The 57,671-nt window shown below is 40.5% G+C and carries 53 protein-coding genes (1 of these 53 only partly in view); 25 read left to right on the forward strand and 28 right to left on the reverse strand.

From position 1 onward, the window contains the following. The 6 genes from BLV99_RS00540 to BLV99_RS00570 form a co-directional block, all read right to left on the reverse strand. A protein-coding gene (locus BLV99_RS00540) for a phosphatase PAP2 family protein (protein WP_086183796.1) crosses the window boundary here: on the reverse strand, positions 1-500 show its 5' portion. 52 nt of this gene lie to the left of the window's left edge; the window shows 500 of its 552 coding nt (coding positions 1-500); the start codon lies at positions 498-500; the stop codon falls past the left edge of the window. A gap of 31 nt (positions 501-531) precedes the next feature. Continuing rightward, positions 532-1,815, reverse strand: coding sequence for a glycosyltransferase family 4 protein (locus BLV99_RS00545; protein ID WP_092686663.1), 1,284 nt, complete (start codon positions 1,813-1,815; stop codon positions 532-534). A gap of 466 nt (positions 1,816-2,281) precedes the next feature. Beyond that, the gene (locus BLV99_RS00550) at positions 2,282-3,088 is read right to left on the reverse strand and encodes an XAC2610-related protein (RefSeq protein ID WP_092686666.1); all 807 of its coding nucleotides are present in this window, start codon (positions 3,086-3,088) and stop codon (positions 2,282-2,284) included. Positions 3,089-3,345: 257 nt separating this feature from the next. Then, positions 3,346-4,362: a ketol-acid reductoisomerase gene (ilvC, locus tag BLV99_RS00560; RefSeq protein ID WP_086165021.1), complete on the reverse strand. Its 1,017-nt coding sequence runs from the start codon at positions 4,360-4,362 to the stop codon at positions 3,346-3,348. Between the two features lie 120 nt (positions 4,363-4,482). Continuing rightward, on the reverse strand, positions 4,483-4,974 hold the full coding sequence (ilvN, locus tag BLV99_RS00565; protein ID WP_092686672.1) for an acetolactate synthase small subunit: 492 nt from the start codon (positions 4,972-4,974) through the stop codon (positions 4,483-4,485). Next, a complete protein-coding gene (locus BLV99_RS00570; RefSeq protein WP_086183801.1) occupies positions 4,971-6,698 on the reverse strand; it encodes an acetolactate synthase 3 large subunit in 1,728 nt (575 codons plus the stop codon). The genes ilvN and BLV99_RS00570 overlap by 4 nt, the downstream gene beginning before the upstream one ends. 801 nt (positions 6,699-7,499) lie before the next feature. Here BLV99_RS00570 and BLV99_RS00575 point away from each other — a divergent pair. From BLV99_RS00575 to holA, 4 genes are all read left to right on the forward strand, one after another. Then, positions 7,500-7,898 carry a DUF4124 domain-containing protein gene (locus tag BLV99_RS00575; RefSeq protein ID WP_092686675.1) on the forward strand — a complete coding sequence of 133 codons (399 nt, stop codon included), beginning with the start codon at positions 7,500-7,502 and terminating at the stop codon, positions 7,896-7,898. A 139-nt stretch (positions 7,899-8,037) separates the two neighbouring features. After that, complete coding sequence (gene leuS / locus BLV99_RS00580; RefSeq protein ID WP_092686678.1) at positions 8,038-10,662, forward strand: leucine--tRNA ligase; 2,625 nt, start codon at positions 8,038-8,040, stop codon at positions 10,660-10,662. A 179-nt stretch (positions 10,663-10,841) separates the two neighbouring features. Then, a complete protein-coding gene (locus BLV99_RS00585; protein WP_092686681.1) occupies positions 10,842-11,378 on the forward strand; it encodes an LPS-assembly lipoprotein LptE in 537 nt (178 codons plus the stop codon). Between the two features lie 16 nt (positions 11,379-11,394). Beyond that, positions 11,395-12,378 carry a DNA polymerase III subunit delta gene (gene holA, locus BLV99_RS00590; RefSeq protein WP_092686684.1) on the forward strand — a complete coding sequence of 328 codons (984 nt, stop codon included), beginning with the start codon at positions 11,395-11,397 and terminating at the stop codon, positions 12,376-12,378. Between the two features lie 11 nt (positions 12,379-12,389). On the opposite strand, the gene BLV99_RS00595 is transcribed toward holA, so the two are convergent. Further along, positions 12,390-12,839: a bacteriohemerythrin gene (locus BLV99_RS00595; protein WP_086183805.1), complete on the reverse strand. Its 450-nt coding sequence runs from the start codon at positions 12,837-12,839 to the stop codon at positions 12,390-12,392. A 622-nt stretch (positions 12,840-13,461) separates the two neighbouring features. Here BLV99_RS00595 and BLV99_RS00600 point away from each other — a divergent pair. The 3 genes from BLV99_RS00600 to BLV99_RS00610 are packed head-to-tail and all read left to right on the forward strand — an operon-like array spanning position 13,462 to position 18,182. Further along, entirely contained in the window at positions 13,462-14,784 is a 1,323-nt protein-coding gene (locus tag BLV99_RS00600) for a MacA family efflux pump subunit (protein ID WP_092686687.1), read from the forward strand. Between the two features lie 2 nt (positions 14,785-14,786). Then, positions 14,787-16,766: a MacB family efflux pump subunit gene (locus BLV99_RS00605; RefSeq protein ID WP_092686690.1), complete on the forward strand. Its 1,980-nt coding sequence runs from the start codon at positions 14,787-14,789 to the stop codon at positions 16,764-16,766. 12 nt (positions 16,767-16,778) lie between these two features. Continuing rightward, positions 16,779-18,182: an efflux transporter outer membrane subunit gene (locus BLV99_RS00610; protein WP_092686693.1), complete on the forward strand. Its 1,404-nt coding sequence runs from the start codon at positions 16,779-16,781 to the stop codon at positions 18,180-18,182. A gap of 428 nt (positions 18,183-18,610) precedes the next feature. On the opposite strand, the gene BLV99_RS00615 is transcribed toward BLV99_RS00610, so the two are convergent. Next, positions 18,611-19,141, reverse strand: a complete 531-nt coding sequence (locus tag BLV99_RS00615) for a CHAP domain-containing protein (protein WP_092686696.1) — start codon at positions 19,139-19,141, stop codon at positions 18,611-18,613. 459 nt (positions 19,142-19,600) lie between these two features. On the opposite strand from BLV99_RS00615, the gene thyA reads away from it, so the two are divergent. From thyA to msrA, 5 genes are all read left to right on the forward strand, one after another. Beyond that, the gene (gene thyA / locus BLV99_RS00620; RefSeq protein WP_092686700.1) at positions 19,601-20,443 is read left to right on the forward strand and encodes a thymidylate synthase; all 843 of its coding nucleotides are present in this window, start codon (positions 19,601-19,603) and stop codon (positions 20,441-20,443) included. Positions 20,444-20,552: 109 nt separating this feature from the next. Continuing rightward, positions 20,553-21,065 carry a dihydrofolate reductase gene (locus BLV99_RS00625; RefSeq protein ID WP_092686703.1) on the forward strand — a complete coding sequence of 171 codons (513 nt, stop codon included), beginning with the start codon at positions 20,553-20,555 and terminating at the stop codon, positions 21,063-21,065. A gap of 28 nt (positions 21,066-21,093) precedes the next feature. After that, the gene (locus BLV99_RS00630) at positions 21,094-22,173 is read left to right on the forward strand and encodes an Lnb N-terminal periplasmic domain-containing protein (RefSeq protein ID WP_092686706.1); all 1,080 of its coding nucleotides are present in this window, start codon (positions 21,094-21,096) and stop codon (positions 22,171-22,173) included. An 82-nt stretch (positions 22,174-22,255) separates the two neighbouring features. Continuing rightward, positions 22,256-22,717 carry an META domain-containing protein gene (locus BLV99_RS00635; RefSeq protein WP_092686709.1) on the forward strand — a complete coding sequence of 154 codons (462 nt, stop codon included), beginning with the start codon at positions 22,256-22,258 and terminating at the stop codon, positions 22,715-22,717. A gap of 118 nt (positions 22,718-22,835) precedes the next feature. Further along, the gene (gene msrA / locus BLV99_RS00640; protein ID WP_092686712.1) at positions 22,836-23,360 is read left to right on the forward strand and encodes a peptide-methionine (S)-S-oxide reductase MsrA; all 525 of its coding nucleotides are present in this window, start codon (positions 22,836-22,838) and stop codon (positions 23,358-23,360) included. Positions 23,361-23,427: 67 nt separating this feature from the next. Here msrA and BLV99_RS00645 read toward each other — a convergent pair whose 3' ends face one another. The 5 genes from BLV99_RS00645 to BLV99_RS00665 form a co-directional block, all read right to left on the reverse strand. Continuing rightward, the gene (locus BLV99_RS00645) at positions 23,428-23,832 is read right to left on the reverse strand and encodes an ExbD/TolR family protein (RefSeq protein WP_086183815.1); all 405 of its coding nucleotides are present in this window, start codon (positions 23,830-23,832) and stop codon (positions 23,428-23,430) included. After that, positions 23,832-24,455 carry a MotA/TolQ/ExbB proton channel family protein gene (locus tag BLV99_RS00650; protein WP_086165038.1) on the reverse strand — a complete coding sequence of 208 codons (624 nt, stop codon included), beginning with the start codon at positions 24,453-24,455 and terminating at the stop codon, positions 23,832-23,834. Before BLV99_RS00650 ends, BLV99_RS00645 begins: the two co-directional genes overlap by 1 nt. A gap of 20 nt (positions 24,456-24,475) precedes the next feature. Then, complete coding sequence (locus BLV99_RS00655) at positions 24,476-25,252, reverse strand: energy transducer TonB family protein (RefSeq protein WP_092686715.1); 777 nt, start codon at positions 25,250-25,252, stop codon at positions 24,476-24,478. A gap of 208 nt (positions 25,253-25,460) precedes the next feature. Continuing rightward, positions 25,461-26,327, reverse strand: a complete 867-nt coding sequence (purU, locus tag BLV99_RS00660; protein WP_086183817.1) for a formyltetrahydrofolate deformylase — start codon at positions 26,325-26,327, stop codon at positions 25,461-25,463. Between the two features lie 78 nt (positions 26,328-26,405). Further along, positions 26,406-27,107 (reverse strand): TetR/AcrR family transcriptional regulator, encoded by a 702-nt coding sequence (locus BLV99_RS00665; RefSeq protein ID WP_086165040.1) that lies wholly within the window; start codon positions 27,105-27,107, stop codon positions 26,406-26,408. A gap of 116 nt (positions 27,108-27,223) precedes the next feature. On the opposite strand from BLV99_RS00665, the gene BLV99_RS00670 reads away from it, so the two are divergent. The 4 genes from BLV99_RS00670 to BLV99_RS00685 all read left to right on the forward strand — a co-directional run bounded on the left by BLV99_RS00670 (position 27,224) and on the right by BLV99_RS00685 (position 31,097). Next, positions 27,224-28,672, forward strand: a complete 1,449-nt coding sequence (locus tag BLV99_RS00670; RefSeq protein ID WP_086183818.1) for a coniferyl aldehyde dehydrogenase — start codon at positions 27,224-27,226, stop codon at positions 28,670-28,672. Positions 28,673-28,833: 161 nt separating this feature from the next. Further along, positions 28,834-29,070, forward strand: a complete 237-nt coding sequence (rpmB, locus tag BLV99_RS00675; protein ID WP_086165042.1) for a 50S ribosomal protein L28 — start codon at positions 28,834-28,836, stop codon at positions 29,068-29,070. A 12-nt stretch (positions 29,071-29,082) separates the two neighbouring features. Then, positions 29,083-29,238, forward strand: coding sequence for a 50S ribosomal protein L33 (gene rpmG / locus BLV99_RS00680; RefSeq protein WP_001205031.1), 156 nt, complete (start codon positions 29,083-29,085; stop codon positions 29,236-29,238). Between the two features lie 140 nt (positions 29,239-29,378). Next, positions 29,379-31,097 carry a cation:proton antiporter gene (locus BLV99_RS00685; RefSeq protein ID WP_092686718.1) on the forward strand — a complete coding sequence of 573 codons (1,719 nt, stop codon included), beginning with the start codon at positions 29,379-29,381 and terminating at the stop codon, positions 31,095-31,097. Positions 31,098-31,463: 366 nt separating this feature from the next. Here the strand turns inward: BLV99_RS00685 and BLV99_RS00690 are convergent, their stop codons facing one another. The 12 genes from BLV99_RS00690 to BLV99_RS00745 form a co-directional block, all read right to left on the reverse strand. Further along, positions 31,464-31,742: a hypothetical protein gene (locus tag BLV99_RS00690; protein WP_092686721.1), complete on the reverse strand. Its 279-nt coding sequence runs from the start codon at positions 31,740-31,742 to the stop codon at positions 31,464-31,466. A gap of 104 nt (positions 31,743-31,846) precedes the next feature. Further along, entirely contained in the window at positions 31,847-32,350 is a 504-nt protein-coding gene (locus BLV99_RS00695; RefSeq protein WP_086183821.1) for a DUF6586 family protein, read from the reverse strand. Between the two features lie 74 nt (positions 32,351-32,424). Further along, on the reverse strand, positions 32,425-32,787 hold the full coding sequence (locus BLV99_RS00700) for an ASCH domain-containing protein (protein WP_092687127.1): 363 nt from the start codon (positions 32,785-32,787) through the stop codon (positions 32,425-32,427). A gap of 44 nt (positions 32,788-32,831) precedes the next feature. Continuing rightward, a complete protein-coding gene (locus tag BLV99_RS00705) occupies positions 32,832-33,110 on the reverse strand; it encodes an RNA recognition motif domain-containing protein (protein ID WP_086183822.1) in 279 nt (92 codons plus the stop codon). A 97-nt stretch (positions 33,111-33,207) separates the two neighbouring features. Further along, entirely contained in the window at positions 33,208-35,196 is a 1,989-nt protein-coding gene (locus tag BLV99_RS00710) for an ATP-dependent helicase (protein ID WP_092686724.1), read from the reverse strand. A gap of 414 nt (positions 35,197-35,610) precedes the next feature. Further along, positions 35,611-36,753, reverse strand: a complete 1,143-nt coding sequence (locus BLV99_RS00715; protein ID WP_092686727.1) for a glycerate kinase family protein — start codon at positions 36,751-36,753, stop codon at positions 35,611-35,613. Positions 36,754-36,834: 81 nt separating this feature from the next. Then, positions 36,835-37,407: an HdeD family acid-resistance protein gene (locus tag BLV99_RS00720; protein WP_086183825.1), complete on the reverse strand. Its 573-nt coding sequence runs from the start codon at positions 37,405-37,407 to the stop codon at positions 36,835-36,837. A gap of 132 nt (positions 37,408-37,539) precedes the next feature. Next, entirely contained in the window at positions 37,540-38,298 is a 759-nt protein-coding gene (locus BLV99_RS00725) for a hypothetical protein (RefSeq protein ID WP_092686730.1), read from the reverse strand. A 636-nt stretch (positions 38,299-38,934) separates the two neighbouring features. Further along, positions 38,935-41,574 carry a type I DNA topoisomerase gene (gene topA, locus BLV99_RS00730; RefSeq protein WP_092686733.1) on the reverse strand — a complete coding sequence of 880 codons (2,640 nt, stop codon included), beginning with the start codon at positions 41,572-41,574 and terminating at the stop codon, positions 38,935-38,937. Between the two features lie 40 nt (positions 41,575-41,614). Next, positions 41,615-42,064 carry an ammonium transporter gene (locus BLV99_RS00735; protein ID WP_086183828.1) on the reverse strand — a complete coding sequence of 150 codons (450 nt, stop codon included), beginning with the start codon at positions 42,062-42,064 and terminating at the stop codon, positions 41,615-41,617. Between the two features lie 70 nt (positions 42,065-42,134). Further along, positions 42,135-43,133, reverse strand: coding sequence for a hypothetical protein (locus BLV99_RS00740; RefSeq protein WP_092686737.1), 999 nt, complete (start codon positions 43,131-43,133; stop codon positions 42,135-42,137). A 98-nt stretch (positions 43,134-43,231) separates the two neighbouring features. Continuing rightward, on the reverse strand, positions 43,232-43,477 hold the full coding sequence (locus tag BLV99_RS00745) for a SlyX family protein (RefSeq protein WP_092686740.1): 246 nt from the start codon (positions 43,475-43,477) through the stop codon (positions 43,232-43,234). 33 nt (positions 43,478-43,510) lie between these two features. Here BLV99_RS00745 and BLV99_RS00750 point away from each other — a divergent pair, with 33 nt between their 5' ends. The 3 genes from BLV99_RS00750 to BLV99_RS00760 all read left to right on the forward strand — a co-directional run bounded on the left by BLV99_RS00750 (position 43,511) and on the right by BLV99_RS00760 (position 47,593). After that, positions 43,511-45,406 carry an ATP-binding cassette domain-containing protein gene (locus BLV99_RS00750; protein ID WP_092686743.1) on the forward strand — a complete coding sequence of 632 codons (1,896 nt, stop codon included), beginning with the start codon at positions 43,511-43,513 and terminating at the stop codon, positions 45,404-45,406. Positions 45,407-45,518: 112 nt separating this feature from the next. Then, positions 45,519-46,454, forward strand: coding sequence for an LpxL/LpxP family acyltransferase (locus BLV99_RS00755; RefSeq protein WP_092686746.1), 936 nt, complete (start codon positions 45,519-45,521; stop codon positions 46,452-46,454). 32 nt (positions 46,455-46,486) lie between these two features. After that, positions 46,487-47,593 carry a glycosyltransferase family 4 protein gene (locus BLV99_RS00760; protein WP_092686749.1) on the forward strand — a complete coding sequence of 369 codons (1,107 nt, stop codon included), beginning with the start codon at positions 46,487-46,489 and terminating at the stop codon, positions 47,591-47,593. 683 nt (positions 47,594-48,276) lie between these two features. On the opposite strand, the gene BLV99_RS00765 is transcribed toward BLV99_RS00760, so the two are convergent. Then, positions 48,277-49,404, reverse strand: a complete 1,128-nt coding sequence (locus BLV99_RS00765; protein ID WP_092686752.1) for an endonuclease/exonuclease/phosphatase family protein — start codon at positions 49,402-49,404, stop codon at positions 48,277-48,279. A gap of 184 nt (positions 49,405-49,588) precedes the next feature. Between BLV99_RS00765 and asd the strand changes: the two genes are divergently transcribed. From asd to truA, 5 genes are all read left to right on the forward strand, one after another. Further along, positions 49,589-50,710 carry an aspartate-semialdehyde dehydrogenase gene (gene asd / locus BLV99_RS00770; RefSeq protein ID WP_086183836.1) on the forward strand — a complete coding sequence of 374 codons (1,122 nt, stop codon included), beginning with the start codon at positions 49,589-49,591 and terminating at the stop codon, positions 50,708-50,710. 142 nt (positions 50,711-50,852) lie between these two features. Next, positions 50,853-52,292 carry a FimV/HubP-related protein gene (locus tag BLV99_RS00775; protein WP_092686754.1) on the forward strand — a complete coding sequence of 480 codons (1,440 nt, stop codon included), beginning with the start codon at positions 50,853-50,855 and terminating at the stop codon, positions 52,290-52,292. Between the two features lie 69 nt (positions 52,293-52,361). Next, on the forward strand, positions 52,362-53,708 hold the full coding sequence (locus BLV99_RS00780) for a hypothetical protein (protein WP_092686757.1): 1,347 nt from the start codon (positions 52,362-52,364) through the stop codon (positions 53,706-53,708). Positions 53,709-53,756: 48 nt separating this feature from the next. Beyond that, the gene (locus tag BLV99_RS00785) at positions 53,757-54,725 is read left to right on the forward strand and encodes an asparaginase (RefSeq protein ID WP_092686760.1); all 969 of its coding nucleotides are present in this window, start codon (positions 53,757-53,759) and stop codon (positions 54,723-54,725) included. Between the two features lie 12 nt (positions 54,726-54,737). Then, the gene (gene truA / locus BLV99_RS00790) at positions 54,738-55,535 is read left to right on the forward strand and encodes a tRNA pseudouridine(38-40) synthase TruA (protein WP_092686764.1); all 798 of its coding nucleotides are present in this window, start codon (positions 54,738-54,740) and stop codon (positions 55,533-55,535) included. A 93-nt stretch (positions 55,536-55,628) separates the two neighbouring features. Here the strand turns inward: truA and BLV99_RS00795 are convergent, their stop codons facing one another. Beyond that, complete coding sequence (locus BLV99_RS00795; protein ID WP_086183841.1) at positions 55,629-56,639, reverse strand: AraC family transcriptional regulator; 1,011 nt, start codon at positions 56,637-56,639, stop codon at positions 55,629-55,631. Between the two features lie 230 nt (positions 56,640-56,869). Between BLV99_RS00795 and infA the strand changes: the two genes are divergently transcribed. After that, positions 56,870-57,091 carry a translation initiation factor IF-1 gene (infA, locus tag BLV99_RS00800; RefSeq protein WP_001284370.1) on the forward strand — a complete coding sequence of 74 codons (222 nt, stop codon included), beginning with the start codon at positions 56,870-56,872 and terminating at the stop codon, positions 57,089-57,091. A gap of 61 nt (positions 57,092-57,152) precedes the next feature. Here the strand turns inward: infA and BLV99_RS00805 are convergent, their stop codons facing one another. Continuing rightward, positions 57,153-57,515, reverse strand: coding sequence for a lysozyme inhibitor LprI family protein (locus BLV99_RS00805; RefSeq protein WP_092686767.1), 363 nt, complete (start codon positions 57,513-57,515; stop codon positions 57,153-57,155). Positions 57,516-57,671 lie beyond the last annotated feature (156 nt).

The raw sequence follows: 57,671 nt of genomic DNA on the forward strand, positions 1-57,671 counted from the left end.
ACCACACCAATCAATGCACCCACCAAGACATCACTTGGATAATGTAAACCCAATACCATCCGTGATATCGCAACCAAAATGGTAAAAGGTAACATCAGAATCAGCAGCACTGGCTGAATATATCCCAGCACCGTGCTTGCCATAACTGCATGTAAAGTGTGACCCGATGGAAAACTAAAGTGATCTAGTGGTTGCTCTTGTAACCGAATCACTTGATGCACTTGATAAGGTCGAGGACGGGTGGTTTTTTGTTTTAAAATTTTATAAATAGCCGTTCCGACAGACCCACCAATAATGAGATAAAGCAGTTGCACCAGATAAAATAGCCCTTCCAACATCCAAAGACCAGCCAACATGGTCAACCAAAATAAACCATCACCCAAACGGCTAATGATTTTAAAAAAATAAGCGACCGTTTGTGAGTGTGAAAAATGATTTAAATATAAACACCCTTTTAAATCCAGATCCAGCACCGTTATTTTTACTTTTTTTAAATTCATCATGATTCTCCTTTAAGCTTTGGCTTAAAATTTAGGATGTCATTTGTATCTCCTTCACCACCCCATACAATGCTTCTTCAAACTGATGTACTGGGTATTGCCAACCAATATGCTGTACCGTTTTTCGCGCTTGAAGTCCCATACATTTCAACTGCTGATTATTAGGTAAGGCATAGATTGACTGAATCAAACTGCTCACATCACTTAAGGGACTTAACCAACCTGTTTCACCCTGTTTGACATGTAAATGTGCACTCGCATAATCATATGCAATAATGGGTAAACCACTTGCCATCGCCTCAAGCACCACATTACCAAAAGTTTCAACCTGACTAGCAAAGACAAAAACATTTGCACTGGCATAAGCTTGCGCCAAATTCAAACCGGTTAAAACTCCCGTAAAAATAACATCACTACCTTGGCATAGCGTTTCTAAACGGCCACGATCTGGCCCATCACCCACAATGACCAATTTTATATCCTGTTCTACTCTTTGCTTCATTGCCCGATAAGCATTCACCAAAACATCAATTTCCTTTTCAGGAGATAACCTCCCCACATACAGCATGACCTTGGTTTCTGAAGTGACCTTCCATTGTTGACGCAGCACATTCGAATAATGTTCTGGAGAAAAACATGCAATATCTACACCACGTCCTACAACCACCAACGGACAACACACTCCAAACTGTCTTAAAATATATTCTGTCTCTTTACTTGGAATACAGGTCATTTGTGTATTGTTATGAAACCAACGTAAATAATGCTGAATTGGCTTAACCAGAAAGGCCAAATCAAAGAAGCGACTAAACTCTTGAAATGGTGAATGAAAACCACTTGAAACAGGAATTCCTTTTGCTTTTGCCGCCTGTAAAACACTTAAACCCAAGGGACCCTCTGTCACAATATGCACCACATTCGGTGCAAAAGCGTCCAGTGCATTCGAGACCTTTAAAAATTGCGGCCAACCAAACTGTAAAGATGGATATTTAGGAATAGATTGGGCTTTGACTAAACATTCTTTATTGGGCAAAAATTCCTGACACGACTGCTTTTGCTCGGGTCGGATCAATAAGATTTTATGACCTTGTTTTTGCAGGCCTTTACAGAGTTGTAACAAAGAGAGTGCGACACCATTAATTTCTGGTGACCATGTTTCTGTGACGATGGCTATTTTTAAGCGTGGTCGAACCAAGTCTTGTAAAACTTGTATTTCCTCACGTACATGATCTTGCTTACTTTTTTTAAAATAAAATTGAAAACTTTCAGGAAAATCTTGTTGTTTGAGCAGGCTGGTCGCATACAAATTTGTCATACAACACCTATATCGTTATTTTAAAATGAGTTTAGATGTTGTTTCTTTCAGTTTGATGATTTTTAGATGACACTTTATTGACATGTCTGATGACTTCAACATTCAAGACAAATCCAAACACAGTTATTCACCGCTGCATTTCTAAGGCTTTTTGTGCTTCTCAGCCTGAACTAGTTCATAGACACCAAACAAAAATCTTGCTTGACCAGATGCTGAGCAAAAAGTCCTATTTTTTAATTCCAAGCTATTTAAAGCCAGACACTCTGTATATTTTCTTATCTTCTTCAAGTACAAGTGTTTCCAAATTTTTATCTATACCACCCAACCAAACATGAACCCAAATCATAAAAGTATTTTTAATCAAAAATGAATTATCCAGCTTATTTGCAGTACATAAAGTCAATCCAAGACATATGAATATCTATAAAACTATGCCTTAACCACACCCTGATCTAGATAAAATTGGCTATTCAATCCGATTTAACAAGCCATTTTCAACTTGATATAATTGCCCACTTCCAAAATCAATTTGCCGCTTTCCCCCGTGTAGATTAGGAAATCCTACGATCTTTTCAAGTTGAGGAGAACGTTGAAATTGTTGTGTTGTTGGGTTGTACATCCAGTAAATATAACGCCTGTCTTTAATCAATCGAGCTTGTGAAATATCTGACAATACAATGTCATAATAACCATCAAAATTAATATCCATATAACCGATACTTTTTGGAAAGGCAGTAAAGCCTGTCAAACTTTGCACAACCGTATTGTTATTTTTATTCACGATATCCATCTGTTTTAGTACCGTACTATAAGGCTCACTTAGGTTGTCTAGACCATAAAATTTAAAAACAAAATTGGGTTTATTTAATATTTTGATTACAGGCTCAAACTGAATGGATTGTTCAAAACTATGATCAGATTTCGAAAATTGTGCCTTCAGGTCGCCCGTATTTGAATCCAGTAGCCCTGTGAATTGATATTGCCCATTTTCGACCTGATCTGAGTCAACCGATTTCAACGTCAGCTGATCGCCTTTTTGCAACCCTTTTAAATTAATCTCCTGCTGATAAACAAAGTCGTATAAAGTCGCATGTGGATTCCAAATACCAGCATATAAACTAAGAAAATAGCGCCCTTCTTTCGAATGTAACATGCGCTGCATAGAAACACGGACATTACTGAATGGTTTTAATTCCGTCGCATTCACTATTTCAGCCTGGCTTATGTTAGAAAAAACCAGCGTAGCAAGACAAAGTAACAATTTCGTTTTCATGATTCAGCACACTCAACAATGCAAACTGTTATGCGTAATGTATCACAAAAAAACCGCTCAAATGAGCGGCCTTTTTTTAATCGATACACAATAAAAAACTTAGTTTTTCTCTTTGTCTACGATTTTTTTTGCTTGAATCCAAGGTATGAGCGAATTCAAAGCACTGCTTTGAATGAAGCGCAAGGAGGAAAAGTACAACTTTGTATAAAAAAAGCCCCTGTTATAAAACAAGGGCTTTTTAACTTAGAAATTAGAACTTAGTTCTTTTCTTTATCTACGATTTTGTTCGCTTGAATCCAAGGCATCATCGAACGTAACTTGTTACCTGTTACTTCAATACCATGTGCAGCATTTTGACGGCGACGTGCAGTCATTGATGGATAGTTCATCGCACCTTCGTTAATGAACATTTTCGCATATTCACCAGATTGGATACGTTTCAATGCATTACGCATTGCTTCACGAGACTGTTCGTTAATTACTTCAGTACCCGTTACATATTCGCCATATTCAGCATTGTTCGATACTGAATAGTTCATGTCCGCGATACCGCCTTCGAACATCAAGTCAACGATCAATTTAAGTTCGTGCAAGCATTCGAAATACGCCATTTCTGGAGCATAACCCGCTTCAACAAGCGTTTCATAACCCATTTTAACCAATTCAACCGCACCACCACAAAGAACTGCTTGCTCACCAAAAAGGTCAGTTTCAGTTTCTTCACGGAATGAAGTTTCGATGATACCTGTACGACCACCACCTACGCCTGAAGCATAAGAAAGTGCAACATTACGTGCATTACCAGAAGCATCTTGGTGAATCGCGATTAAATCAGGTACGCCTGAACCACGTTGGTATTCAGAACGTACAGTGTGACCTGGTGCTTTTGGAGCAACCATAATCACGTCTAAGTCAGCACGTGGTACAACTTGGTTATAAAGAATCGAGAAACCATGCGCAAATGCTAAAGTTGCACCTTGCTTGATGTTTGGTTCAATCACGTCACGATAAAGTTGTGATTGAAACTCATCTGGAGTCAAGATCATGACTACGTCAGCTTGAGCAACAGCAGCAGGAACTTCAGATACTTTAAGACCTGAATTTTCAGCTTTCTTCCAAGAAGTAGAACCAGCACGTAAACCAACAGTTACGTCAACGCCAGAATCTTTAAGGTTAAGCGCATGCGCATGACCTTGTGAACCGTAACCAATGATCGCTACTTTTTTACCTTGGATGATAGATAAGTCACAGTCTTTATCATAAAAAATTTGCATTGCTGTCTCCGCTTAAATGCTTTTGTTTCCTGTTTCCCAAGCCAATGATCTTATTGGTATTCATTGGCTTGGAACCTCATCTAGAAGATGAGTAGAATGTGTGAATAAAATTAAAATTGATTAAATAGTTAAAACTTTTTCGCCACGTGCGATGCCTGAAACACCTGAACGCACAACTTCAAGAATAGTATTTTCTGCAAGCGCATCAATAAATCCATCAATTTTATCTGTTGTACCAGCGATCTGAATCGTATAAGTGGTTGGTGTTACGTCAACGATTTGAGCACGGAAGATGTCTGCTGTACGTTTAATTTCAGCACGAGCAGCACCGAGCGCTTTGACTTTAATCAACATGAGTTCACGCTCAATGTGCGCACCTTCAGACAAATCAACCACTTTCACCACTTCAACCAATTTATTCAGTTGCTTGGTGATTTGCTCAATTTTATGATCATCACCATAGGTGGTTAGGGTTAAACGCGACATGGTTGGATCTTCAGTCGGTGCGACATTCAAAGTCTCAATGTTATAACCACGTTGAGAAAATAAACCCACTAAACGAGAAAGCGCACCAGCTTCGTTTTCAACGAGTACCGATATAATATGTCTCATGACGTACGCTCTCCTTTTCCTAACCACATATCCTGCATCGATTGACCCGCGATCAACATCGGGTAAACATGTTCAGTACGGTCAACCATGACATTAATGAACACGCATTTATCATTAATTGCCATCGCTTCTTCAAGCTTAGATTCAAGCTCATCTGCATGGTCAATTTGAATACCCACGTGACCATACGCTTCCATGAGTTTGGCAAAATCAGGCAGTGAATCAACATAAGAACTTGAATGACGACCTTCGTAATTCATATCTTGCCATTGTTTAACCATGCCCAAAGCTTGGTTATTCAAGCAAAGAATTTTTACATTTAAGCCATACTGCTTACAGGTAGATAATTCTTGGATACACATCTGAATCGATGCTTCACCAGTAACACATACTACTTGTTGATCTGGGAAGGCAAGTTTTGCCGCCATTGCATAAGGCAAGCCCACACCCATTGTCCCTAAACCACCAGAGTTAATCCATTGACGTGGACGTTTGTATTTGTAGTAGTTTGCGCCGAACATTTGATGCTGACCAACGTCTGAAGTAATAATCGCTTCACCGTTTGTCACTTTATACATTGCTTCAACCACTTGTTGTGGCTTCATTACACCATTCGTACCCGCTTCATAACGCAAGCCATGAACTTTGCGCCATTCATTGATTTGAGACCACCAAGCCGAAATCGCTTCAGGATTTGGTTTAGAAACATTCATCTGCTTCAATTGAACCAACATCTCTTGAAGTACAGGTTCTACTGCACCCACGATTGGGATATGTGCCATGATGGTTTTTGAAATCGTCGCTGGGTCGATATCAATATGAATTACTTTCGCATTTGGACAGAATTTTGCAGGATTGTTAGTGACACGGTCATCGAAACGAGCACCGATACACAAGATAACGTCTGCATTATGCATGGTCATATTGGCTTCATACGTACCATGCATGCCCAACATACCAACAAACTGTTCATCATCACCGGGGAAGCCACCTAAGCCCATAAGGGTATTGGTTACTGGGTAATTTAGAAGATGTGCAAGCTCAGTCAATAACGCAGAGGCATTGCCTTGAACAACACCACCACCGGTATAAATGATTGGACGTTCAGAACCAATTAATTCTTCAATGGCTTTACGAATTTGACCTGAATGACCACGATGGGGTGGCTGGTAAGAACGCATCTTTACTTTTTCAGGATATTCGTAAGCGAACTTATCAACAGGATTGGTTGCATCTTTAGGAATATCAACAACCACAGGGCCTGGACGACCTGAAGATGCAATATAAAATGCTTTTTTAATAATTGCGGGAATTTCACTCGCATGACGAACTTGGAAACTATGTTTCACAATCGGACGAGAAACGCCCACCATGTCTGTTTCTTGGAATGCATCTTCGCCAATTAAATGTGTTGCAACCTGACCAGACAAAATCACCATTGGGATTGAGTCCATATATGCCGTTGCAATTGGCGTTACAGTATTGGTTGCGCCTGGGCCTGATGTGACGAGAACAACACCAGTTTTACCTGTTACACGTGAATAAGCATCTGCCATATGACCAGCAGCTTGCTCATGACGCACAAGGTAATGATTGATTTTGTCTTGTTGAAAGAGCGCATCATAAATATGTAATACTGCGCCGCCTGGGTATCCAAAAACATGCTCAACGCCTTCGTCCGCCAATGCGCGAACAAGCATTTCACCACCAGATAAAAGTTCCAACGTGATTCACCCTAATCTTTTTTCACTGTATTATGAGAGACATAAACAGTGTTTCATTCATTGATTGTGAGCTCTGTTATAGCACACATATTTCATAGTTTTCGCAGCAATAGGAAAAAATTCTGATCTGTTTGCTGTTTAAGCAATATGAGATCTAAAACGTGTTGGGATAAACACATTTCGTGGTTTACTTTGTTCATTTTCTCGGCTAGAGAGAATGCCCATTGCATGACATGACATTTATTCGAAGGGTGATCAAATAAACACATATAAAACTACAGTCCGCATTTTTGTGGTTTCGCCTATTAAAGTCAAGTTTAAAAATTGGCTTTTTTCTGTTTATTTACAGACCGTTTATTTTTTAAGCTAAACACCCCTTTTCAGGTTTAATATTTTCATCTGCAATTTTATTTGAACAACCAACAACCCCATTAAGCTTAAAGACCTATTAATAAAAAAATATTATAAATTAAATAAATAAATTTAATGTTTTATTGGTTTTGAGCCGAATGCATTTGATGCAAAGTTAAACAACATCTGCTGTTACTCAAAAGAGAGCTATTATTTTCATGTAAAAATATCAATGACCAGATCAAAAATGAATTAAAACTTAATGATTTATGCTTTAAAAATGCGTGCTCACTGAATGATGATTTATGCCTAGTTCAAACATCAATTACATTGCTCAGCTTATCTTTTTTTTCTACAAATTAATAAAAACCATATAAAATATAGAACTGAAATTCTGATTAAATTTTAGACTCAATCCGCACGCATTATTACAACAAGGACTTTTTTTTCATGTCATCACCTTTTATCAAGTTTGGATTCATGGCGCTATGCTTGAGCTTCAGCCTAAGTTCGACCAGCAGCTTTGCGAAAGAATATTACAAATGGGTGGATGCAAAAGGTTCGACCCACTACACCACCACTCCGCCCCCAAAATCTGCGCAGAAAAAAGGGAAAATTGATACATATGGTTCGCATCACGCCCCAACGACTGCTGCGTCAAACAATCAAGCACATCCTGCTGCAAATGAAGCCGCTAAAGAGGCCGAAAAAGCGACTCAAGAAAGTAGACCCGTTGTTGCAATTCCTCAAATTCCAGCAAGTGCGATGCCTGATACACTATCAATTGGTGATGAAGTCGCTCGTCCATCACACCCAAGCAAATATATACTGAAAGATAAAGATTTATAATTTCATCTATCCATCTAATTTTTGCTGGCTTAAAAACTTTTATATTTATGCTTTATGTCAGGCGCAAAATTCACTTTTTAGTGCATTTTGCGCTATGCTGTGCAACAAACTTTTTAACCATTGTTCTTAATATACATATATGACTACTCCTCACATTGACCCTGAATATCAAGCGAGCGCGATTGAATCCACTGTCCAACAAGACTGGGAAACTCGCAAAGCCTTTAAAGTTGCCGACACTGTTGAAGGTAAACATCGTTATATCCTATCGATGTTCCCTTACCCAAGTGGCAAGCTGCATATGGGTCATGTGCGTAACTATACCATTGGCGATGTGATTAGCCGTTTTCACCGTCTCAAAGGTGAAACTGTCCTGCAACCGATGGGTTGGGATGCTTTTGGTCTACCTGCTGAAAATGCAGCCATTGCACACCAAGTTGCGCCTGCAAAATGGACGTTTGAAAACATCGCATATATGCGTGATCAATTGAAAAAATTAGGTCTTTCAGTCGATTGGGATCGTGAATTTGCAACGTGTACCCCAGAGTATTATCACTGGGAACAATGGTTATTTGTACAGCTGTATAAGAAAGGTTTGATTTATCGCAAACTTTCAACCGTAAACTGGGATCCTGTAGATCAGACTGTACTTGCCAATGAGCAAGTTGAAAATGGTCGGGGTTGGCGTTCGGGTGCATTGGTTGAAAAACGTGATATTCCAATGTATTACTTCCGTATTACTGATTATGCACAAGAATTATTAGATGATTTAGATACATTAAAAGACGGTTGGCCACAACAAGTCTTGACTATGCAACGTAACTGGATTGGCCGCTCGCAAGGGATGGAAATCACTTTCCCAGCAGCAAACCCAGAAATCGATGCCGATGATTTAACGGTGTATACCACACGTGGCGACACATTAATGGGTGTGACTTATGTTGCTGTTGCAGCAGAACACCCAATGGCGCTAAAAGCTGCGGAAACGAACCCTGAATTAAAAGCATTTATTGAAGAATGCCGTATGGGTTCAGTTGCCGAAGCCGATCTTGCTGTTGCCGAGAAAAAAGGGATGGCAACGGGCTTGTCTGTGAAGCATCCAGTAACGGGCGAAGCCGTTCCTGTTTGGATTGCCAACTATGTGTTGATGTCATACGGTTCAGGTGCAGTGATGGCTGTTCCTGCCCATGACGAACGTGACTTTGAGTTTGCCAATAAATTTGGTCTAAACATCAAACAAGTCATTGATGCAAAAGGTGCAGAAGATCAAGATTTCTCTGCAACCGAATGGCAAGAATGGTACGGCTCTAAAGAGGGGACTTTGGTTAATTCTGGCGAATTTGATGGCTTAGCTTTCCAAGCTGCGTTTGATGCGCTTATTGCCAAATTAAAACCACAGCAATTAGCCAACACCAAAGTTCAATTCCGTTTACGTGATTGGGGGGTTTCTCGTCAGCGTTATTGGGGTTGTCCAATTCCAATGATTAACTGTAACACTTGTGGTCAAGTACCTGTACCTGAAGAACAGCTTCCAGTCATTTTACCAACTGACGTGGTTCCAGATGGTTCAGGCAATCCGCTGAATAAAATGCCTGAATTCTATGAGACGACTTGCCCATGCTGTGGTGCAGATGCACGTCGTGAAACAGATACTTTGGATACCTTTGTAGAGTCATCTTGGTATTATGCACGTTATGCATCTCCAGATTTTACGGGTGGTTTGGTTAAACCTGAAGCTGCACAATCTTGGTTACCTGTGAACCAATATATTGGTGGTGTAGAACATGCGATCTTACATTTATTGTATGCCCGCTTCTTCCATAAACTCATGCGTGATGAAGGCGTCGTTCAAGGCAATGAACCTTTTACCAACTTGCTAACGCAAGGTATGGTTTTAGCCGATACCTTCTATCGTGAAGCTGAATCTGGCAAAAAAACGTGGTTTAATCCTGCGGACATTGAATTAGAAAAAGACGAAAAAGGTCGTATTCTTTCTGCAAAATACATGGGTGATGGCGAGCAAGTTGTGGTTGGCGGTCAAGAAAAAATGTCGAAATCGAAAAATAACGGCATCGACCCGCAAGCCATTATTGACCAATACGGCGCGGATACGGCACGTGTATTTATGATGTTTGCTGCACCACCCGATCAATCGCTTGAATGGTCTGATGCCGGTGTGGAAGGTGCAAACCGCTTCTTGAAACGTGTATGGCGTTTAACCACAGGTTTCTTAGAAAAAGGCAACCATGCTGCTGTCATTGACACAGCTAACTTGTCGTCAGCGGCACAAGACTTACGTCGCAAAACACACGAAACCATCCAAAAAGTCGGTGATGACATTGAACGTCGTCATGCATTTAATACCGCCATTGCAGCGCAAATGGAATTATTGAATGCTTGCAATAAATTTGAAGCCAAAGATGATCATGACGTTGCGGTTGAACGCGATGCCATTATTAGCTTGCTCACTTTACTTGCACCCTTTGCACCACATTTAAGTCAGACCTTATTGGCACAGTTCGGTATTGAGTTAACTGAAACCCTATTCCCTGCTGTAGATGAGTCTGCCTTAACCCGTAATACGCAAACCATTGTGGTACAGGTAAATGGTAAACTTCGTGGTAAGTTGGAAGTGTCTGTTGATCTCTCTAAAGAAGATATTTTAGCGCAAGCCAAAGCATTGCCTGAAGTACAACAATTCTTAACAGGTCCAACCAAGAAAGAAATTGTGGTGCCGAATAAATTAGTCAACTTGGTGGTTTAATTTAATCTCCCCTAACCCCTCTTTAATAAAGAGGGGGAACTCCTCCCTTTTCAAAGGGAGGTCGGGAGGGATTTCTAAACAAAAGCCAAACAAAGCCCGTTGTCAATCAACGGGCTTTGACTTTACAATCAACTCAGAAATTCATTTACCCATCTTTGGGATAAAACAGAGGAAAAAGCATGCACTTAGTTCAACGTGTTGCAGCGGTTGTATTAACTTTGGGGCTAAGTGCCAGCTTAGTCGGTTGTGGTTTCCATTTAAAAGGCATGAACCCAACGACTGCCCCTGCCGCGTACTCTAAAATGGGTTTAGCACTGCCAAATAACACCGAAGAATTACACGAAAAACTGGCGATTTATTTGGGTGCAACGGGTATTCAGCTGAGCAATAATTCCGATGCTTATGTGTTACGCGTACTGGAATACACTCCACAACGTCAAGAGCTTAACGGTAAATTGGTGGAAACTTTACTGCGTTTAACTGTGACTTTCCGTATTGAAGATGCACAAGGTCATCCTGTGACTGAAGCTCGAACCATTACCGCTTCACGTAGCTATCAATATGATGTGGCAACAGTAAACACCGATGACCAAGAACAAAAGTTTTTAAACCAAGTGATTGTGGATGATGTAGCACAGCAAATTGTGCGTCAAATTTCATCCAATCGTTTACCGAAAGTTGTGACCAAACCGACCCTTCCAGCAACACAACCTTAAATATAGACTTGTAGTTATGAAACTTGACTATCCACAAGCACTGAAACGTGTTGACGAAGCTCGCGGCGCTTGGATTATGTATGGTCAAGAGCCATTGCTTGAACAAAATTTACTGGATGCTTTTCGTCAAAGTTGGCACAAACAAGAAATTGAACGGCAGCGCTATGACATTAACAATGTCAGTGATTGGAAAAATGTTTTTAATGCTTTAAATAGCTTATCGCTCTTTTCCACTCAATTGGCAATTGAAGTACATGGCAATATTAAGCCAGATGCCAGTAGTCTTAAACTGCTGAAAAACTATATTCAACACAATGAGCAAAACCTGTTGTTGGTGGTGATGCCCAAACAAGACAGCAGTAGTTTAAAATCCAGTTTTTTCCAAGTCGTGGATGCCAATGGCGTCACTGTGCCTCTGACTGCCAACTATCCACAAGATCGACAACGGATTTTAAGCATTGAGGCAGAAAAGCTCGGGATTAAATTGGCCAGCGATGCTTGGCAATGGCTTGAGCAGCACCATGAGCACAATTTACTGGCGGCAAAAAACAGTCTCATGCGCGTCAGTGATACTTTTGCCGATATAGATATCATTCAGATTGACCATTTGTACTCCTGTTTACAGGATCAATCGCGCTATACCACCTACGACTTAAATGATGCACTTCTTGCTGGAAACTTAGCCCAAGCAATTAAAATTTTTCAATATTTGGTTGCCTCAGGCGAACCCATGAGTCTGATTTTATGGAGCATTAGCAAAGAAATGCGCTTACTGATGCAATTGTTTGAGCAACCACAAAATGCCCTACAACTGGGTATTTGGAAAAATAAAGTCAGTCAATATCAACAAGCTCTTAGACGGCTCAACCCAAACTGTTTTCTGACTTGGCCCCAATTATTGATGAGAATTGATGCTGCTATTAAAGGGATGTCCAAAGAAAACTCTGAACATCTCATATTACAAGCCATTAGCAGCATGTGTGGTAAAAGCTTATTTTGATCATCGACTACTTAGTTGAAAAAACGTGAAAACCAACTTTTACCCTTTTTCTGTTCTTGTGCGCGTAAATAATGCAGCATATTATCACGCACCGCATCGACATAATCTTGATCATCATGTTGAATATGATTAATCAACCACTTTGACAGCAATCGATACAAATCATTTTCAACAGATTCCCCCTGATCAAATTTATGCCGATAATCATTCAGTCGTTTAACAAATAATTCATGTATACCTCTATGGGAAGGTAAATACTGATAACGCACTTGTTCAAGTAAGTTTTCTTCGAAGCTAAAATGTGACTGGGTATAATCAATTAAATCATCTAAAACTTCTTTAATTTTATCGCGCTGCCCACAGATTCTAATTTGTTCTAATCTATTAATATAATCTAAAATTTGGCGATGCTGATTATCAATCACATCGATTCCAATATTATAACTTTCATTCCACTCCATGCTTTGTCCCCTCACAAATGTCCATATTAAAGTAATGATTTTTCGCACAATTATGATGCTTAATGTTTTTATCATTAATCCCATAATTATTTTATGGTTTTAATCTTACAAGTTTTTTTTATTTAAATCTACAGATAAAACATAGATTTTTTAGGTGTTTATCGAAAATAACCCGCTAAATTTTCAGATTCAAAAATCAGCAATAATTGGCAATATAAAACCATTACAGCACCGACAGTTCAGCTGGTTTTTCAAATATCTCTTCTCACAGCAAGGCTTTTGAGCATATTTACAAACAAGCTAAAAATAAGAGTGCATCAAATTCACAAACAATATTCTGAATTATGGCTTTAAAAAATATGAATGAAATTTTATAGAAATTATGTAAAAAAATATTTTAATATCACATTTAAACTTCAGTTAGGTCACTGTCTATTTTACTGAGTATATCGGCATGAGCCTGCTGATAATCATTGAAACGGATCATCTAGAAATTGATCTATTCTATCTTGAGCAAATTCCTCCCAAGAGAAAACAATTCTCATTTGTTTTTAAAAAGTTCACGTTTTATCCTTATTTAACTTTTATACTCTATTTAATTTTTTGAATTCTTACGATCACTATGCCAAAAATAAAACCATCCAAAATAATCGTTGCTGTGGTCTGTATTCTGGCTATTGCAGTTACTGCATGGTTTTTCTTTAAACCTCAGCAGCAGCAACCCCAATATATTAGCTCTGAAGTTGTACGTGGTGATATTGAAGATTCCGTGCTTGCCACAGGCGTACTTGAAGCGACCAAAATGGTCAGTGTTGGTGCTCAAGTTTCAGGTCAGGTAAAAAAAATGTATGTCAAATTAGGTGACCCAGTGAAACAAGGTCAGCTGATTGCTCAAATTGATTCGATTCGTCAAGAAAATGATTTAAAAACCGCTGAAGCCAGTATTAAAAACCAACAAGCTCAATTGGCAGTCAAACAAGCCAATCTGGCTAAAGTACAATCTGAATATCAGCGTCAACAAGCCATGTATGCACAAGATGCAACATCTCGTGCAGAATTAGAGTCAGCATTGGCCAGCTATAAAACGGCACAAGCGGATATTTTGGCCATTAATGCACAAATCGAACAATCTCGCTTAACGCTTGCCACAGCCAAAGAAGATTTGGGCTATACCCAAATTATTGCGCCAATGGACGGCACGATTGTTGCGATTGTGACTGAAGAAGGTCAAACCGTAAATGCCAACCAAAGTGCACCCACCATTGTTAAATTAGCAAAACTTGACACCATGACCATTAAGGCTGAAATTTCCGAAGCCGATGTCATGAAAGTTGAACAAGGTCAGATCGTTTATTTCACCACTTTGGGCAATAGCGATAAAAAACATTATGCAAAATTACGCCAAGTAGAACCTGCACCCGATTCAATTAATACTGAAACCAGTAGTACATCATCGTCTAGTACTGCGATTTATTACAACGCATTATTTGATGTACCGAATGAAGATGGCAAATTACGCATTGATATGACGGCACAAGTTTATATCATTCTCAATGAAGCCAAAAATGTCTTAACCATTCCTGCAGCAGCAATACAAGGCTCAAACCGTTCTCAAGTGAAACGTAGCGATACAGCAAAAGAACCAACAGCGAAAAGTTCAACCGATCAAACTCAGACAAATCGTCCGAAACGTCTCGAGCTATCTGCGGAAGAAAAATCACTCATCGAACAAGGTAAAGCGTCTTTATCTATGGTTCGCGTGGTTCAAGCCGATGGCACAGCAAAACCTCAAGCGGTATTGGTGGGCTTAAATAATCGCGTCACTGCCCAAATCATCAAAGGCTTAAAACAAGGTGACAAAGTGGTGATTGCAGATGCTTCAGACACCTCAAATGATGCTGCAAAACGTAGTAACCGCGCAGGCGCTGGTCCAATGAGAATGTAATCATGAGTCAAAATCAAGCACCTTTGCTCAAGGTCACCGATCTGACTCGTGAATTCCCTGCTGGGGAAAACACCATTCAGATTCTAAAGGGCATCAATTTAGAGATTTATGCTGGAGAACTGGTCGCCATTGTTGGGCAATCGGGTTCGGGTAAATCCACCCTGATGAACATTCTCGGATGTTTAGATCAACCCACAGCGGGCAGTTATCAGGTCAAAGGGCGTGAAACACGCAAATTAGAAGCTGATGAACTCGCACAACTACGTCGTGAATATTTTGGTTTTATTTTTCAGCGTTATCACTTATTGGGCGATTTGACTGCCGCAGGCAACGTCGAAGTTCCAGCCATTTATGCAGGGGTCGATGCCTCTGCACGACAACAACGCTCAACCCAACTGCTTTCTGATTTAGGTCTAGCTGAAAAAACCCAAAACCGCCCCAGTCAACTTTCAGGCGGTCAGCAACAACGTGTTTCGATTGCGCGTGCATTAATGAACGGTGGTGATGTGATCTTAGCCGATGAACCCACAGGTGCATTGGATAAAAACAGTGGTATTGAAGTAATGCGTATTTTACGTGAACTCAATGCCAAAGGTCATACCATCATCCTCGTCACCCATGACATGAACGTGGCAAAAAATGCCTCACGCATTATTGAAATTAGTGACGGTAATATTATTTCCGATCGCGTCAATGTGCCTGAGTCGGATGGCGAAGTACTTGAAAAGCAGCAACTCGATCGCACACCACAAAAGAAAACGCCTTCTTGGCGTTCAGCAGCAGATCGACTGGCTGAAGCCTTTCGCATGGCATTATTGGCCATGAATGCGCACCGTATGCGGACCTTCCTGACCATGCTTGGGATTATTATTGGCATTGCATCGGTCGTTTCAGTGGTGGCACTTGGAAATGGCTCACAAAAGCAAATTTTAGAAAATATCAGTAGCTTAGGCACCAACACCATTACCGTATTCCAAGGTCGTGGTTTTGGCGACAACTCTAAAACAGCCCAAGTCAAAACCTTGGTTCCTGCCGATGGCGAAGCTTTAGCTGAACAGCCTTATGTCGATGGGGTCAGTCCTTCCGTCACCAGCAGCGTTACGGCCCGATTTAAAGATACTGAGGCATCTGCCACGGTAAATGGAGTAAGTGAAGACTTTTTCTATGTCAGAGGCATGACTTTTCAATCTGGGCAACCTTTTGACAAAGAAGGCGTGACTGAACGTGCTCAAGATGTGGTGATTGATGACAACACCCAAAAAACCTTCTTTAGCGATGGGACGAATCCTGTAGGTCAAGTCATCCTTTTGGGCAGTGTGCCGAGTCGTATTATTGGCGTGATTGAAGCGCAAAAATCAATGATGGGAAATTCTGACAGCTTAAATGTTTACCTCCCCTACTCAACCGTCATGAGCCGTATGCTGGGACAGTCGAATGTCCGTAGTATTATTGTCCGTGTGAAGGATGAATATCCAAGTGCTGCCGCTGAAAATGCCATTCTAAATTTATTGGTGCAACGTCATGGTGCGCAAGATGTCTTTACCCAAAATTCGGACAGTATTCGAGAAACCATTCAGCAAACCACACAAACCATGACCCTGCTCGTCTCTGCAATCGCGGTCATTTCATTGATTGTTGGAGGAATTGGTGTAATGAATATTATGCTGGTTTCAGTAACGGAACGAACTCAAGAAATTGGCGTACGTATGGCGGTTGGGGCACGGCAAAGTGACATCTTGCAACAGTTCCTGATTGAAGCAGTATTGGTGTGTATTTTAGGCGGTATCTTAGGCGTACTTTTATCTTTAGGTATTGGACAGTTGATTGGTCATTTTGCCAGTGATACTTTCCAAATGGCCTATTCAACCACCTCTATTATTGCAGCCTTCGTTTGTTCAAGCATGATTGGGATTATCTTTGGCTTTATCCCTGCCCGTAATGCAGCACAGTTAAATCCTGTAGATGCACTTTCTCGCGAATAAGGATACTCAAAAATGCAGATGAATTTTAGCAAACTTGCCACGGCCCTCATATTGAGTAGTTCGCTGGTCGGTTGCGCTGCGGTGGTGAAAACACCGTATCAACAACCGAGTGTAAACATCCCAAATCATTTTCAAAACAGTAAAGTCATAAGCCAACAAGTGCATGCCAATGTTTATGCAGATCAATGGTGGACTTTATTTGGTGATACTCAGCTCAATCAATTGGTCAATCAAGTCCTCAGCAACAATACTGATTTAGCCGTTGCAGGGATTAATTTACAGCAAGCACGATTACAAGCAGGCTTAGCGAAAAACAAACAAGGTCCACGTGTCAGCTCAAGTGTCTCTGCGGGGCACAATATTGAGTTAAATTCAGGTGATGATTCTTCACGTGGCTTGTCACTGAGCGGTGGTGTCAGCTATGAATTGGACTTGTTTGGAAAACTGGCGAACCAAACGGAAGCAACGCGTTGGGAAGCACTGGCAACTGAACAGGATTTGCAAAGTACCGCGCAAAGCTTAATTGCGACCACTGCCAACTTATATTGGCAACTGGGCTATCTCAATGAGCGTTATCAAATTGCGCAGCAAAACCTAGCCAGCACACAGAAAACTTATGAACTGGTGCGTACCCAATATCGTGCGGGTGCAGTGTCAGGTTTAGACCTGACCTCTGCGGAACAAGCCGTACAAAGCCAAAAAGCCACGTTAAGTCAAATTGAACAACAGCGCGTAGAAGCACGTACTGCTTTGGCCGTTTTACTGCACATGCCCGTACAGCAACTTAACATTCAAGAACCCACTCGCTTACCGCGTATTGGGCTGCCCAACATTGCAGCAGGCTTACCTGCGGACTTGCTTGCGCGTCGTCCAGATTTGCAAGCTTCTGAATTACGTTTACGTAAAACCTTAGCCAGCAAAGATGCCACCAAAGCCAGTTATTACCCGTCAATCAGCTTGACTGGCAATTTAGGTTCATCCAGTACATCGTTAAGCAATCTATTGCAAAATCCAGCTTTAACTTTGGGCGCAAGCCTGAGTTTACCGTTTTTGCAATACAATGACATGAAAAAAGACTTGGCAATCAGTGATTTGGATTATGAAAAATCGATTCTTCAATATCGTCAAACCTTGTATCAGGCATTTGCTGATGTTGAAAATGCGTTGTCAGCACGCACTGAATTGAATAAACAAGTGGCGCTGCAAGAACGCAATGTTCTACTTGCTGAAAAAACTGAGCGTTTAACTGAAGTGCGTTATCGTAACGGTGCCATTGCGCTTAAAAATCTATTAGATGCCCAAGCCACCACTCGTAATGCACAACTGTCTTTAGTACAAACCAAGCAAAGCCAATACAATGCCTATGTCACCTTGATGCAGGCTTTAGGCGGTAGTCCAATCAAACCGTTACCTTAAGCTAAAAGCCCCAATAACAAGTGCCCTTGTAACTAATGCCAGTCAGTTAAAAAATTGACTGGCATTTTATTTTTTAAACTCATGATGTTATTGGACACGCGGAAACGTCATCCGCAACTGTTCGAGGCAAAACTATTTTAAAAAAGTAAGGTTTTTGCGATTTATTAATCAATAAAAGGGATTTGGCGAGTTTTGCGGATGACAAATGCCTTTGATTACTTTGGGCTTATCCAAAGTAATAGATGAGCTCCAAGTAGTTAATTTAAAAATATAAGACTCCGTCATGAATAACTAAAAACTAAGGACTTTATTTCTAAAACCCTTAATTGACTGGTATTACCCTTGTGACACATTTCTTGGTCAGCTTAAAGAATAAAAGCCCCAGTCGGAGCTTTTATTCTTTAAGCAATTTGCTCATATTTAAGCACTTAAAAATCAGGGCGATAATATTGGTAAGTCAAACCACTTTCTTTATACACATCATAACTTTTTTGTCTAAAATCAGACACCCATTGCGTACCCGTAAACCCAGCAATATGACCATAGGTATGCTTATTGGTTCGACGAATAATATAAATATCCCCTTGTTTAGGTGCATCAAACTTAGGGTTAATTTGTCTATACCCAATTTTCATCAGGGTGTTGCCCCAATCCGAGGCAGCAATAGGATGGCTTTTGAACTGCGCACCAGCTGACTCCAAAGCCACTCTGATACTTTTTGCGCATTTTTTTGAACTGGTTTGACTGGTGATGCTTTGCAATCTTTGAGTAAATTTATCAATATCAATTCGCTGAGCACTACCAGAAGTATAGTTTTTATTTTTTGATTTTTCTGGTCTGATGATCTCATCTGAATTTACTGTAGATTTATAGCTTTGACCTGCTTTTGAACGAATAATGATTTCTGTTGCTGTAGGCGCATGAATATCGTGCATATCCATATGTTGATCATAAATCATTCCAAACCTCTAACTTCTCTTTAAGCACTGCACTTACAGTCCGCAATACACATACTTGATTATTTATCAGCTGAGAATGGTAATGCCAGAATGTTAATTTTTCATATAAAATATGTAAGATATTTTGTCTTTGTTAACATAGAAGCGCTAACTGGCTATTTTTTAATTTATTTTTAGTGCTGTAAAAGTGAAATAAAATTCATCTGCAAAAAATTTCGCTCCCCAAATAACGAAGTCATGTGTCTTCTGGCTTAGTATTCCAACCGATGACGCGGCAACATGGTATTCAAATTCAGTATTTTTTATCCCCTGCCTCAGCCCAATTGCCCATGCTTAACGCTTAAAAAAGCCCTCATTTTAGTATAGACTGCTAGGTTAACTCGACTTAGATGATCCTTTCGCAACAAGCCTTCAATGATGAGGTTTGTGCTTAGGGGAACTCAACTTTTTGGAATTTTTATGAAAGTGTATTTAGACCTTTTACAACACATCCTCGACAACGGTGGCGACAAAGGCGATCGTACTGGAACAGGTACACGTTCTGTATTTGGTCATCAAATGCGCTTTAATCTTGCTCAAGGTTTTCCGTTATTGACCACCAAAAAAGTTCATTTTCGCTCCATCGCGATTGAATTATTATGGTTCCTCAAAGGTGACACCAACGTTAAATATCTTCAAGACAACAAAGTTTCAATTTGGGATGAATGGTCAACCGCAGAACAAACGGCGCGTTTTGGTCGTCCTGAAGGCGAACTTGGTCCCGTTTATGGTCATCAATGGCGTAATTTTGGTGCGACGAAAAAAGCGGATGGCTTGTATGAGCAAGATGGCTTTGACCAAATTCAATGGTTGATTAATGAAATTAAAACCAATCCAAATTCACGTCGTCTAATTGTCTCGGGTTGGAATCCCAATGAAGCTGGCAATGTTGCCCTGCCACCCTGCCACACCCTATTCCAGTTTTTTGTACAGAACGGCAAACTCTCTTGCCAATTGTATCAACGTAGCGCAGATGTGTTCTTAGGCGTTCCATTTAACATTGCCAGCTATGCACTCCTCACGCATATGATTGCCCAAGTATGTGGCTTAGACGTGGGTGAGTTTGTTTGGACGGGTGGTGATACACATTTATATGTGAACCATTTTGAACAAGCACAATTGCAATTAAGCCGTGAGCCAATGCCACTGTGCCAACTAAAATTAAATCCAGAAATCAAAGACATCTTCGCATTTAAATTTGAAGATTTCGAAATTGTCGATTACCAATCACATCCGGGTATTAAAGCCCCTGTTGCGGTTTAATTTTTCTAATTAGTGATTCCACTAAATTCGTAATCCCCCTAAATCCCCCTTTAAAAAAGGGGGACTTGAATAAAACAAATGGGGGATACAGTCAAATAAGGCGAGCTTTATGACATTTCAAAATTTAGAAGTTGTTCACGTTGTAGCCATGGATCAACAACGCTGCATTGGTAAAGCAAATGATTTACCTTGGCATATTTCTGCTGATCTCAAACACTTTAAAGCCATCACCCAAGGTGGTGTCGTAGTCATGGGACGTAAAACACTAGAGTCTATGGGACGTACCCTGCCAAAACGGGTCAATTGGGTCATTACTCGTGACCACAACTGGTCATTTGAAGGGACAAAAGTCGCGTATTCAATTGAAGATGCTTTAACTCAAGCTGTTGCCGATGTACAGGCTTCGGAAAAACCGACCAGCATTTTTATTATTGGCGGTGGTGAAATTTTCAAACAAACCATGAATATTACTGATCGTCTAGAACTGACTCATGTCGAACTTGATGTTCAAGGCGATGCCTATTATCCAGAAATTCCCACGGAGTTTAAAAAGGTTTCAGCTGAACAACATATTGACGACAAAACAGGGATTGCTTTCGAGTTCGCAACATATCGAAAATAAAGCAAAGAATTATTTATCACAGTCAAATATGCATAATATTGGAAAAACAGAATTTTTTACTGCTTTGGGTATGGGCCTACTGCACTCCATATTCAGTCTGTTTGTTATTTTATCCTCTATTTGGCTGTGTCTTGCTTTATGGTTCCAAGAACCGTTAGGTGGGTTGATGACCCGTATACTGATTGGCATCTGGATTGCTTTTGCACTCAGTATTATTGGAATTTATACCACCCAAGCTTTCTTTAGCCGTCACACCGATATTTTGCTGTATATACTTGGCTTGCTCTGCGGCTTATGCTGGTATTTTGGCTTAGAAGCCAAACAAGATCGCGACTGGAATCCCGAAGTTGCGCAAGTGCTTGCTTATGAACAACAAGGCGATCTTGTCACCTTACACAATGTGCGTAATTTTAATTGGCATGCAGACGGTCATTATGATGAACGCTGGGAATCTCGTCAGTTTGATTTAAAGCAAATCACAGGGGTCAATATCATTACCTCCTACTGGATGGGACCACGTATTGCCCATACTTTGGTGAGTTTTGATTTTGCCAATAGCCGACCACTCACCTTCTCGATTGAAATTCGCAAAGAAAAAAATGAAGAATTTTCGACCATTGGTGGTTTTTTTAGAAAATATGAACTCAGTCTTGTGGCTGCGGATGAAAAAGATTTAATTTATACGCGTAGTAATAGCCGTGGTGAACAGGTCTATTTCTTTCCCATCAACATGTCGAAAGCAGAAAGTCGCGCTTTATTTGAACAATATCTACGCAAATCCAATGACTTAAAAAAACAGCCCAAATGGTATAACACGCTGACCAGTAACTGCACCACGCTGGTCTTTGATATGGTGCAAGCGGTATCTAAACAACATTTACCAATCGATTATCGTCTACTGGCTTCAGGTTATTTACCCAATTATCTGTATGACTTAAATGCTATTTCACATGACCTTAGTATGAAACAATGGTATGAAAAAGCGCATATCAACCCACGGGTCAGTGAGTTAAATGATCTTTCTAGCACACAATATTCAGCGCTTATTCGGCAAAATTTACCGCAAAGAAAAATCGAGACCCCCAATAAAACTGCAACTTTAAAATAAAAAACATACATTTAAAGCTAGTTAAATACATTTTTTTTTGCTTATATAGCCTATAAGTTAAATTAAAAAATGAGACATGAAGATGTTAAAAAAATTATTAACGATCAGTATCATTGGTGCAGCGCTTGCTTTTACAGGTTGTGAAACGGTGCCAAACGCCTCTTCGACCATTGAAACTGCAAACTTAATTCAATTGCAAAACAAAACTTGGATTGCAACACATATTGGTAATAGCGAAATTAAAACCGCACCCAGCGCACACAACATTCCAAGCTTACAATTTGATGCAGCAACAAAGCGCGTAAGTGGCGCGGATGGCTGCAACCGTATTATGGGCAGCTATGAAGCTGGACGAGATAGCTTAGTCTTGAGTCAAATGGCAGGAACAAAAATGGCATGCTTAGACAACAACAATGTCTCTCAAAAATTTAACCAAGCATTAGATCAAGTGGCAAACTATCAAGTGTTTGGTAAAACACTCAAACTGCTTGATCGTCATGGCAATGTCCTGATCCAGCTTAAAAGCTCAGTTCAACCGCGCTAAATTGCAACAATAAAAAGTCTGTTCAGTCAGACTTTTTACTTTCAAGCATCAATAAAGACATTGTAGCTTCATAAAAAGCCCCTATATTAAAAACAATAAACAAATACAGGATAAAACCATGCAACAAGCATTATTTGGTGGTGGATGTTTTTGGTGTGTCGAAGCCATATTTTTACAGCTTAAAGGTGTGCAGAAAGTGGTCAGCGGTTATGCAGGCGGTCATACTGACAACCCTAATTATGACGATATTTGTCGTGGTGACAGCAACCATGCAGAAGTCATTTTGATTAATTATGATGAGACACAAATTAGCTTCGAACAACTTTTAGATGTATTTTTCACCACCCATGATCCAACCACATTAAATCGTCAGGGCAATGACATCGGCACACAATATCGTTCCGTGATTTATTACCTCAATGATGGACAGCAACAGCAAGCGCAACAAAGCATTGATCAACTCAAAGCTGATGGCTTAAATATGGTGACTGAACTGAGCCCTGCACCAAAATTTTACCCTGCTGAAGAATATCACCAAAACTTTTTTGCCCGTAATCCATCACAAGGCTACTGTAACTTTGCTATTCCACCCAAATTAATGAAATTACGCAGTAAGTTTCAAAACTTACTTAAGTCTGAATAATCTCTATTTTGGAGCAAATTTCAGCAATAAAAAAAGCGACCTTAAGGTCGCTTTTTAAATGATCGGATTAGTTATCACTAAGGAAAGCAATATCACTGAGCCCGGCTTCGCTCGCACGTGACATGACTTGTGCAACAGTATCATAACGTGCTTCTTTATCTGCACGTAATTGAACCGTTGGCTTACGTTCAGCTTGACCCGCTTCATTCAAACGAGTTTGTAACTCATCTAAACTAATCACTTCTGCATTCCAAGCCACTTCACCATTGGCATTAATACTTACGGTGATTGCTTTAGGTGGCGGCTGAGTAATTTCCGCTGTGGTTTTTGGTAAAGTTAATGGAATTGATGGGTTAGCAACGGTTGCTGTCACCAAGAAGATGATCATCAATACCAACATAATATCGATGAGTGGAATGAGATTCATCTCATTCATGCCTGCATCGTTGTCTTCACCCAATTGAAAGCCCATTAAGCTTGACCTCCAACTAAACCTTGTTGTGTTGCTTTCGCTTCTACTTTTTGTGCAGCAGAATCTTGTTGCAACATGGTGTCAATTAACAAACCATGTGCTTGGTCTTGTAACTCATGTGCAAAGCTACGGTTCGCACGTGCACAAATGTTATAAGCCAGTACCGCAGGAATAGCGACCGCCAAACCTAAACCAGTCATAATCAAAGCTTCGCCCACTGGGGTTGCCACTTGTGCTAAACCAGCTTGACCACTTTTACCGACAGCAACCAAGGCATGAAAAATACCCCAAACTGTACCAAATAAGCCGACAAAAGGTGCCAGTGAAGCAATCGTACCTAAAACAGCAACACCTTTTTCCGCATTTGCTTTTTCCGCAGAAATTTGACGCAATAAAGCTTGTTCTGCAACCGCTTTACGTTGTTCAAAATTCAAAGGCGAAAATTTTGCTTTTAACTTGCTTAACGCTTGAGAAAGTTGAGCATAAGCTTGCTGCTTCAGTTGGCGAGTCCCGATTAAACGTAAAACGAAGATCGTCCATGTTGTAATCGACATTGCCAATAACACGAAATACAGTGTTTTACTCACCGCATCTGCATGTTGCCAATAAACTGAAAAGTTCATACTCGAACTCCTGATAAAAGTTAGCCGTTAGGGTTCAATGTCAATTCAAATGGTTGGTCAGCACTAATTGGATAAGCCACGCCATTTTCTTTGTACGGTTTGAATTTGGAACTACGCACTGCGCGTAAAATCTTTTCATCTAAAGCAGCAACACCACTTGAACGTGCAATACGTGCAGAAGTAATCACCCCTTTTTCATTTGCTTCAATATGCACGACCACCGTACGCGTTTGACCATCTAAATCTTTATTGTTATATGACGGTTTAGGCGAACGACTCCATTGCACTCCCGAACCACCAATCGATACACTTTTCGGGGAAGGTGGTGTTGATGGCGCTGGGGGTGAAACAGGTGCAGGCACTGGTGCAGATTTAATCACTTTCGTTTCAGAAACAGTAGTCGTTACAACAGGAGATGGCGTAGGTTTCGCCTCAACAGGTTTCACAACAGGTTTTGCTGTTTCTGCTTTTTTAACTTGTTGAACTTTCTCGACCTTTTTCGGCGGTGGAGAAAGCTGCTTTTCTACAATTTTAACTTGTTTTACTTCTTTAGGCTTCGGCTTTTCTTTTTTCGGTTCAGCTTTAGGCTTTGGAGGTAACGCCTTTGGTGGCTCTTGAATTTTAACAAAACGAACTTGTAAAGGTTCCTTTTCAATCGGTTTGAGTTCAGGGGTCTTCATTTGCCCCACCGCCCATAACACGCCCATATGACCGACCACCACTGCAATAAGTGCGGTGATAATTTTCTTTTTCATCGGATTGGGAGTTTGCATATGTAGAGCAGAAGATTGACTCATTAAAATCAGTTACCTAATTCAAGCGATTGTTGATCAATAAAGATTTAAACAATCAAACTCATCGGTTAGTACAATTAAAGTAGCCCAATAATAAATGAGAAGTGTTTTCATTTGCAACTATTAATTCGAAAGTTTTAATGAGTTTTTTAAATCAAAAACAAAAAAGGCATGCCTAAAGCATACCTTTTGAATCGATCATTTTAAAAAACTATTGGAAAACAACCGTCTTATTACCATCGACAATAATACGGTCTTCAAGATGCCATTTCACCGCACGCGCCAAAACATTGCGCTCGACATCCTGTCCAAGTTCACGTAATTGATCAACGGTAAAATCGTGATTTACTCGCTCTACATCTTGTTCAATGATTGGACCTTGATCGAGATCAGCCGTTACATAATGCGCTGTTGCACCAATCAGTTTCACCCCTTTTTCATAGGCTTGCTTATACGGATTAGCACCGACAAAGGCAGGTAAAAATGAATGATGGATATTAATAATCTTCATTTCCCATTTAGAAACAAAGCTTTCACTTAAGATTTGCATATAACGTGCAAGTACAAGTAAGTCGTTGCCCTGCATGATCTCATCAATTTTTGCGTAAGCTTCTTCTTTATTGTCTTTATTTACAGGGACAACAACAAAAGGAATACCAAAATTTTCAACTGATTCGCGTAAATCTTCATGATTTGACACTACTGTTGTGATTTCACATGGCAAACCACCACGCGCATGACGCCACAACAGTTCAAGCAAAGCATGATCAACTCTAGAGACTAAAACACCGACTTTTTTAACATCACTCACCAATGCCAAACGCCAATGCATGTTATAGCGCTCTGCAACATTGCTGGCAAAAGTGTGGGTTAAACTTTCTTTACGGCTTTGCAAATTATCCAGTTCAAACTCAACACGCATGAAATAACGCCCGCCCTGAGCTTCAGTCGCGTATTGATCAAGTGCGGTAATATTTGCTCCTTGATGATACAAAAAGCTCGATACAGCTTGCACGATCCCTGGTTTATCCTCGCAAGTAATCAGTAAACGTGCTGTGTTAGCAGTTGTCATATTCATGTTGGTTTATATCACTAATCAGTTAAATTGAAAAACAAGCCGAGCATTCTAACGCTTTTTTAAGGCTTTCTAAATAGGCTATGTAGCATCGTGATTTTTACTTGAGGATAAGCTCTCAAAAAGTTCTGAAGGGCCTAGCGTTTCAAGCAAATGTTCATAAGTTTGACGACTTTCACCCCGTAAATATGCCCCTTCTAGGAACACCATTTGACGTAATGCCTGCCAAACCCACTTTTCTTCTAAAGTATTTGAATCGGTAATATGACCCGACATATATAAGAAGTTGGTCCAGTTAGTCAAAACAATCCACAAGTTAATAATGAGAGCCTCAATTTCCGAGTCCGTCATTTGCATTAACCCTGCATTCACAAAGGCTTTATAAATTTTCTGCCCCTGCTGCATCACCTGACCCGCAAAACGTGGATACATTTTTCGAAAATCTTCATTATTTTCAACCAAATGATAAACATCACGATGCAGAAAACGATAAGCCCAAAGCTGACTGCTCAGCACTTGAAAATAGCGAATCTTATCATTGGCATCGAGCAAGCGATCATCTGGTAATGCAAGCATTTCCAAAGTTTCTTTTTGATACTGCTCCATCAACTCTTTGATAATTTCATTTTTATTACGAAAGTGGTAATACAAATTACCCGGACTCATATTCAGTTCAGCTGCAATATGATTTGTTGTCACAGAACGTTCACCGCGCTCATTAAACAACTGTAAGCTGAGCTGTAAAATACGTTCTTTGGTTTTCACCGTTTTGGAGTGAGACATCCTAAAGTAACCATTCATTCAATAGGTTAGCTAGCTAACACATAAAGTAACTTGACTATTTAGAGCTTTTACTCTAAAAAATAAATTAATCGCTTTTTATTTAATGGTAATCGGTCATGAACAGTCAAACAAAAACAACTTCAATGACACCACATTCTTCTGATATTCAGCACTTACATGATGTGCTAGAACAACAAAAATATGCCTATCAACGCCATCCTTTACCAACAGCAAAGGAACGCATTGATCGTTTAGCACGTCTAAAGCGTATCTTAGTTAAGTATCAAGATCAATTTGCTGAAGCAATTAATCAAGACTATGGTAACCGTTCCATTGGCGAAACCAAAATTGGGGAACTGCTCACTTGTCTTGAACATATCAAATATTATAGCAAGCATTTGACCCATTGGATGAAACCTTCGAAACGCCATGTTGGAATTATCCATCAACCGGCAAAAGCTTGGGTGCAATACCAACCTTTAGGCGTTGTCGGCATTATTACCCCTTGGAACTATCCTTTATTGTTGTCGATTGGCCCTCTCATTTGCGCGATTGCGGCGGGTAACCATGCCATGATCAAAATCTCAAGTGCATCGAGCGAGTTTGGTCAGGTGCTTGAAAAAGCACTCAATGAAGCATTTCCAATCGAATTAGTCGCAGTCATCAATGGCGGTGGGAAGATCTCCGATGCTTTTAGCCATTTAGCCTTCGATAAAATTATTTTCACAGGTTCTACCGAAATTGGCAAAACGGTCATGGCCGCAGCAGCGCAAAATTTAGTGCCTGTCATTTTAGAACTTGGTGGAAAATCACCGGTATTGGTTCACCCTTCTATCGATTTACAAGATGTCGCGCAACGTCTGGCGGCAGGTAAATTATGGAATTCGGGGCAAACCTGTGTTGCACCCGACTATATGTTCCTACCGAAAGGCAAAACGGCTGAATTTATTGAACACTATAGTGCCTGTGTCACAGAGATGTATCCGAATATTGAATATAATCAAGACTACACCTCAATTATTAATGACAAACAATACAATCGCCTCCAAGGCTATTTAGAAGATGCACGCAATCAGGGTGCTAAAATTATTGAGGTTAATCCTGCACATGAAAATTTAAGTTTAGTTCGGAAAATTGCGCCAACATTACTAACTGGCGTAACCACAGAAATGCAGATTATGAAAGAGGAAATTTTTGGTCCTATTCTGCCCATTCTAGAATATGATCAAATTGACGATGTTATTGAGTTTATTAATAGCCGTCCTCGTCCACTTGCATTATACTACTTCGACTTTGATCAAGCGCGTGCTGATTATGTCGCACAGCGTACTCATTCAGGGCATTTCGGACAAAACACGGTTTTGACCCATGTTGCACAAGATGACTTACCTTTTGGTGGGGTCGGTGCTTCAGGTATGGGGAAATATCATGGTCCAGAAGGTTTCTTCAGTTTGTCACATGAACGGTCAGTGATGTCTAATCCTAAGCTGTATAGCTTAAAATTTATTCTTCCACCGTTTAACAAGCCGATTCATCGACTAATTTCAAAGACCCTTCTTCGATAACTGATCAAGGCATGATCTATCACACATAATCATGCTGTGTTTTTATTAAATTCGCTTGTCTTTTAAGCGTATTTTTGGTATAAAACGCCCCTTGAATGATTTCATCCGTTTACTTTTAATGACTAGCGCACAATCGGTGCTGTCTAGCAATGGAGTTCACCATGTCTAAGGTTTGCCAAGTTACCGGCAAGCGTCCAATCGTTGGTAACAACGTATCGCACGCAAACAACAAAACCAAACGCCGGTTCGAGCCGAACCTGCATCACCACCGTTTCTGGTTAGAAAGCGAAAAACGTTTTGTACGTCTTCGTTTAACCACTAAAGGTATGCGTATTATCGACAAATTGGGTATCGAAAAGGTTGTTACTGACCTTCGTGCTCAAGGTCAAAAGATCTAAGGAGTCTGAACCATGCGTGATAAAATTCGTCTAGTTTCTTCAGCTGGTACAGGTTATTTCTATACCACTACTAAGAACAAACGTACTATGCCGGAAAAAATGGAAATCAAAAAATTTGATCCAAAAATCCGTCAACACGTAATTTTCAAAGAAGCTAAAATTAAATAATTTTTGCTTTTTTAAAAAAACGACCTTTCGGGTCGTTTTTTTTGCATTTTTTTTGCCCGACTTGATAAACTTTAAAACAATCTTTTGGCATTTTTTGTGCTTATCCTTTTTACCCTTAACCTAGGCTTAAGGAGTTTTTAGTGCCTCATGACATAGATCTGATTATATTATTGGCCGTTGGCTTTGGACTTGCGCTTGTTTTTGGCTATATTGCCGCTCGTATACGTCTCCCACCCCTAATTGGTTATCTTATTGCCGGTATTATTATTAGTCCGAATACACCCGGTATAGTCGCAGATATGCATCTTGCCAACCAATTGGCTGAACTTGGGGTCATGTTCCTCATGTTTGGTGTTGGGATGCACTTTTCCTTAAATGATTTGATGCAGGTACGTCGCATTGCTTTACCCGGAGCAATTTTACAAATTGCTGTGGCAACCTTACTGGGAATCGGTATTTCCATGATGTGGGGCTGGAGTTTTGGTTCTGCCTTGGTCTTTGGCTTAAGCCTTTCCTGTGCCAGTACTGTGGTTTTACTCAAAGCCTTAGGGGATCGGGGTTTACTCAACTCGGTCAACGGGAAAATTGCCGTAGGCTGGTTATTGGTTGAAGACTTGGTGATGGTTCTAGTTTTGGTTCTCCTGCCTGCCACAGCCGTTTTACTTGGTGGAACCCCTATTGCAGGATCAGATCCTGCTGCAAATATTTGGATGACCTTAGCAGTCACCCTGCTTAAAGTCGCGGGCTTCATTGCCTTTATGTTGATTATTGGCAAACGCTTAGTTCCTTTTATTATGCAAATTGTCGCGCGCTTAGGTTCGCGTGAACTTTTCACCCTCACCGTTGTTGCTGCTGCGGTTTCCATTGCTTTTGGCGCCTATAAAGTTTTTGGCGTATCCATGGCACTCGGTGCATTCTTTGCAGGTATGGTGGTCAAAGAATCAGACTTTAGTCACCGCGCTGAAGAAGAAACTTTACCCCTACGTGAAATTTTCTCCATTCTGTTCTTTGTTTCTGTCGGCATGTTATTCGACCCAAGAATTTTAATTGAGCAACCGCTGCATGTCCTTGCTGTGGTGGGTATTATTATGATTGGTAAAACCATTGCTGCTATGGCACTGGTGCTGTTCTTCCGCTACCCAATTAACACCGCCTTAAGCGTAGGTGCAAGTTTGGCACAAATTGGCGAGTTCTCCTTTATTCTGGCGACCTTGGGTGTGTCTCTACAACTCTTATCCCTTGAAGGTCAAAACCTGATTCTTGCTGGTGCCCTAATTTCAATCACCTTAAATTCTTTTGTATTTTCTGCAATTGAACCTATTCAAAACTGGATTCGAGAGCGCTCGCATTTGGCGCGTTTACTCGAACGTAGTGGTGACCCGCTCTCTATGCTGCCAGATGAAGTCTCTCAAGAATATTTACGTGATCAAGTGGTGATTGTCGGTCACGGTGAAGTGGGGCGTCGTATTACACGTGCACTGATGCAAGATGGTATTAAAGTGGTGATTGCTGAAGAAAACCGAGAAATTGTCGAAAATTTACGTGAGAAAGGGATTGCCGCAGTTTCGGGTCATGCCACCGAAGCTGGTGTACTGATTCAAGCACATATTCAACATGCGCGTTTACTGGTGCTCTCGCCGATGGATATTTTAGATATTCATAAAATTGTCGATATTGCCAAAACATTGAATCCGCAAATTCAGGTATTGGTCTGTGCCGAAAGCAAGGAAGAAGCGGAAGTGATTCGTCGTGAGGCGATTGGTGAAGTGTATTTTGCCAAAGAGGAAATGGCAAAAAATATGACCAATCATATTCTCAATCAAATTCAGATTGCGCATCATCAAGATCCGACGCATTAGGTTTTTGTGATAAAAACGCACTCATTGGTGTAATGTCAGTCAGTTAAGAAATTGACTGGCTTTTTTATTTTAAATTCATGATGTTATTCGATACACGAAAACGTCATTCGCAATTGTTCGAGGCAAGACTACTTTGGAAAAGTACAGTTTCTGCGATGAATTGATCAATAAAAGGTATTTGACGAGTTTTGCGAATGACAATGCCTTTGATTACTTTGGGCTTATCCAAAGTAATAGATGAGCTCCAAGTATTTGATTTAAAAAATATAAGACTCCGTTGTGAAGAACTAAAAAGCTAAGGAGTTTTGTAATAAACTCCTTAGCTGACTGACATTAACTCTTTAGTGCGTTTTTTTATGGGAAAAATCAACTCAAATGCTGAGGTTGCTCATCCACTATTTCTGCCTGCCATTCGTTGACTTGTTTTTCCATCATGGCAAATAAAGCAGCTTGCACCATATGTTGTGCAATTACTGGCATCTGATCACCCAAGAGTGTCTTCACTTCATCATTAAACTGAATTTTAACTAAGGGTTCTTTTTCAGAGCCTGCATTTCGCAATGCCAACTCGCCACCTTCAAGTTGAACCAATTCTAAAATCGCTTCTTGATTACCAAATAATTCTTTCAACTGTTCTATAGACATATATCCTCCATGTTTAACATGGTGGCAAAGGCTGTTGCACTTTGCATTACGTAGACTATTTATATAAGGTCAATGCTAAAAACTTCAAGAGCAGATTATAAAGATTAAAACTCGACCATTTCGTTACGAAAACCATCAATCAGCTGGGTTAAATCACGGTGCCATTCACGCAAAATTTTGGTATCAGGCAACCATGCTTGTGGGGTTTGCGTCACTTTAATAATTAAATTTGATGATGTTTCATTTTCTGGTTCTGGCGCGCTTGGTTCAGGTGCGTATTGACACATACGATAAGCGCGTTTCAATTCTGCAATAAAACCATGTTTTGCCAATTGCTGCATTACCGTGACTTCTGGAGAGACTTGTCCTTTTGCAGCCATATGCTCTTCAATCGATTTCAGGGTCGGTGCAACGTCATTTAAACGATAATAACGAACCAATTCTTGTAAAAAAGCCAATACTGCACCATGCAAGTGAAATACGGCAGCTTCACGATGTGCCTGCATCTGTTGAAGATGTTCGATTTGCTCTGCTTGTTGACATGAAAGACGTGCAAAATACAGTTTTTGATTGGTACGGTCAGCATGGAAGCGAGCAACACGGGACATAATGATATTCCTAAATTTTGGCGTTTTTTACACAGCTAAGATTAAACTTTATTTGAAGCAATTCACAATAAAAATTATGCATGATCCATTTCAATTAAATAAATTTTCCGCTTTGCAGGGACTTCAATTTTGTCCTTAATGGGTCGAATATTACTGAGCTGCCAAGCAAAATAACCTTCTGCCCAATAACTTGCACATGCAGCTTCAACCTCATTGGGCTGCCAAACATGGACTGACTCGACATCGACCAAAGCCACTGCGACCCCCAGTTCCTCATCAGCATCATGGTTTAAAAAAATTTTATTTTCGACAATCAATAAATCTTTTAAAGGAAGTTGCTCAGGTTGCCATGAGCGAACCTCTAAAGTTTTCATGCCTTGGGCAATGCGTTGTCCACTTGGTGCCACAATAGAAAGTGCTGAAAATTTTCTTTTCATTTTCATTTACCCATAAAAAAGGAGCCATAGCTCCTTTTTTATCTTTATTTTGCTTCTGACTTAACGTCAGCTTTCGCTTCAGGCTTATTTTCGGCCTGTTTTACACGAATACCATGTCCGTGCAAACGAAGCGTATTTAAACCTTTAATCGCTCTCACAGCTTCACGACCATGTGGCATATCGACAAAGGCAAAACCTTTAGATTTACCTGTTGCAGGGTCTAAAATCAAATTACACGCATTCACAGTACCAAATTCTTGAAATAGCTTCAGTAATTCAGCTTCTGTTACTGTACGTTCTAAATTACGAACTAAAATTTTCATCTCACAACCTTTAAATAGGCAAAATCATCAAAAAGCACTCGCCTACTCGACTTTTTGAACTTCGCAATAAAAAACAAAATAACGCAATTGCTATAGTTTAATCGAGATCAATGCCAAAATCTAAATTAATCGATTGACGTTCAATTAAAGCGCTTTTTACCGTTTGTTGACGGGTTTTGTGATGGGTTTCCATGGTACACAAATTGCGGGTCAAATCATTGAGAAAATAACTTTCCACTTTACGCCCTTGTTCATCGACCTGATCACGTGCCCAAAGGCTTAAATTTTGCTTGGTCAAAATCAATTCATTTTGTGCACGGGTCAATGCCACATAAAGCACACGACGCTCTTCTTCCACATCATCAAAACTGCCTTGCGCACGTGCATGTGGATACTGCCCCGCAGTGACATTGGCCACATAACAAATTTTCTGCTCTGCCCCTTTGGCAGAGTGAATGGTGATCAGCGTGACCACATCATCGTCTGATTGGCGTTCAATTTCAGAAATTGACACGGGATCGAGCACATACTCTTCTAAAAACTCACTCAGCTGTGAATGTTTCGATGCCAATTGTTTCACCAACTCAAAATCACCCTGACGGCGATTCCAGTCTTTTTTATAATTTTCAGCAAGCTGTGTTTCAATGGCTTGAATACCGAGACTGACACAAGCTTGGACTTCTTGTTTGAGCACTGTCATTTGCTTCATCAGCAATAACGTCTGTGCGGGAATCCGAGCAAATTTTTCTAACTTTTCAAAAATACCATCCATATCGGCTTGTTGCAGAAGTTGTTGTGCCAAACGACTCGCGCCCACATCACCCACGCCATTCCACAACGTCAAAAAGCGCATCCACGCAATATCATCCAAAGGATTGGCAATCACACGCAACAAACTTAATAAATCTTTCACATGCGCAGTTTCAAGGAGTTTCATACCACCAATAAAACGGTAGGGCACATTGGCTTGAATACAGGCGGCTTCGATATGACGTGCGGCAAAACTTGAACGCACCAACACCATATGGTCACGCCATGCATTTCCAGCCAAATAATGACGCTCTTTAATGTCAATCGCAATCCATTTTGCTTCATCAAATTCATTGGGGAAAATGTGCATTTTCGGCTTAACGCCTTCACCCCGATGCGCATCTAAGCGTTTGTCATATTTGATTTCACTTTGATCCAGTAACCAATTCGACAAGTCTAAAATTTCTTGCGTCGAGCGATAATTCTGTTCCAATTTAAAAATCTGCGCGTCAGGTACACGCTCTTTAAAATGGTGAATATTTTCAAAATCCGCACCACGGAAACCGTAAATCGATTGTGCATCATCACCCACACAAAAGAGGCTTACTTTGTCTTTAAGCGGCTCAAGTAAAGCCCATTGCAGTGGATTGGTGTCCTGCATTTCATCGACCAACATGTGTTGGCAAATGGATGATACATAGTCAACTAAGCCTTCAGATTGTTCTAAAGCCGAAGCCACAATCGCCAAAATATCATCATAATCCAAGAAGCTACGTGCACGTTTTCGTGCTTCGTACTCTTGCATGATTGCGGCAATTTGATCTTTAAACACGATATGTTCAGGATGCTGTTTTTCTAAAGCCACACTCAGTTTTTGACGGGTATTACGGGCAAAAGAATACAGATCACAGAGTTCTTTCGGTTTCGGCAGTTGATTCGGGTTGTTTTTATCATCTTTGCCGCGAATGAGACGAAACATCATGATCTGGTCATCACGGTCAATAATCGTGAATTGTTCCAAACCAAATGCTTGAGGAATACGGCGCAATAAATACATACAAAACGTATGAAACGTCGATGCACGTAAACCTTTGGCTTGCTCGCCCAAAGCCAATTCTACACGTGCGACAATTTCACTGGCTGAACGACGAGTAAAGGTGAGAATCTGGATTTGATTGGCTGGCACACCTTGATCAATCAGATATGCTGCACGTGCCACAATGGTTTTGGTCTTACCACAGCCTGCCCCTGCAAGTACCAAGCTATGTTTTGTTTCAGTAGTTGCTGCTAGCTTTTGTTGAGGGTTTAATTCATTAATCAGGGTGGCTAAACTCATGGTGTCTCATCGTGTTAGGTAGATGAGTAGTTTAACAGAGCTATAGATAAATTATGAATTTTAGCCTTATGATCATGGCATAGTTTAATCTATAACAAATGAGCCGATCAAAATGAACTATTACAGATCAATAATTACAACGACGATGGAATGAGCATTTTTTAAATCAAAGCAATTTAAATCAACAAGAATGTCTGGATTTAATTCGTACAATCTATCCAAACTTATATGCCGATTTTTAATTTCAAAAAAATTGATACTAGACAAGATGGCATGGATTCCATCCGTTGGATTGGGGTATAGGAATATACCCTCAATCCAAAAAAGGATTTTTGTTACTTTTCATCCTTGAAAAATAAGGCGTAACCTACGCAAAAATATTTAAGTTTATTGAAAGTAATGTGATCATAATTGTTACGAAGTTAGGGCTAATATCCTAGCAACATTCTGACAGGTTCGTTGCAAATTCTTCTCAGCATTGTCTAAAGCTGTTTGCAAATCACAAGCCCCATCCATAATGCCAAAAATCGCAGTAAAACCTTCTGCGTAGAGTTCCTCTATGCCCTCACCGACATAGCCTGCACAAGCAATCACAGGTTTATTCAGTCGCTTTGCCACTTGTGCCACACCAAACGGTGTTTTACCAAATTTGGTTTGAAAATCAATGCCGCCTTCACCGGTAAAGACATAATCTGCTTGAGCAATTTTCTCAGCCAATTGGGTTTGCTCAACCATCAGTTCCACGCCTGAACGTATCTTTGCACCTGCAAATGCCATGAGACCAAAACCCAAACCACCGGCTGCACCCGCGCCTGCCACATCTCGAAGCTTAAGCCCACATTGCTGCTCAACCAAATCTGCAAAATGACTTAAGTTCAAATCCAACTGTTTCACCATGTCAGGTGTTGCGCCTTTCTGTGCGCCAAACACAAATGATGCACCTTGTTCACCACATAAAGGATTATTCACATCACTGGCAATCATGATTTCAACTTGCTTTAAACGCACATCTAAAGCAGAAAGATCAATCTGATGAATTTGCTTCAGTTGTCCACCACCCACCGCAACTTCACAACCATCGATATCATAAAACTTTGCTCCCAAGGCTTGTGCCATGCCAGCACCTGCATCATTGGTGACACTACCACCTAAACCAATGATGATTTTAGCAACGCCATGATCTAAAGCTACTTTGATCATCTCCCCCGTTCCCAAAGTGGTCGTCAGCAAAGGATTGCGCTGAGATTTTTCCAGTAGATGAATCCCATTGGCTTTTGCCATTTCAATCACAGCCGTTTCAGCATCATCCAGCAAACCAAAATACGTTTGAACTTTTTGTGTTGGCAACGGCCCTGTGACTTCACAGAAAACCTGTTGTCCAGCCAATGCTGCCACTAAAGCATCCACGGTTCCCTCACCTCCATCTGCCATCGGCACATGAATAAAGGTCGCATCAGTAAATACTTTTTCAATACCATGCTGCATCGCCTGACAAGCCTGTTCAGCGCTCAGGCTTTCTTTAAACGAATCTGGTGCAAGCACAAAGGTTTTAGACATAAGATAAATTGTACAGTTTGATTTATAGCTATCATAAGCAATAAAAAAGAGCGCATATAGCGCTCTTTGGTCGAATTTGAGTTAAACATCTGCGGAACTTTTCGGAACTTCTCTTTTAATATACGAAGCCAAAGTCAGATAATTAATACCTTGGAATAAAATATCCACAGCAAGGAATAAACCCAGTACCCAGAAAGGAGCCTCTGGTGACATCAAAATAATAACCCCTGTCGCTAAGGTTAAAATGCCTGAAAATAAAGTCCAACCCCAACCCTGAAATGCACGAAAAATAAAAGCATTAAAGAGACGAATCACACCTGCAACAATCAAAATAATGGCTAAAATATGGGTCAGAACAATGGCAGTTTTGACTGGTGTAGTAAACGCATAATAACCTGCAACTAAATACAAAATACCAAACAATGCCCACAACCAACGAAAACCACCATCAAAAATTTTGAACGCTGCAATGAAATGAATCATTCCTCCTATCATCATCAACGTACCAAATAAAAATACCGCTGAGAGCGTTGCAAAAGGCAAAGATGCCAACAATACAATGCCAAATAAGGTCAGTAAAATCCCCAGACCCAAATACCACTTTCGGTTTTCATGCAACTGATGTCGAACTAAATCATTTCCTACTGTTTTCATGCTTATTCTCAAGTCTTTTGTTTAGGAATAAATTTATTGTTGACTATTTTCAAGCATTTGTCTGTTTAAAATCTGCATCTTTTATCCACAGCACTTTTTTCAAAACTGTGGATAAATTCAGCGTTATCTAGATTATTTCTGCCAACCCAATTCTATTGCTGTAATTTCATTAACCAACGTCTGTCCTAAATGATCTGGCATTTTGCTTTTGTCTACAGACACAGGAATATGCCCTGCCATCAATTCAGCTTTGGCTTGTGGAAATAATGGCTGCTGATTTGGATATGCATAGCCAATTGGATACAGCGGTACTCCTGTTGCTAAATCATATTTGTCGGTCGCACCAAAGGCATGTAATAACTCATGTACCAATACAATTTTATTTTGCTCTGCTTGTTTTTTTGACGCAAATAAATTGACCGAACCAATTCGTCCATTTTGCAAAGCAGTGGAATGCTTTAATTCTTTGCTGTGTTTGGGATCATAATAATTTAAAAATAGCGTTACACTTGGCGAACCATCGCTACTTTTATGCTGTTTCCATGCATAAAAACGGAATTTCAAACTCCATAAAATGCTATCGAACATCGTGGCATTTTCAGGAACTTTAGGAGGTCGCTGTTTAAGTTCACGTCCCATTTGAAAATAAATTGAAATCGGTTGCCCACGGTACTGAGTCGACATTTGTTTCAAATATTCTTGTGCATCACTCAGGTCATTTACTGACAATTGCTGAATATAGTGTTGCGTCGCCCCTTGCCCATCGGCATTCACAGGATGTAATAAAACAATGATCGGTTTATTCCAATCTTGGTTCTGATCACGATACGCATTGATTGCGACAATGAGTAAAACCATCAATAAACACAGAATTCGAATATTTTTCCACATATCCCCAACATCTCAATATTTTGTATTATTTTCAAATATGATTAAAACACATGCGCATGAGGGAGTCTTTCCCTTCCAGCACAAATTCTTGCAGTACATTCGAGACTTTCTTAATAATGAATGTTACTCACTCATTTTAAAAAGCTTAATTATTCAGGCAATATATAAATGACATTAACTCAAGTGATGTAATAAAGAATTTGTTGCATTGGCTTGGATGTATTGCAAAGTTTAAATGACCTTTGCATAGGCATTTCGTTACTTTAACAGAGCAAATAAAAAGTATTGCTTTGCAAGCCCCCCTTTGTTGAGCCGAGAGAACACCCTTGTACGCGAGCCCAACGGGCGGCATCCATACCACCCATCCGCGGAATTAATTTTTTCTATAATTTAGTTTGGCAGATTTAAGCTCCTGCATAATATCAGTTCATAAAAAATACCAAAAAATTGTCATATACAGAATTTTTCAACTTCTGTCTTTTATCAATTCCAGCGCAAAAACTTTATTTTTAAGTAGTCTTGACTCTAACAACGGTGGATAACGAGGTCTCGTAATTTAACTTTGATCAGTTATTTGCAAAATGGAATGACAAAAAAAATGCCGACTTTCGTCGGCATTCTTACATCTTTCAATATTTAAGCTTCAACCCATTTTCCATCTTGGTAAACCAGACTCCATTTGGTCTGTTTACCCTCAGCATTTTCAGAACCAATATATTGCACTTGGTTTTTACGGCTGAATTTCACCAAGGTTGGATTCCCTTCAGGATCAACATCAGGTGCTTGCAAAATAAACTGATATTTTGGATCAAGTTGATCTGCCACTGAGCGCAATTCTGCTACTTTCGGTGCACGTGTTTCACGTACTTTCGGGAATTTGCTTGCTGCTAAGAACAAACCTGCCGCACCATCACGAAGCACAAAAAAGTCATCATGTTTGGTTGAACGCAAGTGTTCCATTTTAATAGGATCGACACGCGGTGGTGCAGGTTGACCACTTTTCAAAACTTTACGGGTGTTGTCACAGCTAGTACAGGCAAAGTAGGGTCCAAAACGACCGGTCTTCAATTGCATTTCACCGTCACATTTGTCGCATGGAATACTTGGACCATCGTAACCTTTAATTTTGAACTCACCTTCTTCAAGTTCAAAACCTTCACAGTCTGGGTTATTACCACAGATATGCAATTTACGACCACCATCAATCACATAACTGTCCATTGCCGTTTCGCAAATTGGGCAGCGTTTTTTCGACATCAAATCGGCTGTTTCTGCACTGTCATCATCAGACAAAACTGCGAGCGACTCAACAGGAGTTAAATTCAATGTGCCTTTGCAACGTTCTTTCGGTGGCAAGTTGTAGCCTGAACAGCCCAAGAATACACCCGTTGTTCCCGTACGAATCTGCATCGGACGGTCGCATTCTTTACAATGCACCGCATCCACTTCTACAGGCTGATTACGGCGCATGCCATTTTCACCTTGTGCAGTGGTTAAGCGTTTTTTAAAGTCACCGTAGAAATTATCCAGTAACTCTTTCCAATTACGTTCACCATCCGCGACTTTATCCAGCTGACCTTCAAGATCAGCAGTAAAAGCATAATTCATTAAGTTATTGAAGTTTTCATCAAGACGATCCGTCACGATTTCGCCCATCTTCTCGGCAAAGAGACGACGGTTATCCAACTTCACATAACCACGATCTTGAATGGTGGAAATAATGGCCGCATAGGTTGAAGGACGACCAATCCCTTTTTTCTCAAGTTCTTTGACCAATGATGCTTCAGTAAAACGTGCAGGTGGCTTAGTGAAGTGCTGAGAGGGATCTAGCTTCTCAAGTTTAAGAACTTCACCGACTTTAACCGCAGGCAATAACACATCATCATCGGCTTTGTTGGCACCACGAACTTTGGTAAAACCATCAAACACCAAGGTACGACCTTTGGCTTTGAGTTCTACGCCATTGGCATCGACTAAAATCGTAGAAGATAAATATTCCGCAGATGTCATTTGACATGCCACAAACTGACGCCAAATGAGGTCATACAGACGCTGGGCATCACGATCTACCCCCACCAAGCTATCGCCTTTTAGCGCAACATTGGATGGACGAATCGCTTCATGGGCTTCTTGTGCACCGGCTTTATTGCCATATTTATTGGGTTTAGCTGGCAAATATTTTGCCCCAAACTCAGCTTCAATATGATCACGTACCATACTGACCGCATCATCACTTAAGAATATCGAGTCAGTACGCATGTAAGTGATAAAACCTGCTTCATACAAACGCTGCGCCATGGTCATGGTTTTCTTGACAGAAAAACCTAAACGCGTGCTTGCCGCTTGTTGCAAAGTCGAAGTGATATATGGCGCGCTTGGATTCACCTTGGTAGGTTTATCTTCACGAACAGAAACTTTATATTCCGCATCATTTAGAATTTTTAATAAAGCATCGGTTTGTGCTTTATTTTGCAGTTTTAAGGTTTTGCCACCTTGTTTCACTGCTTCTAAACGGATGTCATGCTTTGCTGATTTAGTGTCTGCAAAAACCTGCCAATATTCTTCAGGAATAAAGGCACGAATTTCACGTTCACGTTCAACCACCAATTTAACTGCAACCGACTGTACCCGACCTGCCGATAAACCACGGGCAATTTTTTCCCACAGTAATGGCGAAATCATAAAGCCCACAATACGGTCTAAGAAGCGACGTGCTTGTTGGGCATTGACTTTGTCGATATCTAAACGTGAAGGATGCTTAAAGGCTTCTTGAATGGCATTTTTGGTGATTTCGTTAAAGACCACACGTTGGTAACGTGAATCATCACCACCAATCACTTCTTTTAAATGCCAAGCAATGGCTTCCCCTTCACGGTCCATATCCGTTGCGAGATAGATTTCATCAACTTGCGATGCCAGTTTTTTCAGTTCCGCAACCACATGTTCCTTACCCGGAAGCACTTCATAATGCGCTTTCCAATCGTGTTCAGGGTCTACGCCCATTCGATTGACCAAGGCCATTTGTGATTTTTCAGCTTTTTGTTCATCGGTCAGTTTAGCGCGTGATACAGGTTTTTTTTCTGTACTTTTAGAACCACCTGTAGGTAAGTCACGGACATGCCCGACTGATGATTTTACAATGTAATCTGGGCCGAGATATTTATTGATTGTTTTCGCTTTTGCAGGCGACTCCACAATCACTAAGGCACGTTTTTTCGCAGCACTCGGTGATTTTGCTGTGGTGCTTTTGGATGTGGACCGAGGAGCGTTCGCCATAGTCAACCGTCATTCCTGTTTAATTAAATAGGTATATAAATTAAAATTCAGCCAAAGACTGTAAATACGTTTTAATGTCATCTAACTGTGTTGCTCGAAGGTCAGATTCTTCATCCCAATAGAGTCCTACACAGTTTGCCTGCATATCAATAGCATAAATGCCCTTTAATGCAATGGGTAAAGCGTTAAACTTATCATTCCCCTGCACCACTTTGAGCTTCTGATCTTCAACACGTGCACGCATTAGGGGCAAGCGAACATCCGGAATTAAAACACTGTAATAAGCAACCATACTGGCACGGCTTGAGGAGGCCATTGGAATTTTAGTCCAATCGGGAGCCGCCACTAAACGTGGATGCAACCCCATTTTGCGTGCTTTCTCACGCATCATTCCCAATGCTTTTTCTCGCGGACTGACGCGAAGACCCAAAATCGAGCCCAAAACAAAAAGAATAATGAAGCCAATAACCCAAATACCCGTATTTTCCATAGTACAACCTTGTTATTCCTTTATTAGAGTTGCATAAGCTGAATATAAAACGCAAGTTTCAGCGATGAAATTAATTGAGGAACATTTCATGGCTATACAGCACTTCACTGCCATCCCAATAGATATATCCTTTCTCAATCAATTCTTTAAGCAATAATCGCACATCCGATTTGGGGAAAATTTGTTCTAATAAATCCCGTAAAGCATAAATATCTTTCGGCTTATCTGATTTTAATTCACGTAATTTACGTGCAACCACCACCTGAACAGGATCAATTTTCGAGAAGTTTTTAAACAAATCTTTTTGTGCATGATGAATGGTATTTGACTGTTCTAACCCTTCATCTGAACCAGATTCTCGTTGCCGCTGGGCCAGCATTTCGCTCGTATTTTGCACGTCTTCTAAAGGAGTCACTGCATCTAAATCAAGCTGCATCCATTGTTTCAACACTTTTTTACGAAAGCTAATTTGCTCATCATAACGTTTCACAATTTTTAGATTGATCAGTAAACCAATCAACTGTTGTGCTTGCTCACTTGCCACTTGCAAAATATTACTGATCGAGTTGTTAAGTTTCTCAATCGAGTTGGGTTTTCCTTTCATCCCCCCCAAAACATCACAATATTTTTTAACCAACAGTAGATTCGGTTTTTGCTTAATCGTGTCGACAGTTGGAATTTTATATTTTGAATTAAAAGAAGATTGCTCAGCCTGAACGTGAATAAGGCTACAATTCATATTCGATGACTGCATCATTTCAAGTAACATTTCACTGCTAGGCATGGCAGAAATAACTTCAATACACGTGTCAGGTTCTAACAAGGCAATCAGCTGTCCAACCACCACCGCATATTCAAATTCTTTTTGATCGACCTCTGCGGTTTCTAAAATTACCACTTGGCCACTGCTGATCCAACTTGAAAACTCCGTTAAATCTTCCAGTGAATATTCAAATTTTCCTGTGCAGTTAAATAAGTAAATCACCACATAGTGTTGAATAATGTCGCGCAACAGCTGTGCCGTTGGCATATTATTTTCAAGATCAAGAAGAACGACTTTGTTGGACATAATCTCAATAGACAAGTAAGGAAACTTTGAGCACGCATTAGAGCGAGCTTGGCTTAAAAGGTCAAATCAATTCAGCAAAAAGACCGATAAAGATTGACTCAATAATGGGGCGGTCGATCACTCATTGGATCAAAAGCGGCAATCCCTTCAGATAAATCTGCACATTCAATGCGTTGATACAAAAACTGCATTTGTTTTTTCAAATCAACTATTTCGGCATTTTGACGAGTGACTTGTTCATTCAATTGTTCAACTAAATCATCTAAAAATGTAATTCGCACTTGCAAATCTTCTAAGGGTGCGGACAATGACGCCTGATCATTAAGATTTTTTTGTTTAGTCATTTTAAGTCCTCACTTTGGATTTCAGGAAACAGTATGGCCTATATTACATTAAGGGATGTCCAACTTGCGTTTGGCGGACCTTCCCTGCTCGACGGCGCGAACTTTAATTTGGAACGCGGTGAACGAGTTTGTTTGATTGGCCGTAACGGTGAAGGTAAGTCTACTTTACTTAAACTCATTGAGGGAAGTTTACTACCAGATCGTGGTGAAGTTTCTATACAAAATGGCATTACCATTTCCATGCTGGCTCAAGATGTACCCATGGACTCTGGTAAAGTTGCGGATATTGTTGCAGATGGCGCAGGTGAAGCCGCTACAGTACTCAGAGCTTATCATGAAGCCAGTGATGCGTGTGTATTGGGTGATATGGATGCCTGTGACCGTATGGGCGAACTCCAGCACAAACTTGATCAAGTGGATGGTTGGGCTTTAGAAACTAAAGTCAACTCGATTTTGAGCAAGATGGGTCTTGACCCAGATGCTGATTTAGCCGATTTATCGGGTGGTCGTAAACGTCGTGTTCTTTTGGCACGTGCGCTTTTAACACAACCTGACGTATTACTTCTTGACGAACCAACCAACCATTTGGACGTTGAAAGTATTGAGTGGTTAGAAAAATTCCTACTCGATCAAAACAACTTAACACTACTCTTCATTTCGCATGACCGTTCATTTGTCGACAGCATTGCGACACGCATTGTTGAACTTGACCGCGGTACTTTGCGTAGCTACGAGGGGAACTATACACGTTACCTCGATCTTAAAGCGCAGCAAATGGAAGCTGAAGAAAAGCAAAATGCGTTGTTTGACAAACGTTTAGCTGAAGAAGAAGTCTGGATTCGTCAGGGCATTAAAGCGCGTCGTACCCGTAACGAAGGTCGTGTTCGTGCGCTGAAAGATTTACGTGAAGAATCAAAAGCACGTCGCTCACAACAAGGCAAAGTGAGCATGGCGACTCAAGATGCCAATCGTTCTGGTAAGTTGGTCTTCGATATTGAACATCTTAGTGTTGCTTTTGGCGACCAAGAACCAATCATCAAAGATTTCTCTGCATTGGTGCTACGTGGCGACCGTATTGGTTTAGTCGGTGACAATGGTGTGGGTAAAACAACCCTAATCAAAGCCATTTTGGGTGAGCTGGAACATACGGGAACTGTAAAAACAGGTACACAGCTTGAAGTCGCTTATTTCGACCAACTGCGTAATGCACTGGATCTTGAAAAATCGGTTAAAGATAACGTGTCTGAAGGTTCGGATTTTGTCGATGTAAATGGCGGCCGTCGTCATATTTACAGCTACTTGCAAGATTTCTTGTTCTCACCTGAACGCGCGCGTACCCCAGTAAAAGCATTGTCTGGTGGTGAACGTAACCGTATTCTGTTAGCGAAGCTCCTGCTTAAACCATCAAATTTAATCGTTATGGATGAGCCAACCAATGACTTGGATATGGTGACTTTAGAGCTATTAGAAGAAATGCTCGGTGGTTATAAAGGCACATTACTTCTAATCTCGCATGACCGTGCATTCATGGACAATGTCGTGACCTCGACTTGGGTCTTTGATGGTAAAGGTCATATCGATGAATACATCGGTGGTTATCAGGACTATTTAGAACAACGCCCTGATCAAACTGCGGTGGATCAAAAAAGTGATGTGAAAAAAGCTCTGGCGAAAGCCGAAGCAGCTGTGCCGAAAAAAGCAAAGTTGAGCTATAAAGATCAACGTGCTTTGGAGCAATTGCCTGCTGAAATGGAAGCTTTAGAAACAGAGCAAGCCAGCTTGAATGAAAAATTGGCTGATGGTTCATTGTTTGTCTCTGATGCTGATGCTGCGGCAAAAATTTCTGCACGTTTGGCTGAAATTGATGCGCTATTGCTTGAAAAATTAGAACGCTGGGAAGAATTAGATAACCTGTCGAAAGGCAATTAATTCACCCTGTTTCAATAGGCATCTGTAGAGAAATCTACAGATGCCTTTTTATTTCAGAATTATGTTCGTGCTACACTACATTCATGTCTAATTTAGATCATCGCACGACACAATGAGTAAAAAAACCAACTATCAACCGGGTACATTTCAATGGTCATTTCTGTTGCCACAATATTGGGGCATTTGGATGGGTATTATTTTCCTCATGATTTTGGCGATTTTACCGTGGGCGATTCAACATCGTTTAGCGACTTTTTTAGGCCAGATCGCATTTAACAAACTGAAATCACGTCGTCACACTACACTTCGAAATTTAGAAGTGTGTTTTCCCGAATGGACAGCTGAACAGCTTCAAGAACATGCCAAACAAGTTTTTGTCGATCAAATGTTGGGGATTTTTGAAACCTTAAATGCATGGTATTGTCCGCAATGGTTTAAAGATCGGGTCAGTATTGAAGGTTTAGAACATCTGCATCATGCACAAGCTGATGGCAAGGGCGTATTACTGCTGGGTACACATTCGACTTTATTAGATGCAGGCGGTTATCTGTGCTCACAGTACTTTGAGCTGGGTGTCGTATATCGTCCGCAGAATAACCCCCTCCTCGACATGCTGATCTACCGCTGCCGCGCCACTATTTATGACCATCAAATTGACCATGATGATATGCGGGGCTTAATCCGAAATCTTAAAAAGGGTCATGCCATTTGGTATAGTCCCGACCAAGACTATGGTTTAAAACAAGGTATCATGGCACCCTTCTTTGACGTACCTGCCGCTACAGTCACGGCACATCGTCGTTTACTTAAAATGTCAAAATCAGTTGCAGTGCCTTTGTATTTCTATCGCGATGGTGACATTAAAGACCCTCGTTACCATGTACTGCTTGAGCCTATGGTCGCTAGCATACCGAGTGACAATGAACTTGAAGATGCCACGCTGGTGAATAAAATTATTGAAAATCAGCTGCGCATCGCACCCACCCAATATATGTGGTTCCATCGCCGCTTTAAAACTCGCCCTGAAGGCTACGAAGAAATTTACTAACACCACCTTTAAAAAAGTTGAAGAGAATACCAATGAAAATTATGCAACTTCTTCCAGAATTAAACAGTGGTGGCGTTGAACGTGGCACATTGGAAATTGCACGTGCACTGATTGCAGCAGGTCACGAATCGATTGTTGTTTCAAATGGTGGACGTCTGGTTGCTCAACTTGAAGCTGAAGGCTCGCAACACCTCAGTTTAGCCATTCATAAAAAATCTTTATCCAGTCTGTGGCAAATACGACCATTGCGTAAACTCATTCAGCAACATCAACCTGATATTGTCCATGTCCGTTCACGCGTACCTGCTTGGCTGACGCATTTTGCACTCAAAGGCATTCCTGCACAGCAACGTCCACATCTGATCTCTACCGTGCATGGCTTTTATTCAACCAATCGTTATAGTGCCATTATGACACAAGCAGAAAAAGTGATTGCCGTGTCTGATAGTGTGGTGAAATATATTACCGAACATTATCAAAACTGCCCGCCTGAAAATATTGTCCGAATTTATCGTGGCATTTCACCGCAAGAATTTCCTCACGGTTATCAACCTTCTGCACTCTGGATCAATCAAACTTTTAAAGATTTCCCGCAACTGGAAAATAAATTTTTAGTTTGTTTGCCAGGACGTATTACCCGTTTAAAAGGACATGAAACGTTAATTGAACTCCTGCAACAATTACAAAACCAATATCCAAATTTGCATGCAGTCGTGGTCGGTGGCGCTGATGCTAAAAAGCAGGCCTATTTAGAAGAACTGGAAAACAACATTCAAGCTAAAGGTTTGCGAGATCAAATAACTTTTGTTGGACATCGTTCAGATATACGTGAATGGCTGGCATTTAGCGACGTGGTGCTGTCTTTGTCCAATCAAGCAGAAACTTTTGGACGTACCGCTTTAGAAGCGTTATCGGTGGGAACACCTGTGATTGGCTGGAATCGTGGTGGTGTGGCAGAAATTTTATCTCATCTTTATCCGCAAGGTTTAATCGACGTGGGTGATCAAGCTGCATTATTGCATGCCGTTCAGCAGCATATAAATGAACCTCAAGGCGTTGAACCCGTCACCATGTTTAGTTTAAAAGAGATGTGTGATCGAACCATTGATTTATATAAACATGTTTTAAATTTAGATTAAATTTAAAACATGTACTGGCTCAAATCAGTCTATTTTTATCTCGATGGTCTATAAAAGTAGACGGGTTGCAAAACACTCAATATTTTATAAATGCTGTAATAGCTTGCACTAACTTTTAAAATGAGGGCTAATCAAGCAAAGTACGCTGAGATCATTCACGAGTCATAAAAAGCAGTCTTTCCAAAGCCTAAACTATGCCCTTCACCCAAACAGCAACAATCAGCACGACCTAAATCGCAAGATATGATTTCAGCTGATCGTGATGAAAAATTGACCTTAAACAACAGCAATAATCCTGCATAGATCTGCAAAGTATCACGAACTAAATCGGTAAAATAAACAAAAGAGAGGTTCGATTTTTCAATTTTTACTCAGTACATCGCTGATATTTTATTTTTAGCATTGGCTATAAAAGCATAACCCGAGTTCTGCTTCCTGCAAAACTCGGGTTCATAAGGTTGTGCTTTCAAAATTTGTTTTTATTCTGTTGTGGCTATCCATTGCTGCATCATATCCATGATGACTATCCACCAGCATCATCTTCCATAATGGGATGTTCCGTTCCCAACTCCTTGGCTGATGTGTGCATACTAAGTAAAATTTTAAAAAAGGACTATTCGCCATAGACCTAAATCAATGTAAGCCATTTCGTACACTATTCCCCTAATCCCCCGATCATCACTTTAAGGCACTTTAGTCTCATTTTTATAATCCTGTGCAATTTCATCGGTGACTATTTTTTCTTCCTTTTCTGCTTGTTCAATTCCTTCTTGAATAGCTTGCTGTGCCTCTTGTTCATCTGCATCGGTTTGTTCAAGCTCTTCTTGAATCTGATCAAAAATACGCCCTGTTTGTAAAACAACATGTACGGGAAAATGATCCGACCCAATATGGGGCAAGCGATTCATTTCAACTAGAGCAAAATCAGTACTATGAAACACATGATCTAAAGACCATCTAAGCAGCGGGTAATCGGCATGAAAAGTATTGACATAATGTCGACCCACACGCGGATCGAGTAAGCCACTAATGCGTTGAAAAAGCCGTGTTGTCCGTGACCATGCCACATCATTCAAATCGCCCATCACAATACAGCTTTGATCCAAATCTTTAACTTGATCCCCCACAATCAGCAGTTCTGCATCACGTAAGGTTGAATCTTTGGCTTCAGTTGGACTGGGCGGTTTCGGATGCAAACAATAGAGCTGCACGGGTTGACCTGAACGCAAAATTACCGTGGTATGAATTGAAGGGATTTCATCACTTAAAATAAACTTAATTTCAGCGTCTTTTAATTCAAGACGACTATATAAATGCATGCCATACAAATTATCCAAGGGCACAGGGACACGATACGGATAATCTTTTTCAATCACTGCCAGTTCATTTTGCCAAGTTTGATCTGACTCTAAAGTCAGGACTAAATCGGGTTGGTGTTGCCGAATCTGTTCAATCAACAAGTGATATTGCTGATTTGGCGTCAGTACATTGGACACAATCACCGAGATTTGCTGCTTTGAATTCAACTGATTTTGACGAACCTGCTTGACCTGCTTTTTCCAAATAAAGGTATAAGGCAGCACCATTTTCAGTTGATAAGCCAGTGCTGCAATTAAGGCAATAAAAATAAGTTCCCGCCAGATATCCCACGGCTGATCCCAGACTAACAACAGGACAAAGGCAATTAACCCCAAAACTAAAATTTGTAAGCGTGGAAAATCTGCACCGCGAAACCACCATTCATCACGTGGAATGAGTGACCAAAAGCTCAACCAAATCACCACAACAGCTAACGCTTCTACCCAGATCATGATGTACTTCTCTTATATTCTTAATTCTTTCATGATTCATAAATTTATATCAGTTTTGCATGTAACATAAACAAGATATATTACACAATAATATTGCTGTTTTCATTGTGTAGCGCTTGCAGTTGTGCGCTCTTTTGATACACTCGAATTTCCTTTTTATTTTAACGCACCGAGGCGAAGTGACATGAAAGTAGGTCTGGTCGGTTGGCGCGGGATGGTTGGTTCCGTCCTTATGCAACGTATGGTTGAAGAGAATGATTTTGCTCATTTTGAGCCATTCTATTTTTCTACCAGTAATGCAGGTGGTGAAGCCCCTGCTTTTGGTGGTAAGACTGCCCCAGCACTTATGGATGCATCAGACATTAATAGTCTGAAGCAAATGGATGTCATTATTACCTGCCAAGGTGGTGATTATACCTCTGAGGTTTTTCCGAAATTAAAAGCGGAAAACTGGAACGGTTACTGGATTGATGCTGCATCTACATTGCGTATGGATGATGAAGCGATCATTGTGCTTGATCCTGTCAACATGCACGTAATCAAAGACGGCTTAGTCAAAGGCACCAAAACCTTCGTCGGCGGTAACTGTACCGTTTCATTGATGCTAATGAGCATGGGCGCGCTTTACCAAAATAATTTGGTCGAGTGGATGACTGCAATGACGTATCAAGCAGCATCAGGTGCTGGTGCACAAAACATGCGTGAATTGATTTCAGGTATGGGTTATTTATATAACAATACTAAAGATTTGTTAGATGATCCACGTTCACCAATCTTAGATATTGACTCTAAAATTGCAGACTTACAACGTGGTGAAGGCTTCCCTTCTGCAAACTTTGGCGTACCTTTAGCGGGTTCGCTCATTCCTTATATCGACAAACAGTTAGACAACGGTCAGTCAAAAGAAGAATGGAAAGCACAAGTTGAAACCAACAAAATTTTAGGTAATCAACAAATTATCGTACCGATTGATGGTCACTGTGTACGTATTGGTGCCATGCGTTGCCACTCTCAAGCTTTAACATTGAAGTTAAAGAAAGATGTACCATTGGATGAAATTGAAGACATGATTCGTCAATCCAACCCATGGGCAAAAGTGGTTCCAAATACCCGTGAAGCATCGATGACGGATCTTACACCTGTTGCAGTCACTGGTACTTTAACTGTTCCAGTTGGTCGTTTACGTAAACTCAATATGGGTAAAGAATACCTTGGTGCGTTCACTGTTGGCGATCAATTGCTTTGGGGGGCTGCGGAACCTTTACGCCGTATGCTGCGCATCTTAATTGAATATAAAAATGCGTAATTGCTAAAGATTCAAAAATCAAAAGCCGATCTATTGTGATCGGCTTTTTTTATGTATTCTTTATGTTAATATTTTACAACTCTTCAACATCTCGTTAATCTACAACTTCGCAATGCGATACAAAACCGAGCTAAAGATTAAGATGACCGCATATAAAAAATTAAAGATCGCCATTTTAGCCATTATTGCTTCGCAGAATATTCATGCGATTACGATTGATCCTATTCAAATTCAATCTGCACCAGGTGAATTACTCTATGCTGAAATGAATTTCCGTCAAGCTGATCCAAATGCACAAATACAAGCCAGCTTGGCGACAGTCGACGAACTTCTTTCTTTAGGCGTAACACATCAACCACCTGGACATCTTAATTTTTTTACCCGTCGCGATGGTTCGGGTAATGGCGTGATTACCATTACCTCTTCACGTCCACTGACCGAAGCTGAACTCAATGTTATTATTAAAATTAAAGAAGGCAATGCAACGCGATTACAACATATCAAAACGCCACTGCAACGAAGCACGACCAATACTCAAGTCCGTACTCAAGGCAATGAAAAGCCTTTAACACCAATCAGCATTGTCAGTGAAAAAGAGATTGCTTTGCAACTCCCTGAAAGCACGCAATATCAAACTAAAAAAGTAGCAGTCATCGCACAACAATCATTTGAAGCACCATTAATGGTGCGCAAGACAGCTCCGCCTAGCCTCAATGCGAGCAGTTCTGCACCCATGCCGATCTCATCCATGACCATGCTTGCCCCTCAAGCTGTAACCTCAAAGGATGTCGTATCGATTAAACCCAATACAGTAACAGCACAGCAAAATACGGTAAAAAATCAGCCAAAAGCACCTAACACAATGCTCTCCGCAGACCCATTAGCGAAAAAATATGCAGAATCCCCGACTCCAAAAGGTACCGAGGCGAAAAAAATAAATAGTCCTATGGAACAAGCTGCCACCAAAGTTAAAGCAGAATCATCTCCTGCTGCACAAAAACCTGTCCCACATCAAAATGCCCCAGCAATAACAGCGCAAAGCACAAAGCATGTGGTGCAATCCAATGAGTCTCTATGGGCAATCGCTTCACGTGTAGCCACTGAGCAAAATCGCCCGATTGGCGAAGTGATGAAACAAATCAAAACCAATAATGAACATGCTTTTATTCAAGGTGATATCAACCGTTTGCGTCGTGGCGTTGCCTTAAACCTCAACACAGGGAATCCTCAAAAAGAAGAGCAAAAAGTCAGTGTCACCAATGTAATGAATGCATCTTCTAAACAATCGGGTAAAGCCAAATATCGCTTAAATCAAGCGGAAATGAGCTTAGTCGCAGAGAAAGAACAAGATTCAGCCAGCGGTTCTGCTAAGAAGAACACAGAAAGAAATCAAACTTCAAACGAGTTATCATTAAAAGTTATGACATCTCGTAAAAAAACCGTTAAATTACAGAGAAACGTAACACAGTTAGAATTGGCATTGCGTCACAAGGATCACAGAATTCAATTATTGAATACTCGTCTTGCCCAATTGCAACAACAATTGAAAGCACAACAAGTAGAGAAAAAGCCAACACACTAAAGTGTTATACAATTTGATTTTTTGGATGAGTTTCATTGATAACAACTCAATCCTGTAAGGGGTAACAACATGCTGATTTATGTGATTCCGTTTATATTGTTATTAGTGATCGCAGTTGTCCTAAAAAAGCGTGAAACCGGTAAACAAGCGGAACAAACTTCAACAGCGAAAGCGAAAAAAGTAAGCTCAACCAAAAAGACACCTCAAAAAACTCAAATTGTGTCAGATCCTGTGGTGGAAAAGAAAAAGACCACTGCTTTAGCTGAGGATGTGCGCAATAAAATTGGCACATTGATCAGCGCACACAATTTTTTTGCTGCTGAAGCACAAATTAATCAAGCATTAAATAAAGACAACTCACAGCATGAGCTGTATTTATTATTACTCGATATTCACATCTTACAAAAAGATGAATTTGCAATTAACCAACTGATTAATCATTTACGTTCATTAGAACTAGACGATTTTTTAGAGCAAGCACTGGCTAAAAAAGCAGCTCATGACCAACAAGCGCTAAGCTCTAGAGACACGATTGATTTCAAAATGGAATCATCCGCTCAAACGGCAATTGAACAACCGGCAGTTGAACAAAAAAATACTGCCGATTTTGATGCGCTTATGAGTAATAATTCTGCTGCGCCATCGGTAACGGCAAATGATGTATCTTTTGATCAGCTACAGCAAGAAACACGCCCAAGCCAAAAAGATCACGTTGAAGAAATTAAACCGTTAGATTTCAATACTTTTTCTCTTGATCAAGCGCCTATCACAACTGCAAAAACCGAAGTGCCAATCTCAATAGTTGAAGAAATTAAACCTTTAGACTTTAGCAGTTTATCTTTAGACCCTACGCCAACCATTACAGCAAAACCAGAACCAACTCCTGTAGTAGAAGAAATCCAGCCTTTAGATTTCTCTTTTAGCCTAGATACGCCAGCAGTAGAACAGTCTGCTCAACCTGCTGAAGAGACTATTCCATTTGAAGTAGCAGCAGTTGAAGAAAAAGCTGAATTTGATTTTAATTTCTCTCTTACAGAAACCGTTGCGCCTGTTGAAGCAAAAACTGTTGCTGAAGAAACTACGCCGAGTTTAGATTTAGAATTTAATCTAGAACCTGCAACGCCAAACGAGCCACTATCTATAGAAACAGCGCCAGCGAAAAGCTCTGGTGTAAGTTTTGATATTAGCAATATCAGTTCATCTGCATCTCAAGCAGACCAAAATGATCCGCTCATGCTCTCCTTCCCTGAACTGATTGATGTGAATGAAATTAGCCTGAATTTAGAGCTTGCAGCGCAATATATTCAATTAGGGGCCTTTGAGTCGGCACATGAGTTATTAATAGAGCATGAAGCTGAATATACCACTGAACAACGCCAACAAGCAGATCAGTTACGCAATCAGATAGCATCTTAAGTTATTTCGCTCTACTATAAAGCAGTCATCATTGACTGCTTTTTTATTATGAAAAAAATAGCCTTAATTTATATGGGGGGAACCTTTGGCTGTATTGGCGAGCCACTCAGCCCAATGCCTGCTGAAGATTTTATTCCCCAGCTACAACGCATTCTTCCGTTACAGCTTGAAATTGAATGTTTTGTTGCACCCAGCATTAAAGACAGTAGCGCCTGTACTGCAACGGACTGGCTTAAACTCATTCAGCTGATTCAAAGCCTACAACTTAAATATTATCAGCATTTTGTCGTGATTCACGGCACAGACACCCTAAGCTATGCCAGCGCAACGCTGGCACACTTTATCGGTCAATCTGCTCATGTGGTATTAACTGGTAGCCAATATCCGTTATTAAATGTCTCGGGTACACAAACCCGCAAATTTACCGATGCTATGGATAACCTGAATTTTGCTCTGGATGCGGTAGTGACCACGCCAGTGGGTGTCTATTTGGCCTTTCAGCACCAACTGCTTCATGCGCAAACTGCGCTAAAACAACATACAACGGAATTAAATGCTTTTGCAGGTCAAAATGTCCAAGTAAATTTGGCAACGATTCAGCATAGCTATATCGTGCATGAACATGATATTGAGAAGGCAGCAGAATTCAACTGCCTAAGTTTAATGCTGCAACCGCTAGCAATCGAACAACACATCACGAACTTAAAAAATTTACAGCAACACGCCCCTCATGCGCTGATCTTACAGGGCTTTGGTACAGGTAATTTAGCCGTCAATGCAGAGTTCATCTCTACACTTCAGGCCATTCAAACGCAAGGTTGTGCCATCATTCTCACCACGCAAGTACCTTTTGGCACGATTGATCAACGCTATGCCATCAGTGAGTGGACACAATATGCCAATATCATTGTCAGTGATTGCTTAAGCCATGCAGATCTTTATGCAAAAACACTGAAAATGTATTTACAATATGACCGCGTAGACCAGTGGCATGCTCACTGGCATGATTCAATATAAATAGAGGTAAATATGCAGCGTTTTGCGGTCGGTATTGAGTTTTCTGGGGTTGAGTATCGAGGTTGGCAAACCCAGCAAGCGGGTGTCCGCAGTGTGCAAGAAACCATTGAAACTGTGCTGAGTAAAATTGCCAATGAACCAATCATTATTCAGGGCGCTGGACGAACCGATGCTGGTGTACATGCGACGAATATGGTTGCACATTTTGATACTTCTGCGATTCGTCCACTGCGGGGCTGGCTCATGGGGGCAAATAGCACTTTACCCAAAGACATTGCTATCCAATGGATTAAAGCGGTGGATACGGATTTTCATGCTCGTTTTAAAGCACAATCACGACGTTACCGTTATGTCATCTACAATTCAGCTAGCCGACCTGCACTGCTTTATCAACAAGTCACCCATGCCTATTACCCACTTGATGTGGATAAAATGATTGAAGCTGCGAAAAAATTTGAAGGAACCCATAACTTTGAAAGCTTTCGTGCCAGCTCTTGTCAATCTAAGCAACCTATACGTCATGTGAGCCATTGCCGTTTAATTCGTCATGGTTGTTATTTAGTGCTCGATATTCAAGCCGATGGTTTTTTACATCATATGGTGCGTAACATCGTGGGATGCTTGCTCGAAGTTGGACAAGGCATGTATGAAATTGACCATATTGACACAATTTTTGCCGCTGAAAACCGTAAAGCAGCAGGGATTACGGCCCCACCTGATGGCTTATATTTTATTCAAGCACATTACCCAGAACAATTTGATTTACCTCAAGCACCTTTAGGCCCACATTGGTTAAATATGCCTGAATAATACAATCCCTCCCGACCTCCCTTTTTGAAGGGAGGAGTTTCCTCTACTTTTTTAAAGATAAGGAACACTGTTTCGCAAGAGGGAGGGATTTAATTAACGCTGCTTACGCTTTCGATACTCTACTGGCGTTTCATTGGTCCAACGCTTAAACGCACGATAGAAGGTACTCGGTTCTGAAAAACCAGTTAAATACACAATTCGCTCCACACTTTCAGCAGTATTGGCCAATAATTTTTTCGCCAAACGACAACGATAATCCGAAAGAATTTGCTGAAAACTAGTATGCGCCTCACTGAGCTGCGTGCGTAAACGACGTGGCGTAATATTTAAATGGGTGGCAACTGTTTCTAAAGTAGTTTCACCGCTTTCCAAAGTCGAACCAATGGCACGGCGAACCTCACCGACCAAATCATAGCGTGCAAGCTCTTGTAGCTTTTCCAGTGCCAATTGCTCATGTAGTTGTAATAACTCAGGTTCTGCCTGCCACAATTGGTACTCTAAAATGGCTGGGTCAAAATACAAACGGGTTTCTTTTTGCCCCAAACTGACAGGACACTCATAGACCCGAAAATATTCGTCGTCAAAAGCCCCCTGACTAAAATTAAAATCGATGTAAATCGGGTTGAAACGACCTTCGGTAATAAATTTAAAGAAACGTAAGATTCCTGACATGGCACATTCAGAAAAATGACGATTGACCAAATGGTCTACCCAAGCCCCTTGTTCACCATTGGTAAGATAGCAACGACCATCCTCAAGCACCAGTTTGGCATGAAATGCATCACTGATCAGCCGTTGATAGGCCAATGCTCGCTTTAGTCCCTCACCAAAGTTTTCACTTGAGATGAATAGATGTTCGATCACCTGTCCACGATATAAAGGCAAGTGTTCACCTAAGTGCAAACCAATATCAGGATCACGACTGACCTCCTCTGCTGCTACCCAAAAGGCATATTGGGCACTGAGCGGAGTACGATCATTGGTTTCGACCTGATTTAAGGCGACACCAGCTTTTGTTAAAATTTCTTCGGTTGGCAAACCCGAACGACGAATCGCTTGGTAACCCAATCGTAAAACAACCGATGCATCAGTTAGCTGACCCACGCCAAGACCTTCCTTGTATGTTCTTCATTTATACTTAAAAAGATTAATTTTAGATTAACTGTGATTGACCGAACTGACAACAGAACAATGCTGTTTTTTGTAGAAAATATTTAAATGTATGGTTCGCTTATTTAACTGACAGATGATCGGGCAACGCCCCATTCCGCCTTGTTTTATGCAAAAAAATTGACTATAATTTGCGCCTTCCCAATTTGATCATCAGGTAGGCTATGGCCAATAAAGAGGAACTCATCGAGTTCGAAGGCGTTGTCACCGAAACGCTTCCTAATACTATGTTCCGTGTACGTTTAGAAAACGGTCACGAAGTCATTGCTCACATCTCTGGTAAAATGCGCAAACACTATATTCGTATTTTGACTGGCGACAGTGTTAAAGTAGAAATGACTCCTTATGATTTGACCAAGGGTCGTATTACTTATCGTGCACGCTAAGTTTTAGCGCAAGCAAAAGCCACTTTAAAGTGGCTTTTTTTATAATATTCAACACTGAAAATCAATTCAGGGCATTGGTTTTACAGCCAATAGTTTTGCATTCACGCAGACGCTCTCTAAGCCAGTTATTACGCTCTTGCGTGGTACTTAAACGGCATTGCACATCAATCCCTGTATCTGTGGTGCACTGCGCATCGCGTTCACGAATCCACTCCAGCTGAGACTTTTTCAGAATATTTTTTTGTTTGTCCGATAATTTTCCGCGCAAAGCCTGATAATTTTTATTTAATTCTGCATCTGCACTGGCATACAGTTTGTTGGTGCAATAGACATCATCATAGGTATTACGTGCATTTTCACAATTATCTGCAAATGCAACACCAGACAATAAAATGCCACTCAGCATTAAAATGATTTTTTTCATCTTTATTCCTTTGCCCTTTTTTGTATTTTATAAAAATTAATTTTCATAAATAGTTTATGCGAAATACCTGCGATAGGATATTAAAAATTATCATGCTGTTGATCATCTAAAACGGCTAGTCAACATGATGTCTGGCTATTTTATTGAAATAACGAC

Source organism: Acinetobacter kyonggiensis, from assembly GCF_900107285.1.
GTDB lineage: Bacteria > Pseudomonadota > Gammaproteobacteria > Pseudomonadales > Moraxellaceae > Acinetobacter > Acinetobacter kyonggiensis.

Bases quoted from the DNA above. Each gene is read 5' to 3' on its own strand.
- BLV99_RS00545 (WP_092686663.1), bottom strand. From the start codon at position 1,815: ATGACAAATTTGTATGCGACCAGCCTGCTCAAACAACAAGATTTTCCT.
- BLV99_RS00550 (WP_092686666.1), bottom strand. From the start codon at position 3,088: ATGAAAACGAAATTGTTACTTTGTCTTGCTACGCTGGTTTTTTCTAAC.
- ilvC (WP_086165021.1), bottom strand. From the start codon at position 4,362: ATGCAAATTTTTTATGATAAAGACTGTGACTTATCTATCATCCAAGGT.
- ilvN (WP_092686672.1), bottom strand. From the start codon at position 4,974: ATGAGACATATTATATCGGTACTCGTTGAAAACGAAGCTGGTGCGCTT.
- BLV99_RS00575 (WP_092686675.1), top strand. From the start codon at position 7,500: ATGTCATCACCTTTTATCAAGTTTGGATTCATGGCGCTATGCTTGAGC.
- leuS (WP_092686678.1), top strand. From the start codon at position 8,038: ATGACTACTCCTCACATTGACCCTGAATATCAAGCGAGCGCGATTGAA.
- BLV99_RS00585 (WP_092686681.1), top strand. From the start codon at position 10,842: ATGCACTTAGTTCAACGTGTTGCAGCGGTTGTATTAACTTTGGGGCTA.
- holA (WP_092686684.1), top strand. From the start codon at position 11,395: ATGAAACTTGACTATCCACAAGCACTGAAACGTGTTGACGAAGCTCGC.
- BLV99_RS00595 (WP_086183805.1), bottom strand. From the start codon at position 12,839: ATGGAGTGGAATGAAAGTTATAATATTGGAATCGATGTGATTGATAAT.
- BLV99_RS00600 (WP_092686687.1), top strand. From the start codon at position 13,462: ATGCCAAAAATAAAACCATCCAAAATAATCGTTGCTGTGGTCTGTATT.
- BLV99_RS00605 (WP_092686690.1), top strand. From the start codon at position 14,787: ATGAGTCAAAATCAAGCACCTTTGCTCAAGGTCACCGATCTGACTCGT.
- BLV99_RS00610 (WP_092686693.1), top strand. From the start codon at position 16,779: ATGCAGATGAATTTTAGCAAACTTGCCACGGCCCTCATATTGAGTAGT.
- BLV99_RS00615 (WP_092686696.1), bottom strand. From the start codon at position 19,141: ATGATTTATGATCAACATATGGATATGCACGATATTCATGCGCCTACA.
- thyA (WP_092686700.1), top strand. From the start codon at position 19,601: ATGAAAGTGTATTTAGACCTTTTACAACACATCCTCGACAACGGTGGC.
- BLV99_RS00625 (WP_092686703.1), top strand. From the start codon at position 20,553: ATGACATTTCAAAATTTAGAAGTTGTTCACGTTGTAGCCATGGATCAA.
- BLV99_RS00630 (WP_092686706.1), top strand. From the start codon at position 21,094: ATGCATAATATTGGAAAAACAGAATTTTTTACTGCTTTGGGTATGGGC.
- BLV99_RS00635 (WP_092686709.1), top strand. From the start codon at position 22,256: ATGTTAAAAAAATTATTAACGATCAGTATCATTGGTGCAGCGCTTGCT.
- msrA (WP_092686712.1), top strand. From the start codon at position 22,836: ATGCAACAAGCATTATTTGGTGGTGGATGTTTTTGGTGTGTCGAAGCC.
- BLV99_RS00645 (WP_086183815.1), bottom strand. From the start codon at position 23,832: ATGGGCTTTCAATTGGGTGAAGACAACGATGCAGGCATGAATGAGATG.
- BLV99_RS00650 (WP_086165038.1), bottom strand. From the start codon at position 24,455: ATGAACTTTTCAGTTTATTGGCAACATGCAGATGCGGTGAGTAAAACA.
- BLV99_RS00655 (WP_092686715.1), bottom strand. From the start codon at position 25,252: ATGAGTCAATCTTCTGCTCTACATATGCAAACTCCCAATCCGATGAAA.
- purU (WP_086183817.1), bottom strand. From the start codon at position 26,327: ATGAATATGACAACTGCTAACACAGCACGTTTACTGATTACTTGCGAG.
- BLV99_RS00665 (WP_086165040.1), bottom strand. From the start codon at position 27,107: ATGTCTCACTCCAAAACGGTGAAAACCAAAGAACGTATTTTACAGCTC.
- BLV99_RS00670 (WP_086183818.1), top strand. From the start codon at position 27,224: ATGAACAGTCAAACAAAAACAACTTCAATGACACCACATTCTTCTGAT.
- rpmB (WP_086165042.1), top strand. From the start codon at position 28,834: ATGTCTAAGGTTTGCCAAGTTACCGGCAAGCGTCCAATCGTTGGTAAC.
- rpmG (WP_001205031.1), top strand. From the start codon at position 29,083: ATGCGTGATAAAATTCGTCTAGTTTCTTCAGCTGGTACAGGTTATTTC.
- BLV99_RS00690 (WP_092686721.1), bottom strand. From the start codon at position 31,742: ATGTCTATAGAACAGTTGAAAGAATTATTTGGTAATCAAGAAGCGATT.
- BLV99_RS00695 (WP_086183821.1), bottom strand. From the start codon at position 32,350: ATGTCCCGTGTTGCTCGCTTCCATGCTGACCGTACCAATCAAAAACTG.
- BLV99_RS00700 (WP_092687127.1), bottom strand. From the start codon at position 32,787: ATGAAAAGAAAATTTTCAGCACTTTCTATTGTGGCACCAAGTGGACAA.
- BLV99_RS00705 (WP_086183822.1), bottom strand. From the start codon at position 33,110: ATGAAAATTTTAGTTCGTAATTTAGAACGTACAGTAACAGAAGCTGAA.
- BLV99_RS00710 (WP_092686724.1), bottom strand. From the start codon at position 35,196: ATGAGTTTAGCCACCCTGATTAATGAATTAAACCCTCAACAAAAGCTA.
- BLV99_RS00715 (WP_092686727.1), bottom strand. From the start codon at position 36,753: ATGTCTAAAACCTTTGTGCTTGCACCAGATTCGTTTAAAGAAAGCCTG.
- BLV99_RS00720 (WP_086183825.1), bottom strand. From the start codon at position 37,407: ATGAAAACAGTAGGAAATGATTTAGTTCGACATCAGTTGCATGAAAAC.
- BLV99_RS00725 (WP_092686730.1), bottom strand. From the start codon at position 38,298: ATGTGGAAAAATATTCGAATTCTGTGTTTATTGATGGTTTTACTCATT.
- topA (WP_092686733.1), bottom strand. From the start codon at position 41,574: ATGGCGAACGCTCCTCGGTCCACATCCAAAAGCACCACAGCAAAATCA.
- BLV99_RS00735 (WP_086183828.1), bottom strand. From the start codon at position 42,064: ATGGAAAATACGGGTATTTGGGTTATTGGCTTCATTATTCTTTTTGTT.
- BLV99_RS00740 (WP_092686737.1), bottom strand. From the start codon at position 43,133: ATGTCCAACAAAGTCGTTCTTCTTGATCTTGAAAATAATATGCCAACG.
- BLV99_RS00745 (WP_092686740.1), bottom strand. From the start codon at position 43,477: ATGACTAAACAAAAAAATCTTAATGATCAGGCGTCATTGTCCGCACCC.
- BLV99_RS00750 (WP_092686743.1), top strand. From the start codon at position 43,511: ATGGCCTATATTACATTAAGGGATGTCCAACTTGCGTTTGGCGGACCT.
- BLV99_RS00755 (WP_092686746.1), top strand. From the start codon at position 45,519: ATGAGTAAAAAAACCAACTATCAACCGGGTACATTTCAATGGTCATTT.
- BLV99_RS00760 (WP_092686749.1), top strand. From the start codon at position 46,487: ATGAAAATTATGCAACTTCTTCCAGAATTAAACAGTGGTGGCGTTGAA.
- BLV99_RS00765 (WP_092686752.1), bottom strand. From the start codon at position 49,404: ATGATCTGGGTAGAAGCGTTAGCTGTTGTGGTGATTTGGTTGAGCTTT.
- asd (WP_086183836.1), top strand. From the start codon at position 49,589: ATGAAAGTAGGTCTGGTCGGTTGGCGCGGGATGGTTGGTTCCGTCCTT.
- BLV99_RS00775 (WP_092686754.1), top strand. From the start codon at position 50,853: ATGACCGCATATAAAAAATTAAAGATCGCCATTTTAGCCATTATTGCT.
- BLV99_RS00780 (WP_092686757.1), top strand. From the start codon at position 52,362: ATGCTGATTTATGTGATTCCGTTTATATTGTTATTAGTGATCGCAGTT.
- BLV99_RS00785 (WP_092686760.1), top strand. From the start codon at position 53,757: ATGAAAAAAATAGCCTTAATTTATATGGGGGGAACCTTTGGCTGTATT.
- truA (WP_092686764.1), top strand. From the start codon at position 54,738: ATGCAGCGTTTTGCGGTCGGTATTGAGTTTTCTGGGGTTGAGTATCGA.
- infA (WP_001284370.1), top strand. From the start codon at position 56,870: ATGGCCAATAAAGAGGAACTCATCGAGTTCGAAGGCGTTGTCACCGAA.
- BLV99_RS00805 (WP_092686767.1), bottom strand. From the start codon at position 57,515: ATGAAAAAAATCATTTTAATGCTGAGTGGCATTTTATTGTCTGGTGTT.